Origin of the sequence: Sporosarcina sp. P32b, from assembly GCF_002743335.1 — a bacterium.
GTDB lineage: Bacteria > Bacillota > Bacilli > Bacillales_A > Planococcaceae > Sporosarcina.
The window spans coordinates 1-57,671 of sequence record NZ_PDZB01000007.1 but is presented as its reverse complement, the minus strand read 5'-3'; the positions used below and the strand labels follow the sequence as shown (position 1 = coordinate 57,671).

Here is a 57,671-nt window from a genome sequence, read left to right as displayed (position 1 = left end):
GGAAGTGCAGCTGCAAGCAGAGTAGGAGAATTACTTTCTGTTCATGTAATACCAAGACCGCATAATGAAATTTCTGGCATACTGCCAAGAGTAAGTTCTTGAAACAGATTTGAAGCGAAGGCAGGTGATCAGGAATGTTACTGGGTACTGTCATAGAAAATATTTGGGCAACCCGTAAAGAGGACGGATTAACAGGTTTAACCTTCCTTGTCATACAACCAGGCGTAGATCAGAAACATATATCTTCTGAGATGCCGATTATAGCGGTGGATCGTATAGGTGCCGGGATAGGAGATAGAGTGATAGTTACACAAGGTTCTCCTGCAGGTGCTGTTCAAATGGATTTAAAGATTCCAATTGATGCTATCGTGATCGGTATTGTAGACACACCTACGAATGGAACGTGATGAAAAATGAATGAAGCATTAGGCATGATAGAAGTCTATGGAGTTGCCCACTCTATCCTTATTGCAGATTCCATGCTGAAGACAGCAAATATTCGTGTAATCTCAACAGAAGAAGTAAGTCAAGCGTATTATACAATAGTCATTGCAGGGGATGTAGACTCCGTTCACTTGGCAATTGAACATGGGAGAGAAATTGCCGGAAAAGCAAGTGTACTTATTGCATCAAAAGTAATAGCGAGACAGATGAAAGAGACGATCACTAGTTTGTTGAAAAATAATGTATGAAAAATAGGAGGAATACAATATGAGTAGCGAAGCTTTAGGAATGATAGAAACAAAAGGGTTAGTAGCATCTATAGAAGCTGCAGATGCAATGGTGAAATCTGCAAATGTGCAAGTGGTAGGTAAAGTCCATGTGGGTGGAGGGATTGTAACTATTCTAGTAAGAGGTGATGTCGGAGCTGTGAAAGCGGCGACAGAATCAGGGGCTACTGCAGCTCAACGAGTAGGCGAGCTAATTTCAGTGCATGTAATACCGAGACCTCATAATGAAATAGAGAGCTTATTGCCAAAAATGGATTCATTAAATTGAGACTAAGGGGGGAACTTCATGGACGGGGAGGTAATTCAAGCAATTGTGGAAGACGTGATAAAAGAAATGACTACAGGTACATCAAATAGTCGTGCCATCCCAATATCTATTTCAGCAAGACATTGTCATTTGTGTCAAAAGGATATTGAAACATTATTTGGACCAGGGTACGAATTAACGAAAAGGTCAGAACTATCGCAACCTGGACAATTTGCAGCGAATGAAACTGTCACTTTGATAGGGCCGCGTGACAGTATACATTCTGTACGTATCCTAGGACCCGCTCGTAGTGTATCTCAAGTAGAAGTGAGCAAAACGGATGGGGTGAAATTAGGAATAAATCCTCCGTTGCGCGAATCTGGAGATATTAAAAATTCAGCTTCTATTACGTTAGTGGGCACTAAAGGAAGTGTGTATTTAAAAGAAGGACTGATTGTTGCAAAAGCGCATATTCACATGCGTCCAAAAGATGCCCAAACACTCAAAGTAGATAATGGCGATTATGTAAAAGTGACAGTACAAAATGAGAGACCTGTGACTTTTGAAAAAGTGCTTATCCGTGTGTCTCCCAACTACATAACGGATATGCATATTGACACGGATGAAGCGAATGCGGGTGCTATTGAAAATGGCTCGTTCGGAAAAATTCGTCACATAGAGAAGAATAATGAATAAGAAAAAAGTGATCGAGGACATAGTTCAAGAAGTGTTAAATCAGTTGGGGAAATCAAAGTTGTATGGAAATGATATATCACTTCCTCTATTATATGTCCACCAAGCTGATGATGAAGCTATTCAAATGCTGAAAAAGAAATGGGAAGTAACTGATGACTTAAAGGAAAGTGTAGACCATGTGCTGTTTTGTGCCGTTTCACAAAACACGCTTGTAAAAGGTGCGCTAGGTTTAGCGGATGATCCGTGTAGTAAGTTGCTTGCCACGTTTTTATTAAATGGAAAGAAAGTAACGATGATCCCATCAAAGGACTTGGAGTGGTTACTACACTCTGACAAAAAGGACACACCATATACACGTCACCTGTTAGCGTATAAAGAACAGCTTGAAAAATTTGGCGTGCAGTTCGTTAGATTGAATGAGTTTACTATGCTTTCTACACAGGAAAAATCACCTTCAGTCGACAAACTATTAACAGAAAAAATAGTGAAAAGCATTACAAGTAAAAATATTTTCGTTAGACGTGCCACCATTGTCACTCCATTGGCACGTGACACTGCCAAGGAGCTTGGAAAAGTAATAAAAGTAATTGAATGAGCATTCAAGCGAAGAGGTGAATATTTTGGGGAAAGCAATTGGTATGATTGAGACAAAAGGCTTTATTGGGTCTATTGAAGCAGCGGATACTATGCTTAAGTCTGCAGATGTTCATTTAATAAAACATGAACAAATCGATGCAGGGCTTGTCACGGTAGTAATTGAAGGTGATGTTGGTGCGGTAACAGCGGCTATTGAAGCAGGGAAAGTCGCTGCTGCTAGGGTTGGTGAACTTATTGCGAGCCATACAATACCAAACATTGATGAATCGATGTCGAAATTAATATTACCAAATGCAGAGACTACGGTGAAGAAAAAGCAGAAAAAGAATGTAGAAGTAGAAAGTATTCCAAAACATGTTGCTAAGCCTAGACTAATGGACGAAGAAACTAAAAGTGAGAAAACAAAAAAGTGAAGCTGAAATAAATAAAAGGGGGTTACATCTTGGCGTTTATCCGGAATAAAATTACAGTCATCGGCGCTGGAAATACTGGATCTACTGTTGCCCTTTTGCTGGCACAAAAAGAGTTAGGGGATATAGTGCTAGTTGATGTCCCTACTTTAGAGAATGCAGCTAAAGGAAAAGCTTTAGATATCCAGCAAAGCGGCCCTATACAGGGAACAAATTCAAAAATTGTTAGCACGTCTAATTACGAAGATATTCGGGATTCGGATTTCGTTATCATTACAGCAGGTATCGCGCGTAAACCTGGTATGAGCAGAGACGAACTAGTGACAACAAACACCAAAATTATGCAGGACGTTTCAGAGAAAATTGCCTATTATGCTCCAGAGTGCTATGTATTAGTTTTAAGTAATCCAGTGGATGCAATGACTTATGTTTGTTATAAAACTACGGGCTTTTCTAAAAATCGCGTAATTGGTCAATCCGGGGTATTAGATACAGCACGGTTTAATACATTTGTCGCAATGGAACTGAAAATATCGGTAGAAGATGTATCAGGATTTGTATTGGGTGGACATGGGGATGATATGGTACCCCTCATTCAATATTCTCATGTGGGGGGGATCCCATTAGATAAATTGATATCTTCTGAAAAGATACAAAAGATAGTGGAACGCACCCGAAAAGGTGGAGGAGAAATTGTTAGCTTACTAGGTCAAGGGAGTGCATATTACGCCCCTGCTGCAGCACTTGTTCAGATGGCAGAAGCTATTTTATTAGATAAAAAACGAATATTGCCAGCGATTGCTTACTTAGATGGAGAGTATGGGTTTAAAGATATTTATTTTGGAGTCCCTACAATACTTGGCGGTAATGGAATTGAAAGCATTATTGAATTACCTTTAGACGAAAAGGAAAAAAATGCATTGAACCGATCTGCGAATTCAGTTCAGAAGATTTTAGAATCGATTAATGTGCTCTATAAATAGTGTGCTAAGAAAGTGAATCTTCTTGCTCACGTGTCTCTTAAGTTAATGTCGTAATTATTGAAGTTAGTTTGATAATTGAACCCGAGTATAACGAATTAGTTTCTTGAGTAATCAGTCGAGAGACTTTTTTGTTGTTTTCAAAGTAAAGCAGTAACTAAAGAAACGGGTACCAGGTCCCCACATAATTACCGCACAATCCGGATAGTTTGAAAAGAGAATGATAGTGATTACTATATAGAAAACAGTGTCAACTCCAAGAAATCGAAGCTGACGATTTTTGAAAACTAAAACGTGATAAATAATTCACATTCAATGTTTCAATCTCTATCTTTATCAACAAACTCACCATAATCCGGAACCGCAATACGGTCAAAGTCATCAACTAACTTTTTTAGACTGTCAGCTAGTAACTCTTTCTCCATAGGCAGTCCATGGCCCGTTATGGCGACAGATGGTTGTAACGCTTGTAGTTTGATCACAGAGTCTAAAGCAGCCTCCCAATCCGTTGTTAAATAGCGCGGCGGACCACTTATTTCTTGTTCTTGCGTCAGCACTTTATACAGATATTCCTGTTTTACAGTTACAAATGCATCTCCGACAAGTAAAGCCTTGTCCTTCTGCCTGAAGAACGATACATGACCCGGTGAATGACCTGGTGTGTGAATCCATTTAAATTCTTGCAAGAAAGGAACACTGCCGTCTGGTGGTAAGCTTTTGATATGGTCTCCTAATTGAATAGGATCCGTTGGAAAAATAGAAGACATCTTAGAAACCATTCCACCTTCTACACTCGTATCAGGGTCTGGATAACTGGATACTCCGGTTAAAAACGGTAGCTCTAATTCATGAGCGTATACCGGCACATCCCAATGCTTCACCAAATCAATGACTGCCCCTACGTGATCAAAATGTCCATGCGTTAAAATTATAGCTTTCGGACGAGCATTCGCACCAAAACGCTCTTCTACGACCGCGATAATTTTCTTTGCGGAGTAAGGCATACCAGCATCAATCAAAACAAAATCCTTTGTATTTGGATGCCCTACTAAAACAATATTCACAATTTGTATGGTATGGCAATAGATATCCGGTAACACTTCAATGCCTGAACCACTTCCAATAGATGTAGCCCATATATATTTATAATCTTCTCCGTTAGACAGTTGTTGATCCAAGAAGACACCCCATTCCTCGTTTATACTACATATCTTCGTTATCTACTTTCAGTATTTACAAAATGGAAGCTATTATTCAATCCATTTGAAGACGGCATGAGGTCTCCAGGTGTTTCTCATGATAAATACTTAAAGATAGACTGAGCTGCCAACATTCGTAGTACATGGAAAAATATTCTGAAATCTCTCCTAAAAAGTCCTATCCGTCATTATTTTCGAATAAAATGCATGGACTGTATTTCAAAGGGGGGAGATTTGTGAATTCACTGTTTGTCTATATACTCTTGGGCGCATCTTTAGCTGCGCCAATAGGTCCTGTTAAAACCGTTCTGTTAAATACGGGAATAAAAAGAGGTTTTTTTCATGCTTGGGCTTTTAGTTTTGGTTCCGTGATAACGGATATTATGTATATGTTCCTCGTGTACTTTGGCGTTGGACAATTTATTGAATATCCTTTAATTAAGATCATTCTCTGGTCGTTCGGGTGTTTTGTTCTTATGTACACAGGTATAGAAAATTTGCTGACGTTGAATAAAATTGAAACGAGTTGGAAATTCGGTAAAAGAGTCAGACTAAGAACCACCATGCTGACCGGATTTTTGATGTCATTGTTGAATCCGTTGACTATTATTTTTTGGTTAGGTATATACGGTTCCATTCTTGCAAAAACATCTGGTGGCACAACGGAACATCAAATCATTATAAACAGTCTGGCCATTTTGTCAGGAATTATGATTGTGGATTTGATTATGGCCATTTTATCCAGTGGGGCACGCAAGCTCTTATCCGATCGACTTTTAATAATTGTTTCCATTATTTCTTCTATATCTATGATCGGTTTTGGAATTTACTTCGGGATCGAGGCTTATCAAGCGTTATTTTAACTAATCTTCGCTGGGATGTTTTCGTATGGTGTTTTACATATAATGTTAGCAACGATAATGAAATAAGTAGTCGAGTATAAAAAAATCACGTTAGGAAATCATACCTTTAATCTGTAGAACAAAATAAGTAGAGGTGTGGTAATGGAAAAAGGTGCTGACAAAGTTAGTGTATGGTGCATTGTAAGTCTAGCCTCAATTCCTCTTATTATGACGCTGGGGAATTCCATGCTCATACCCGTACTTCCCTTATTGGAAGACAAAGTGGGAATTACATCGTTTCAATCGAGTATGATCATTACCAGTTATTCGGTGGCGGCTATTTTCCTTATACCAGTAGCGGGATACTTGTCGGACCGCTTCGGACGGAAGATGGTGATATTGCCAAGTTTGGTTTTGGCCTTGATCGGAGGTCTCATTGCAGGATTTGCTTCGTGGAAAATGGATGACCCGTATACGATGATTATTATCGGCCGGGTATTACAAGGTATGGGAGCGGCTGGTGCTATGCCGATCGTTTTACCGCTTGTAGGGGATTTGTATAAAGATGATAGCGAGAAAAGCAGTAATTGTTTAGGGATTATTGAAACGTCGAACACGTTTGGTAAAGTATTAGCACCTATTTTAGGATCAGTATTTGCTGCTGTATTATGGTTCCTGCCGTTCTTCTCTATTTCCGCACTCAGTGTCATTTCGTTTGTACTGATCTTTTTCTTTGTTAAAGTGCCGAAAGAGAAAGATGAACCAGTAAAGTTTAAGGTGTTTATACAGAACACGAAGAAAATATTTGCGTCAGAAGGTAAATGGTTGTATACCGTCTTTCTCAATGGAGTTCTCGTTATGCTGGTATTATTCAGTATGTTGTTTTTTCTCTCAGAAAATCTTGAAAAAACACATGATATTATGGGGATCAAGAAAGGCTTTGTTTTAGCCATTCCGCTATTATTCCTATGCATTGCTTCCTATTTATCAGGGCGTAAAATTAAAGGCGATCTGAAAACGATAAAAAGGTTAATGATCATTTGCTTAATTGTCATGTCAGCCAGTGTCGTTTTCGTTGGCTTCACAAGCAAAAAGTTGATTTTCTTGTTAATCGTGACAACTATTGTGGGTGTAGCCATTGGCGCCTTATTGCCTGCATTGGATGCAATTATAACGGAAAACATTGAAAAAGAGCTTCGAGGCACTGTGTCCTCATTTTATAGTTCAGCAAGATTTATCGGGGTAGCAGCAGGCCCGCCTTTGATGTCAATTGCGATGAAAGATTTTCTCGTCGGCAGTTATATTATCGCCGCTGTACTGGGAGTCATTTTGACTGTTATGGTTTTTAAGTTTATTAACATTGAGGAAATTGAAGAATCGAATTCAGAAAATTAAAATGGACCCGACAGTCATGTTGAACTGTCAGGTCCATTTCTATTTTCGAATATGTACGGAATGAAGAATTTATTTGGATTTTAAACTAAACAGAATGAGGAAGATTCCTGCAAACAGACAAATCATCCGTACTAAAGATATTTTTTCCGTGAGACCGTGCAAGGCTATTCCGGTCGTAACAATTAAGATAAAAGGGCCTACTAATGCAAGTAACGAGTTAATATAAAACGCCTTTTCCAAGTCATTAAATTTAAACATCAATGCGGCAGCTGAGATTTCTATACTTCCTGAAATAACTCGTAAGATGATAATGAAAAGTAGCGCTCTTTCTATTATCGCAACCACGTCCTCTGATTGTATTTATGCTTACTATATGCAATACATCCATAAGTTATTTAACCCCCTCATACACAACAGTTACGTGTGTTATTTCATGTTCGATTGGAATATATGCAATGGTGTCCGTGCTTACGTATGAGGCCCTGCACATTTTCGTTCTATACATCGGTAGTAGATGAGTAGAATGGGGTAGTCGGAAGAACGGCAAGCGACTACCGCCATAGCTGATCACTTCGAAGGTGTTGAAGAGACTTCATGCTCCTTTTTAGGTATGTTTTTTTTCCTTCTTTTCATAGCTTTTAGCAAATAACCGCCTTTGAACTTTCTAGGTTCATAGGTGATAATAAATGCGTTTGGCTGATATTCACCAATCATGTCATATAAACCTTCTTCTTGATTTCTCTTCGTCAAGATTTCAAGTTTGTACCTGATACTGTCTCGTCCGGTACCTTCAAATACGGTTACACCATAACCTTCTTCTCGAAGTTTATTGATGAGAGGTTGGTTCAATGCAGGGATATTTACTTGTATGCATGTGTAGCCAATTGCAAGCTTTTCTTCTACCATGGTTCCGATATAGATACCGATACTGAACCCAAGTGCATAGACGAGCATGCTCCAGAAACTTTGTTCTCCGTCAAATACAAGCGATAAACCAAAGATATAGATCAATGATTCCACAGTACCTAGGAGTGTAGCTTGTGTTCTAAGCTGCTTCACGATGAAGATTGTACGTAAGGTAAAGCAAGGAACGTACAGCAACTGCAATAGCAAAATCATGAGGATGTTATTCATTACACATCTCCCTTAAGACATTTAGAGGAACTATTGTTATTGTATTCTACTCGTCTTGCATTTAAGAACTGGGTACCGAACCGGGTACCAGGTCCCCACACAATTCCCACACAATTCAAGGATGGCTTTAGAAGACGACTAGGAAGAAGGGGTGCTACAATGTCGATTAATCAACAGTTATCTCGGCTGTATACAGATTGGAAAGATGAAAATCCGGGTCACTTTGTAAGTGGTGGGGTTGTCGATGAGGCTCGCTATGCGCAATGTGAAACGAAGGTTCTGTATTTACTGAAGGAAGTGAATGATCCCGGTCAAGAAAGTGACTGGTCACTTGTGGATTTTATTCATTCGCAGATTAAGACATCAACGTTTTATCGATCGACTGGCATTCTGGGTATATGGAATTTCGGTCTGCAGCATGGACTTCCTTCACATCAGTCAATCATTGCGGAGCAAGAGAAGAATATGGCCGACGGGTTGTCGAGTATTGCTATCACCAATCTAAAGAAGAGTGGTGGCGGTGGAAGTAGTAATATGGACGATATTTTAAAGCAAGCTGAGTCTTCAAAAGAATTATGGATGAAAGAAATTGAATTGATTAACCCTGATGTTGTTGTGTGCTGTGGCACGTTCTCGGTCGTTACATCAGTAGTAGGTTTTCAGACAGAAATCTGTGATTCCGGTGCGCTTTATGGAGATGCTCTTGGCACGCGCTTTGTTGAATTTATGCATCCGATGTATCGTGTCAGTCCGAAGATTATTTATGCTTATTTCAAGGAAACTATGCAGTCATGCCGTTCATAAAAAAAGGGTACTGATTCACTAAATAAATTAGAAAACTTAACAGATCAACAACAAAAAGCCTCCTTGGTTGAGAAATCAGCCAAGGAGATTTTTTGTTATTGTTTTATTGTTCATAAACAGAATTAGTTCAGATACTTCGGTTATATGTCTCGGGGGAAACTTTATTTCCATGCAGAAGAGTCTAGTGGATTCTATAGTTGGATGCAAGACGCCAAAAAGTTCATGCACAGTAAAGTGTCGAATTACTTTTCAGTGGAGCGCTTTGACCGGCTTTTGAAGTGTTAGTCCATGATTACGGCGTCCATAAAAATGTAATAGAAAACAAGGTGCCTACGATAGTGCGGAAAAGTCAGCAGCAGACTTTAGCGAATATCAATGTCTTGGTGAGCGAACAAAAACAAATGAAATTGCAGGAAAGTACAGCGCTAAAAGTGAAAAAGAAGAGGAAGCTAGGCATACTCATTTGGGTGTTGGCAAGTCGCCGTAATGCCATTCACTCGGTTATGGCATCCCTTTCACCCAAAAAGGATCCCCATATACAGTAATCTTGTTTTAGTATAAAATAAAAAGTTAAAACCTCTATTGACAGAATACTTTACATTTTGTATATTTTAAACAACAAAGAAAACTGATTTCATATGCGGAAAATCGGTTGGCGAGTTAGATAAAAGCTATTCCTGTTCACGTTACCGATGCAGAGTTAGTTGCTATCTCCCATACAGGTCATATGATTCGGCTAAAGCAACCGGCAGTATCAGCAGAAAAACTACGTAATTGGATTGAATCAGCCGTTCCACAATAATGAAATGGAGGTATCGTGAATATGTTAAAGCCATTAGGTGATCGAATTGTAATTGAATTAACGAAAGTGAAAGATACAACAGTAAGCGGGATTGTTTTACCAGATTCTGCACAAGATAAGCCGCAACAAGGAAAAGTAGTTGCTGTTGGGACTGGCCGTGTACTTGCTGATGGCCAACGAACAGAATTGGAAGTAAAGGAAGGGGATCAAATCCTTTTCTCTACATATGCAGGTACGGAAGTGAAATTTGAAGGAAATGAATATTTAATTCTAAGTGAAAATGATATATTGGCGATTATTGGATAATGAAGTACAGACAAAAGAAGGGGGATGTTAGCTATGGCGAAAGAGATTAAATTTAACGAAGATGCGCGTAATGCTATGTTGCGTGGAGTGGATACATTAGCAGATGCAGTAAAGGTTACACTCGGACCTAAGGGACGCAATGTAGTGTTAGAGAGAAAGTTCGGTTCACCTTTAATTACGAATGATGGTGTCACCATAGCTAAGGAAATAGAATTAGAAGACGCATTCGAAAATATGGGTGCTAAATTAGTAGCAGAAGTTGCTTCTAAGACGAATGAAATTGCTGGTGACGGTACAACGACAGCAACGGTTCTTGCACAGGCCATGATCCGTGAAGGACTGAAGAATGTAACAGCTGGAGCCAATCCAGTGGGGATTCGTAGAGGAATCGAGAAAGCGGTTTCCGTAGCGGTAGAAGAACTACAAGCCATCTCTGATGTGATTGATAGCAAACAAGAAATTGCACAAGTTGCGTCCATTTCTTCTGGCGACAATGAAGTCGGTAATTTAATCGCTGAAGCAATGGAGCGTGTTGGAAAAGATGGCGTAATCACAATTGAAGAATCAAAAGGCTTCCATACAGAACTTGAAGTAGTTGAAGGGATGCAGTTTGACCGGGGGTATGCCTCGTCGTATATGTCTACCGATATGGATAAGATGGAAGCGGTACTTGAGAAGCCCTATATTTTAATTACGGATAAGAAAATTACGAGCATACAAGAAATTTTGCCCGTATTGGAACAGGTCGTTCAGCAAGGAAAACCACTTCTTATTATTGCGGAAGATATTGAAGGCGAAGCACTCGCTACACTAGTAGTTAACAAACTTCGTGGTACTTTCACGGCTGTGGCAGTAAAAGCACCTGGCTTTGGCGACCGCCGTAAAGCGATGCTTGAAGATATCGCTATTTTAACGGGCGGACACGTCATCTCAGAAGATATTGGGTTGGATGTAAAAACGACTGAAATTACTCAATTAGGATGTGCTGCTAAAGTCGTTGTGACGAAAGATGGTACAACCATTGTTGAAGGTTTCGGTGAGTCAGATGCAATTGCAAGTCGGGTAGGTACACTACGGGCGCAATTAGAAGATACAACTTCAGAATTTGATAGTGAAAAACTACAAGAACGTCTAGCAAAACTAGCTGGCGGAGTGGCCGTTATTAAAGTAGGCGCAGCGACTGAAACAGAACTTAATGAGCTGACATTACGCATTGAAGATGCATTGAATGCAACGCGTGCCGCTGTTGAAGAAGGTATCGTAGCGGGTGGGGGAACTGCGCTTGTTAATGTGTATAGCAAGGTAGAAGCGAGTCTTGAAGAGACAGAAGGCGATGTGGCAACGGGTGTACGAATCGTTTTACGTGCATTAGAAGAGCCTGTTAGACAAATTGCGAATAACGCTGGCCTTGAGGGCTCAATCATTGTAGATCGTCTAAAACGTGAAGAGCTTGGTATGGGCTTCAATGCTGCCGATAATAGTTGGGTTAATATGGTCCAAGCTGGTATCATTGATCCAACGAAAGTGACGCGTTCGGCATTACAGAACGCAGCATCTGTCGCCGCGATGTTATTAACAACGGAAGCGGTAATCGCAGACGTGGGGGGCAGAGACCCTATGGAAGGCATGGGAGATATGGGTCACGGTCACATGCACTAAAAAGTAAAATAACATCCCTTTCGTACATGTGAAAAACCAAGTACGAAAGGGATTTTTAATTTGTTATGTAAGTCTGTACTGGCTATAACCAACATCATCACTACACTTTAATCATTCACTTTGATAATGATTTTGCCAATATTTTTATTCTCTTCCATATAAGTATGGGCTTCATTTATTTTATCCATATCCCAAACCGAGTCAATAACTGGTTCAAGCTTACCACTTTCAAATAAAGGAATGGCATACTCACTGAACTCTCTCGTCAACTTAATTTTATTCTCAATAGGCTGAACACGTAGCATCGTACCGATCAACTGAATACGTGGAATCTTTAAATCCATTAAGTTTACCTCTTGAACTATACGTCCACCCAAGACACCGACCAATAGTAACTTACCATCCACATCCAACGACTGGATATTTTGCTCAAAATACGGAGCCCCGATGAAGTCGAGAACGATATTGACGCCTTTTCCATCAGTAGCTTTCAAGACCTCTTCAACAAATGGCCCTGCTCTGTAATCAATTGCTTTGCTTGCGCCTAGTTCCATACAAAAAGCACGTTTGCTGTCCGTTCCTGCCGTAATAATCGAACGAGCACCTGCTTCTCTAACTAACTGAATGGCAGCCGTTCCGACCCCACTAGCACCTGCGTGGATTAGTACGTCATCACCAGCTTGTAAATTTCCTAACGTGTATAAATTCAAGTAAGCAGTTAAAAACACTTCAGGAATCGCAGCGGCTTGTTCGAATGAAAAGTTTACAGGAATAGGAATCGCCATCGCTGCAGGAATCGCTACTTTTTCCGCGTAACCACTCGATGGTAAAATAGCACAGACATGATCGCCTACCTTCCAATCTGTCACTTTCGAACCAACTTCTGTCACGACACCCGCCATTTCGATACCCATGATGGGCGAAGTCCCTTCAGGTAATGGGTAATTCCCTTGTTTTTGAACAAGGTCTGCTCGATTCAATGCGGTTGTCTTGATCTCTACTAATAACTCATCTTCATGTGGAATGGGTTCAGGGAATTGTTGCATAACTAGCTTCCCATTTTCAGCTATTACAGCTTTCATGCTACCTCTCCTCAACTACAGTCGTTTTTATAGTGAAATTCAATTCCCTATACGGAATATTAATGATAGATTACAATTTCTGGTTAATTAAATCAAGTAAAATAATTCGGACTAGTCGGAATTGAAGTCGTTGTACCAGTCAATCCAAGTTGGCAAATGTAAAAGAGAACCCAGGTGAAATTACGTGTGGTTAGCAATGATTTTGGACAAACAATTAAAGTAGCATCGGATCAAAACAAGAAGTCGATAGAAGAGTTAAATTTAATTAAGTAAGAACTATCAAAAAAGCAACAAAAGAAATGATGTGAATTTCCTTTGTTGCTTTTTACTTTGGTCTTAAAATTATGTAGCTGAAGTAGTGACCTTATAGTAGAAGGAACTCTACTATAAGGTCACTATCACTCAATTAAAAGCTTTCAATCGCCGCTCATGTCTTCCATGGAGAATATAGTAAAGAAGGATGGACAACAGAATCATAAAAAAGGCTGCTAGGTAAATTCCACGATAGCCAATATGAGGAATAAAAAAACCGTATGTAAAGGGACCTAGCCCTAAACCTAACTCGAAAAGGATAAAGTATGTTGAGGTTGCTAGTCCAATGCGATGTATAGGCGTCACTTTAACTGCAATAGCTTGAGCAATTGAATTAATGCTACCATAGCCGAAACCTATCAGTATCGCTGCTAGTAAAACCATGAAACTGTAGTGTGCTTGGCTATATATGAGCATGCCAAATGCAAATAGGACGAGACAAGGATAGATGATAATATTTGCTCCATGTTGATCCATTAGACGACCGGTGAAAGGACGGGACAATAAGACGACACTTGCATACACGAGAAAGAAGAAGCTCCCCGCCTCAACTAGATCAATTTCCTTTGTAAAGAATGGAATAAACGCCATGATGGAAGAATAAATAAATCCTAGGAACATGCCTACAATGGCAATCGGTACGGCTTTTAACTCAATATATTGAGAAATGGATAATTTTTCTTTTCCCGCTGTTTTTTCCACGACAGGCGCCTGCACGAGAAAATAAAGCACAAAGATTACGCTAGCTAATACGAAATTAATGATAAACACATAGAAGAAATTTTGTGTTTGTGAAATAATCCATATACCTAAAAGTGGTCCGAGAGCGGTAGATAAAATTGTACTTAAGCTATAATATCCGATACCTTCTCCACGTCTAGAAGGGGGTATAATTTGGGCTATGATAGTTCCTGTTGCGGTACTTGCAAAACCAAACGAGACACCGTGAAGGAAGCGATTCATAAAGAAAAGTGAAAAATCTGTTGGCAACATATAAAATCCGGTCGTAAGCAAAAATCCTATTAAGCCGGTCAATAAAACTTTTTGACTTCCTGCGCTTTGAATTATACGACCAGCCCCTAACCGGCCAATTAGCGCACCGATTACAAATATACCGGATAATAAACCAGCCGTACTGGTGGATGTATGGAATGTTTCGACTGAAAATACGGCAATCGTAGAAACGAGTAAGAAGAATACCAGTGCTAGAATAAAATTGATGATAAAAATGACTATGAAGTTTTTAGTCCATAAGGTGTTTCGTTGACCCATTGCTTCTCACTCCTTTCTCAAGTGTAGGGAGATTCAGTATTTTCTAGTTATATGGGAAAAAATAGTTACAATGTGAGACTTTTGGATGTTAGAAAATCCGCTAGCCGTGTGTGTATGTCGAGGAAATCTTCTTTGGAAATAAATATGTTAGTTTGCTTCACTAACTATAATTTACAATAAGATGTACCTATTAGTCAATCAGAGTTTTGGGAAGAGTCAGACACTATATGTGTACGAGTAATTTTATTTGACTGTTTTATTGGGAATAGGACCTCATGATATCCTAACCCCATCAGTTGTGATTGAAACGACTAAACATTACGGGAGGAAATCTACCTTAACGAATACTATAAAATAGAATGGGTCCGTACATTTTGATTCAGCGAAGTATGTAAAACTACAGCCACCCCTAAAGTGGCGGCTGTATTTATTCATCAGCGTTTAAAATAGTAAAACAGCCGTGATAAACCTTTCAGAATGATCGCTAGGGCGAACAACACGATGAGGATGATTAGAATCCCCACAATGATGATCAACAGCAAGTGACCATATAAGTGTGCGAATATAACAGGCACAATTAAAAACAATCCCAACAATGCATATGCAGCGAATATCCCAAGGAAGAAGAGACATTCATTGCTTAACTTTTCACATTTCGACATAAACTTCACCTCCTTGCTGTACTATATGAAACCTTCAGTAAGGCGATGTAATGCAAGATACACGGTTGTAAATAATAAAAGTGTATTTATATACTGTAGACTCTCAATTCATTCGACGAATAGTAGGATAGGGGTTCCTGGAATAAGCAATTTCCTTCTATTATCGAATAAGAATTTGCAACACATACTATTCTCTTAACTAAATAATCCACAAAAAACGAGGCTTCCAATCGATAAACTGATTGGAAGCCTCATTCTGATGATTTGGATATGCAATTATACTGTCACAACACTACTTATAATCAATCAAACGTCAACACAATACGTCCATTAATCTGCCCTTTTTCCATCTTTTCAAGAACGGCATTCACATCGGAAAGGGGAGCCGTTTCAATCTGCGCCTTCACTTTACCGCGCGCAGCAAAATCCAACGCTTCTTTCATATCGATTCGTGTTCCAACGATAGAACCTTTTACTGTGATGCCGTTAAGAACCGTATTGAAAATAGGAATCGGTAAATCTTCGTGTGGAAGTCCAACAGCGACTAGTGTGCCGCCACGTTTAACGGAGCGATACGCTTGCTCAAATGGTACTTGGGATACTGCAACACTAATAGCCGCCTGTACGCCACCGACTTGTTTTTGAATCGCTTCCGCAGGATCTTCATTTTTGCCGTTCACTGTAATGTCGGCTCCGAGTTTCTTCGCAAGCTCTAATTTTTCATCTGCAATATCTACTGCCACAACATTGAACCCCATAGCCTTCGCATACTGTAGTGCTACGTGGCCCAATCCACCGATGCCGTAAATTGCGACCCAATCACCTGGTTTTGCACCTGAAACTTTCAATGCTTTATATGTTGTCACGCCTGCACACAGAATCGGTGCGGCTTCAACAGAGCTTAGATTTTCAGGAATCTTCGCGACGTAATCCGCAGCTGCAAGGCAATACTCCGCGTATCCGCCGTCTACTGAATAGCCACCGTTTTCTTGACTATGGCATAGTGTTTCTTTGCCTTCTAGACAATAATCACACTCACCACATGCAGAGTAGAGCCAAGGTATACCGACGCGGTCACCAATTTTTACAGACGTGACGTTCGGTCCAACAGCTTCTACAATTCCTACGCCTTCATGTCCTGGAATGAGAGGAAGTTTCGGTTTGACAGGCCAGTCACCGTTGATTGCGTGTAAGTCTGTATGACAAACGCCGCATGCTTCTAGTTTAACTAATGCCTGACCGGCTCCTGGTGTCGGTTTTAGTGTGTCTTCGATCTGCAACTTTGTCTGGAATTCTTTAACGATCGCTGCTTTCATTGTGGTCTGTTTTGTAGTACCTCTTGCGTTGCTTTTTTGTATTGCTGACTTCATGAATGATTCCTCCCTTTTCTCTTACAGGCTATCTATATGTTGGGGGTGGGGGGATTAGTACAGATGTAGTGGACACGGTGCCAGGTCCCTACACAATTCTGGAACTATTCAGACAGTTTTGCGTTCAATACCAATAGACTTCTATTCCAATGGGTTAGAGGTCTTTTTGGAGTCTGATGAAATTGGAGTGTGAAATGAGTAAGCGTATGTAATTTTGAAATATATACTTACTTAATGGAATTTCAATAAATGTTTAATTTCACCTGTAATACAGAGCTTTAGATCTACCAAATATAACTGGTAAAAAGGACTAAACTTCTTGTGGTTTTGACCGATAGCAAAACAGTAAAGTGAATCAAACTGCTATGTTTACAATGTAGACAGGATGAAGAGAAAAGAGGAGATGTAATGAAGAAAATGAAGAACAAGAACAGATGGAGGATAATATTCTTTCCGTTAATTGCAATTATGCTCGTATTTTCAACTGTTTCACCCACACTTGCTATAGCGGCAGATGAGACGGTCACAACGGTCACGTTGGATAAAAAATACACTACTGTATCAGATATTAACAAGACAGGATTTATACTTACTTTGAAATTGGCGTATGGCAAAGAATGGGCTACTGACATATTAACAAATGTAGAAAAAAAGAAAATCTTACTTGAAGCCATTATTGCCGATCAAGAAAAGGAAGAGTGGGATCAATTCAAAAGAAATATTACCGTCGAACTAAATCCACTAGATAGAACCGAGTTGATCTTAACATTACCAAGTGGAAAAGATTATAAAGCTACTGAAAACCAAGACGTGACAATCAATATTAATCCTGTGTTAATTGAAAAATGGCCAGGTGAGGTCACGCCTGTAAACTTCAAGATTTTTGCTGAGCCGAATATTTCATTAGGTGGGTCTATTACGAAGGATACAGCACTGAATAACATACAAAAGGGTGGCAAAGTAATAGAATTGCAGTTATTAAATGCCAAGTGGAATGAACAATATATAACGAACATTACTAATTTCAATGTATTGTTAGATAGCTTTAAAGACTCGAGTGTGGGTGTTTGGGATGCAGCAAAAACTCTGAAAAATACCGACCCTAACAAAACGATTTCATACTCTGATGACAAGAGAACATTAAAAATAAAATTGCCTGCCTTAAATAGTAACTACATAGGTACTGTTCAAGTTGAGGTGCCTCAAGTATTTTATACAGTTGAGAATGTAAATAGCGAAGGAATTATTAGTGAAACGGGGACGATCATTACTGGTGATCAAATATCAACAACTCCTGTTACGTTTACAATTAAATCAGATGTCACTCCTACTATGAGCATTAATGGAACGTTACAAGAAAAAGATTTAAGGGATGCATCGCCTTCGCCGAAATTGATGCTTAAATTAGAGAATGCCAAATGGGCTTTGTCTTCTGCCGAAAAGAAAAATCTTCTTCTCGAAAGTATTCAAGCAAAGGATCAGAAAGATCAGTGGGAATTAATTAAAAACAAATTATCCTCTAACAATGTAGATGTTGATGTTAATGGTTCAGTTGTCACTATTACTTTTCCTACAGTGGACAATCTTCATTTAATAAAAGACCTGAATTTGTCTATAAATATTCCTTATCAATTGCTAGAGAACGATGTGAAAATTCCTGTTCAACAATTCAGCATAAAAGCGCAACCTAAAGTTCTGTTATCTGGTACAGCAATGCCAGTTATTACGCAGACAGACTTCGCTAAAGGTGGAAAAATCGTTGTACTGACATTGGTAAATAATCAATGGGAAAACGATATAGCGATTAATACGATAAAGCGCGAAAAGCTTTTAAAAGCGTTCACATGGGGGACATCTGAAGCAGAAGTATTGGCCCGAGCAGATGTGAAACGTACAAATAATTATACTGTGACAATCAAGTTACCAGCAGTTTCCGCAAAATTTAGTGGAGACATTAAATTTAACAGCGGAGAGCTAACAGGAAAGTCTCTACTAGAATCGGATCAAAACTTCTTAAGTAAAGAGTATAATCTACAAGTTGACGCTATCAAAAATCAAGTAGCAACCATTACAGGAACTGCCACAAGTAAAATGAATGATTTGGACGTGGTAAAAGGTGGTCAAACTGTAATCATTTCTTTGAAAAATGATAGTTGGAAATCAAATCTAGAAAGTCTTCAAGCTACCAAACCGATTGTTTTAGTGACAACTAATAATAAACCAATTAGTTATAAAATAACCAGAACAAATGATACAACTGCAACTCTGAAGCTTGAGAATAACACTACGTTCGAATTGACAGAAGATCAAAATATAAATATTGCCATACCTAAAGAGCTACTTAGTGTTCGTGCATCTGAACCACTACTAGTGGAATCTGCATTTAAAGTGGCTGCTGTCACAGCGTCGTTGTCTGGAACGGGAATGAATTTGGAGACGGAAGACGTTCAAAAAGGAAGTAAAACGCTTGTTGTAACACTGAATAATGCAGAGTTTAAAGACAAATTAAGTGTTATAGAGGTAAAAGCAATGTTTAGTGGTGGATCATTGCCTTGGAATTTCGCGCCTTCTGACTACTCAGTGGCTAAAAACAAATTGACGATTAAACTGCCTGCTGTTCCAACGTATTCAACGAAAACCGCACAGTCTTTCACGTTGAAAATCAAAACTAGTTTATTAAAAGACTATGATAGTATGGGATTAAAAGAAAAGAATATAGAAAATGGAACAGTTTCAATAGGTGGGGTTGCGTCTGCGAATTTAGGACAGACATCTTTTGCAGAGTCTGAAGTTCGAGCGGGCAATCGTTCTATATCCATTACATTGGTGAATGCAGAATGGGATCCTACAATTGAAACCAATGCTAGTAAAAAAGCTGCATTACTTAAAGGATTTGTGACAACTGACCAAACAAAAGAGTGGGCGATCGCATCTTCCGCTATAGCGAAAGATGGTAAGTTTATTGTAAATAACAAAACGCTTAGTATACAATTACCAAAAAATACTAGTTACTCTATTGTACGAGATCAAAGGATAGTAGTGACTGTTCCAAAAAGTGTGCTTAGCAACTATAAGAATGATATACAAGTGAATCAAAATTTATTGATTAGAGTCCCCGTTATTCAATCTGAAGAATCATTTGCTGATATTCTCGACTCGGGATTAGCTGATTATATCGATCAATTTGGAATTAACAATATACGCATTGAAGTTCCAAAGAAGGTAATTCAGAAGGTTTACACGTATGCAACTAAACTCGGTAACAACTCACTAACTACAGTCGAAGTCGAAGCAGATGCATTTGCAAAGAAGGCAGTAGCAACAATTCATTCAGCAGATGGAGAAGTATCAAAAGAGTCGGAAGTTAGAGTGAATGGTAAATTCACTTTTGTATTTGATGATGTTCAGCCAGACAGTACTTTAGAAATTGTAGTGTACGATGATGCGGATACTCTTGTAGACTCTTCATTCAATAAAATGGTCGCAGGGAATAAAGTTTTTACAGATCTTCCTGCTAGCCCACTTGAAGGAAGTTATACATTATATTCATTACTGACAGATCAATCTTTATTGACGAACATACTTAAATATTATTCTCTTGATGACTTGAAAGTAGGAACTACCTATTAAGGAAGGTGAGGAGTATTGAATATGTGGAAACGATTCTTTTTATCGACAGTACTAATGTGCTTGGTCACTTTAGTCATTGCACCTGCAGCTTCGGCAAAGTCATTCCCATCTAAATCAGTCCATGACGCTATGAAAACATGGAACATTAAATTTAGCTTACAGGTTGAACCGAGCACCGTAACTGAAGCGAATATTTATATAATGGATGGTAGTAAAAAACATGCAGCTTCTGTAGAGTTATTACGTGATGGTAGGACCATTAAAGTTACACCACGAACATCTTACGTGCCAGGAAAGGTATACCGGCTAGAAGTGTCAGATAAAATGCGCTCGATCAAAGGGGTAGTTTTGAGCGCTAAAACAACAATGCCCTTTGAAGTTACCGATCCTTCAGCAGCTATAGAGACATTGCACTATACTTCAGGCAAAGGGTTGCATCATTTCAAAATTACCGTAAAACCTGAAGTCCATTCGGTAAAGATTAATGGAATTTCACTTCGTATGACAGGGTGGAACGAGTTTACTCATACGATTACGAACTTAAAAGCGGGTAGTTCTGTTACTATCAAGGCTTATAATGAGAAGAATAGGACGATAGAGACGAAGACTTACAAGCTGGATTGATGGTACCAGGTCCCCACACAATTCGGAACTATTCTGACAATTGAGTGCGCAATATAAAAGGCTTCTAATCCACTGGATTAGAAGCCTTTTTGAGTTTCGTTTTATTAGAATTACGTAAGCACATTTAGAATGTCAGTACTTTTGCGGATATTTAATATATCTTCCAAGTCCATCAAACAATAGTTCACGTAGGCTTCTGTGGTTTTCTTGAATGGTTGAGGTAGGCAGTGCGGTAGTTCTGATGTATCAATATACGGATAAGGTGCAGGATCAGAAGAATAATAGTAGGGGAATGTACTGAATGGATAATCAGCCAACTGTTTGACCATTGGTGTTTTGGTTGCGATTGGATTGCGGTGAATATAGCGGCTGACGGCGAGCATGGCATAAGGAGATTTAACTTCTTTCGAATAATATCGGCCCTGATATAGTTGTCCGATATACCCGTAACGTTTAGAGTAATAATCGCTGTATTTCCGATTGATATGCCGCATAATTTTAGATAGATTGTCTTCAGATTGAAGTAGAATATGATAGTGATTTGTCATAATACAGAATGCGAAAATAGTAAATTGATAATCGATAGAGGCATGACCTATGCAGCGCATCAGGTGCAACATGTCTTCCTCGGTAGCATAGATGCTCTGTCTATTATTACCGCGCATGACGACATGGTAGTTTGCATTTGGCCTCCAATTCCGTTTACGTCTTGCCATTGACTTCATCTCCTATTATTTCATGAATATGTTGAGTATAGAGGAGAAGTTATATTTTGGTCAAAAGGATGAAATTGAATTTTAGATAACGAAAAGTGCGTGCGAATCACGTTGTGAGTTTGAAGAATTGAATTTTTGTGGCTGTTACAGTAGAAGAATTCGATTCCTGGATGAATTGTGTGGGAATTGCCTGGGGACCTGGTACCGTGCCGAGTACTGTGTCGCAGCAGAATTGTGTGCAAATTGTGTGTGGACCTGGCACCGTATCGACACCGTATCGACACCGTATCGACCTCCCACCCAAAAACCCCTTGCAACCCCAAACCAAATCCCGTATAGTAAGTGTAATATTCAGAACATACCAACTGGTTAGTATAAACGAAAGGAAGTTAAAAACTATGAACTTTTCATATTCCGAGAAAGTAGTAAAGTTACAAGAGCAAGTGACGCAATTTATGGAGGACTATATTTATCCGAATGAAGCTGTGTTTCGCCAGCAGCAAGAGGAGCAAGGAGACCGGTGGAATAAGATTCCGCCGATTGTAGATGAATTGAAGGCAAAGGCGAAAGAGAAGGGACTTTGGAATTTGTTTCTTCCTGACGATAGCTATGGCGCAGGATTGACGAATGCCGAATACGCTCCGCTTTGTGAAATTATGGGACGTTCTTTCTTGGCGCCGGAAATTTTCAATTGTAATGCACCGGATACTGGCAATATGGAAGTGTTGGCGCGTTATGGTACGGATGAGCAGAAGAAGCAATGGCTTGAACCGTTACTTGAAGGAGAAATCCGCTCTGCATTTGCGATGACCGAGAAAGACGTGGCGTCGAGTGATGCGACGAATATTGAATCGAGTATTGTACGCGATGGCGATGAGTATGTGATCAACGGTAGGAAATGGTGGACTTCAGGGGCAGGGGATCCTCGTTGTAAAGTGATGATCTTTATGGGCAAGAGTGATCCGAATGCAGCGAAGCATGAGCAGCAATCGATGATTCTCGTGCCGATGGATGCGGAAGGTGTGACAGTAGAACGCATGTTGCCAGTGTTCGGCTATGATGATGCACCGCACGGACACGCGGAAATTCTATTTACAGACGTACGTGTACCGGCAGAAAATATACTATGGGGTGAAGGTAAAGGATTTGCGATTGCGCAAGGTAGATTAGGTCCTGGCCGGATTCACCATTGTATGCGTTTGATTGGTGCTGCTGAACGTTCGCTTGAATTGATGTGTAAGAGAACGAGTGAACGAGAGGCGTTTGGTCAGAAGATTTCCGATCACGGTGTCGTGCAGCAATGGATTGCGGAATCACGCATGGATATTGAACAAGCTCGTCTGTTGACATTAAAAGCTGCATACATGATGGATACTGTCGGCAATAAAGTCGCAAAGGCAGAAATCGCCATGATTAAAGTAGTAGCTCCGAATATGGCATTGCGTGTCATCGACCGGGCGATCCAAGCATTTGGCGGAGCGGGTGTTAGTGAAGACTTCCCGATCGCGTATATGTATGCAGCGGCTCGGACGTTACGCATTGCAGACGGTCCGGATGAAGTGCATTCAAGACAGATTGCTAGACTAGAATTGAAAAAATACCGATAAGTGATCGATAAGATTAGACTACCGTTTCATTCATTCCGCGTGAGGATTCGATCCGCTGAAATGTGATATAGTATGAGGTAAATAACATGAAGAGGGTCGAGGAATGAGTATGAAAGCTAAAATTACACAAGCGAGTGTGTTGTTGTTTGAAGAAAAAGGATTCAGCGATACATCGATTCAAGATATAGTGGAAGCAATCGGTGTAACAAAAGGAACATTTTATTATTATTTCAATAGTAAAGAGCAATTATTGATGGAAATTCATCTGGAATATATTTCGGATTTACTGAAACGCCAGCAGACGATTTTAGAGAAGGATCACTTATCAGGCCGTGAAAAGCTGGAAGCGATTATCGCGTTGTTGATCCATGATATTCAGAATAACGGGCCGAGCGGACGTGTATTTTTCCGTGAAATGCGTCATTTAGTTGAACAGAATGTCGATACGATTGAAACACAACGCGATCTGTTTCGTTTGAATATCGAGCAGTTGATTACGGATAGCATCGAAGCGGGTGAGTTCCGTCAAGATTTACGTGCCGACATTGTGGCATTCGGCGTATTGGGCATTACGAATTACAGCTATAACTGGTTCAATCCAAAAGGCAAGATGTCCGCGGATGAATTGATTGAGCTATTTTCTAGCCTATTGCTTGAAGGAATCATTCCACGCTAAGCTGAGAAATCAGCTTAGCTATAACATACCAACCGGTTAGTATAAAGGAGGATTTACTATGGAGAATGCTACAACAATTGACGTTCGATCTGGGGAAGAACTGAATAAAGAAAAACTGCAACAATTCATTCGTGACCATATTCCAGAAGCACCAGAAGGGGAATTGCACATTCGTCAGTTCAGTGCGGGACATTCCAATTTGACGTATCTGTTACAAATTAATGAGTGGGAAGCGGTGTTGCGCAGACCACCGCTAGGACCAGTAGCACCGAAAGCACATGATATGGAGCGGGAGTATCAGATTTTATCGAGCTTGCATCCATATTTCAAGCCAGCTCCTAAACCCTATGTCTTTTCTAAAGATGAAGAGATTGTTGGTAGTCCGTTTTTCATTATGGAACGTCGCAATGGTATCGTGCTAGACACGGAATTCCCTGCCGGCGCGGTGTATACACCTGAACTTGGACGAAAGATTTCTGAGTTACTTGTAGAGCAACTGGTTAGTTTGCATCAAGTGGATTATAAGAAAACAAAGTTAGTGGATATGGTGAAACCTGAAGGCTTTATGGAGCGGCAAGTGGCGGGGTGGATCGGGCGCTATGAACGCGCGAAAACAGATGACGTGAAAGATTTGGACGAATTGACCGAGTACTTGAAGAGTCATGTGCCGGAGTCCGCTGAGCCTACCATTATTCATTATGATTATAAATTAAACAATGCGATGTTTTCGGAAGATTATTCTGAAATGACGGGGCTGTTTGACTGGGAAATGACGACAGTAGGCGATCCGCTCGCTGATGTGGGCGCTGCGATGAGTTATTGGATTCAAGCAGATGATCCTGAAATGTTGAAAAAAGGACTTGGCAAACCACCGGTCACCGTGATGGAAGGGTTTTTCACAAGAGATGAATTTATCGAGCGTTATGCAGAGAAGAGTGGACGTGATGTCAGCTCGATTGATTATTATTTGACGTTTGCCTACTTTAAACTGGCCGTCATTTGCCAGCAGATTTATTACCGCTATAAAAAGGGACAAACGCAAGATCAACGTTTTGCTCACTTTAATGTGTTTGTTGAAAATCTAATTCAGTACGCGTTAATTAGCGCTAGGAAGTAAGAGGTGACAGGATGAGAATCCATTTGCTTTTTAAGAAAGAAGAATTGGATGAGGCGAAGCTCGATGCAACCAAAACGGTTGTAGTCTTTGATGTGTTATTAGCGACTTCTACGATTTCTGCCTGTCTGTCATTTGGCGCACGGTCAGTGATTCCGACAGCTGATGAAAAAGAAGCACGTGACATTGCGAAAAACTTGCCGACTGATGAGTATTGTATGGCGGGTGAGTGGAACGGTTTGCCTATAGAAGGGTTTTCCTATCCATTGCCGCTAGCTCTTAAAGAGAAAGTGGCGGATAAAACGTTGATATTGAGAACGACTAACGGCACAGTGGCTATTCGAAAAGCCGCGGCTGCGCGTAAAGTGTGGATTGCTTCATTATTGAATAGTCCGGCGGTAGCCAAAAAAGTATTTGACGAATATGAAGACGAAACGATTTTGCTCACTTGTGCAGGTTCTGCCAATCAATTTTGCTTAGAAGATTTCTACGGTGCAGGATACTTTTTATCCGAGCTGATTCAGCTGGCTGGAGAGAATGCTGTTCAATTAACGGATAGTGCGCTCGCTGCCAAGTTGTTTTACGGTAGTCAGAAAGATCAAAATGAATCGTTACTCGCACAAACGCAAGTAGGCAGAGCAATGCTTGAGATGGATGTAGATGATGATTTGCATTTCGTCAGTCAAAAAGGTGTGCTTGATGTGGCACCGTATTTGTCAGGACAGGAAATTGTCTGTGATTCATGTGTAAGCGCATATAAAAGTTGAGGAGTGAATTGAATGAAACATACAGCCCATTTTGAATTTTGGCCACCCCGTATTGCGAAATCTCTTACATTACCTGAAACGACGATTTATGATAATTTAGCGATCACTGCAAAGAAATATCCGAATAAAACGGCTTATGAATTTTATGGCGGATCCGCAACGTACGGACAATTATTGGACGAGACAGAGAAGATGGCTGGGTATTTGGAACAGGAATGCCAGGTGAAAAAAGGGGATCGTGTCTTGCTACTCATGCAAAACTCGCCACAATTTCTCTTCAGTTTATTTGCGATATTACGCTTGCGGGCAGTCGTTGTCGCGATCAATCCGATGAGTACGACAAAAGATTTGCAGTTTTTCGTGGAAGATGGGGATATTCAACTGGCGTTTATTGGACAGGAATTGTATCCGAAACTAGAACCGCTAATTGGTACGACGACACTTCAAACGGTTATTTCTGCTGCTTATTCTGATTATATTAATGAAGGGAAAGCATTGGCTGAAATTCCTGAAGAAGTGAAGGCGCCTGCAAAGGAACTAGCGAAGACTGTTTCGTGGAAATCTGCGCTGGATGCGGCTCAGACGCCTTCAGTTTACACAGGTGAGAGTGATGATATGGCAATGATTCCGTATACGTCAGGAACGACTGGAGCGCCTAAAGGATGTATTCATACGAATCGGACGGTGCAGGCCAATACGATCGGTTCGTATCATTGGATGGCAATGAGTCCTGACACGGTCGTATTAACAAGTTTGCCTTTATTCCATGTGACGGGACTCACGCATAGTGCGCTGAATCCGATTTTGGCAGGGAGTAATACGGTCATTATGACAAGATGGGATCGCGACTATGCGATGAAAGCAATTGAGTATTTCAAAGTCAGTCATTGGATCAATATTAGTACGATGCTGATCGATTTCCTCGCGAACCCTCAGCTCGCGGATTATGATATATCTTCTCTTGAGATTGTCGGTGGCGGAGGGGCTACGCTTCCTATCGCAGTAGGTGAAAAACTGCGTCAACGAACGGGATTAGATTATGTAGAAGGTTATGGTTTATCCGAAACGATGTCGCATACCCATTTCAATCCACCGAACCGTCCTAAGTTGCAATGTCTTGGCATTCCAGCATTCGGTGTAGATGCCCGCATTATTGACCCGACAACAGGTGAAGAACTCGGTGTAGAAGAGGAAGGCGAGCTAGTAGTTAATGCGCCTCAAATGTTTAAAGGCTACTATAATCAAGAGGAAGAAACAAAAGCGAGTCATATGATACTAGACGGTATACAATTTTTCCGCACTGGCGATATCGTGAGAATGGATGAAGAAGGCTATTTCTTTATCGTAGACCGTGTTAAGAGGATGATCAATGCGGCAGGCTTTAAAGTGTGGCCAACGGAAGTGGAGTCGATTCTTTATAAACATCCGGCGGTTCAGCAAGCATGCGTCGTTCGGTCTCCTGATGAAGTGCGTGGTGAAACGGTAAAAGCACTTATTATTCTGGATTCAGAATATAAAGGAAGCGTGACTGGGGAAGAGATTATCGAATGGTCGAAGGGGCAGATGGCGAGTTATAAATATCCGCGAATTGTCGAGTTCCGTGATAGTTTCCCGACTACGAGTAGTGGAAAGATCTTATGGCGTCAGTTGCAGGATGCGTAAGCGGAGACTATGACTCTTATACTATATAAGTTAAATTGAAGATTTTAGTACACACTAAGTTGATTTTCGTTACAGGCGGCAAGTGCAAAGATGTGCTCCTAACGCTTCGCTTTTACTCGCAAAAGCCGTTCTTCGTGACGGCTCTTCCAGCGGGAACAGCGCGAGCCGAAAGCCCCGCAGGTAGCGTAGCGGACGAGGAGATTGAGGCCGTGCCCGCGGAACGCGTCCGCCTGGAACGGAAATCAACGGTTCCAATGGAATGGCTAGTTCTTATGTTCAACTTATTATATAGAAGTGAATGAAAAAGCTGCTCCAAGATAACCGTATGTTGCGGTCGTCTTGGAGCAGCTTAAAGTAGTTTCTATAAATCGATCATAGACCGACTGCGGATTGATTGCGAAGAGCTAGAAGGTCTCTCAACGAATCTACTTGTTCTTCAGGCAACGCAATCATTGGTAAACGAACTCCACCAACTGGTACGCCCGTCAAGTTCAATGCAGCCTTGGTCGGAGAAGGGTTCGGTGCAGCGAACATTGCTTTCATGATTGGCAATAGGCCACGATAGATAGTAGCGGCTTGCTTTGTATTGCCCGTTTTGAAGTGACGCACCATTTCTTGCATTTCATTGCCTATAATATGTGCAGAAACCGACACGATGCCTGTGCCGCCAATAGATAGCATAGGAAGTGTAGACGCGTCATCACCTGAATAGACAAAGAAGTCATCCCCCGTATGCTCAATAATCGCTGCAGCGGCTTCTAGATCACCGCTCGCTTCTTTAACAGACGTAATATTCGATACGTTGTTCGCCAATCGGATAATCGTTTCAGGCAACATATTGACTGCGCTGCGTCCTGGGATGTTGTAGAGCATGACTGGTAATGTAGTCGTTTGTGCAATGGTTTTGAAGTGCTGGTACAAGCCTTCTTGACACGGCTTATTATAGTACGGTACGACGAGCATAATTCCGTCGACGCCTGCTTCTTCAGCTTGGATCGTCAAGTCAATGGATTCTCTCGTGCTATTCGTTCCTGTGCCTGCAATAACTGGTGCACGGCCTGCGACGGTTTGCACGGTGAATTTGAATAGCTCCACTTTCTCTTGCGCTGTAAGCGTAGGGGACTCTCCTGTCGTACCTGCGATGACTAGGGCGTCTGTTCCGTTGGCTAGTAAGTGATTGATTAAGTTTTGTGTTGCTGGGTAATCGATGTCTCCTTTTTCATCAAACGGAGTAACCATCGCTGTCATAATTGATCCGAAATTCATTATTCTCCACATCCTATCATTTTATTAAAAAACATAGAGGTGGGGGCGATACGTAAGTGAACGCAAAAAGCAACAACGAGGGCTCGCTGTTGCGTTGAAATAATGAATTATTTCTTTGCACGAGATAGCCCACCATACAGTTTCCCATATGACAATCCTGCACTTGTTCAGTCCAGAATCAGCTTGGAGATCATGAGTGTCTCGCCGCTTCGGCAAATTCCCCTTTCCACAATCTTCATAGAACCTCATGATCCTCTGATTGTGTACTAATGGTTTTTGCGCCTCTATCCTTATTTCCGAATTATCGAAATAAGTGAAAGTTTAATTACCCTTACTGTACTTGGTATCTGACGAAATAGCAACCTTAACTTTTCTGGATGAATGTTTTGTCTATCGATGACACATCGTGCAACAATACGTCAGCACGTGTACCAATGTCGTCTCATTCCTTCGACAATTCACGGCCTAGTATTGTGTTAGCCATCAAAAAGTGCTATCTTATCAGTATAATAGCCTAAGCTTAGACTGGGCTTTTCTTGCTTGATTTATGCATTACATATGTTTTCTGAAAAGGGGAATTCGATGAGTACTATACATGAGTCCGCGAATAACAGGCCGGAAGAGTTACAGCGTATATTGGATAAAGAATTATTGCAGTTGGAGAAAATTACGATTGAAGATTTCGAAGTGGATCCGATTGAGAAGCCTGTCACGCAAGAAGATTTGAAGCAGTTTCAGCAGTTTACATCGACGAGTTTCCGCTCACTAGAAGAGTTGCTCGAAAGCAATCAAGCAATCTTGCCGGTTGATGAGGCGATTACGCGTCTACAAGATGAGGCCTTGCAAGACCGCGTACAAATGGCGAAACGCGCAGTGCAAATCTTTACTTTATTTGAAGATGTACGTCAGAATGTTGATCCTGAAGCGATCGAGTTACTTGCACAATTGGATGCAGCGATGGATCAAGCGCAACTCTTGCTTGAAGAAATCGGTATACAAGAGTTGCCGGTGTACGATGAGTATTTCGATGAAAGCTATATGGAAGCGGTAGGAACTATACCGGCTGAAGAAGCGCAAGGGATTGAGCGTTTTAAAGTGGCGGCTGTATTCCGCAGAGCTTTTTCAATGGAAGATCAAGTCATTCAAGATGCACTAGTGAAAACGGTTTCGTAAAAGGGGGAACGTTTATGACGAGCATAACAAATGATCAATGGGTGAGTCACTACGTACGCCCGTTTAGTAGGTGGAGGTGATTCGATGAGTTCATTTACTAACGTTCCTATGCTGATACAGCAAATGCAACAAGAGATACGACAGAAGCGTTACACGTTAGCGCTTGATACGATACGCGAACTGGAAAAGTTGAATGTTAGCCGCAAGCAAATTTTGTGGCATAAAGCATTGCTCGAAAGTAAGGTCGGAAATTTGCACGTGGCATTAGCCTACTTGAAGGAACTAGACAGCGACGATCTTCATGCTATTAAGTTACAGCAAACGATCGTTGACAATTGGGACACGTATACGCAGATCATTGCCGAATATAACGATGCCATATCGGAAATTCAGCTAGGCTTTGGCGAAAACGCACTACAGATCATAGATCATGCGATGGAGTTGGCAGGAAAACTGCCCATCCCGATTGAATTATATCGCATGAAAACGGTGTTGTTGGCACGTTATGAAAGCGGCACATTATCTCGCTATACGGCAGGATTACCTATGTATGTGCTCGATGATCCGACCATTAAACGTGTCGTGGCGGCAGAACCTCCGCGCCCGGATATCGCACGACCGGTTCCGAAGCCTAAAGTTAAGCGTAAGCTGAAAAAAGAGGCGGCAGTACTGCTTGCTAGTATTGCGACCGTCCTATTAGTCTTCTTTATCTGGTTAATTGCCAACCTCATGTCACAGCCTGAGGTCGCTACGGAGTCGAAAGCTATAGCACCGGTGAAAAAGCCTGCCATAACGGAGACAGAGCCGAAGAAGGACGAGCCCGTTCAAGAGGTAGTCGTAAAACCTGAAGAACCAACCGAGCTTGAATTCGTTTCAAATGAAGCAGCGAATATGTATTATAATGAAGGATATAGACAATTCGTAAAGGAAGACTTCCCAGCAGCTGTTGTGTATTTTGAATATGCTATGCGCACGGAAGATACGGATTACTTCACGGATGATGCCTCGTACTTCCTTGCATCAAGTTATTTGCGCGAGAAGAAGTATGAAGACGTTGTGGAAATCGCGAAAGCTTTCCGTAAAGAAAAAGATGAGAATTATAAAGAATCCCCTTACCGAGACGGAATTCGTCTTCAAGAAAGCCGTGCTTTGTGGAAGCTTGGTGAGGATACTCAAGCTGTTTCGATTCTGGATGAATTGATTAATAAGCCAGATGAAGATTGGGTGACGTATGAAGCGAGGGCTATGAAGAAGTTGGTAGTAGATGGCGAGAGTGGTAGTGAGGTAGATGAAGAGGCTAGTTGAATTAGCTTGACATCGCGTTATTATGCCCGCGCCAAACTAAAAAAACAGGAGCAATTCGTGAAGTCATGATGACTTCTCGGATTGCTCCTTCTTTTATTCCAATGACTTGATCAATTCAACATTATGCTTCTCCCACTTGGTCATCTTTCCATCGAAGGATGGATTCGGTTCGTACCATGACTGTGAGCCGAAGTAGTTTTGCAGTTCTTTTGATTGGAATACATAGCCGTGCCGTGCATAGATTTCATTGCGCGCTAAACGTAAATCATCTTTTGACAGTCCTTTTAGGTCGGATTCGTCGAGGAACACGTCACCGCTGTACGAAATGATGAAATGCTCGTTAGAATCGCCAGCTGGCACTTCTTTAATCACTTCTTTGACAATAACAGTTTCGACAGGTTCTTCTTTCGGGACGTCATTTTGTACGACTGGCAAATCATTGTCGGTTTCCACGTTAGTTGCGACGGCCAATTCTTTGATGGAATCAAAAGTGAGGTGAACCGATTGCTTTGCCCCAAATACATTCGCCTGAATTTCTTCCCGCACACTTTCGTCATTCAATGTGGTCGTCATTTTAATGGGATAAATTCCTGCCATATACGGGCCGAATTCTGCTTGTTCTTTACTCTTTTTTATATAACCCATCTCGGTATCGTGAATTGATAGTACGGTTTCCTCCCCAATTGATTTCACTTTGAGGATATAGCCTGCTGGATTGATCGTATAACGAGAGAAGAGGCCGAATCGCTTTCCTGCTACACGTATGGAGAACATACCATCGTCGGTCTTTTCTTGTAAATTGTTTTCAATTACTTGCACGATGGAAGGGTTTTTCTCGACCAATGTAAGCAAGGCTTGAATGCTTTCTCCGTCGATCGAAATACGACTATCTTTCGGTACGATCAATTCATGTAACGCGTCTCGATCTTGCTCGATCAATGCTGAAATGAATTGATCAGCTATAGCATGCCGACCGTATTTGTTTTCCATAAGGTAATAACTTGTAATCGCAACTAGTACAACCACTATTAATACAATGGGAGACAGCAATGTTTTCAGTAACGACCGTTTTTTATTGGAATAGCGTGATGCAAGGAATGCTTTACAGTTTGTGCAGTACTCTTGCTGTTTTGTATTCATTTCATTACATATCGGACACTTTTTCATATAAATTCTCCTACTTCATGCTATGGTTCTATCTTCTGAACGCAAGTATAGATACCAATGTAGTCCCGATTATACTATGACTGGCGGGATTATTCTAGAAGTAAGGAAGATTGTTGCATACAGGGAGTAGGTCGCAGGATATTCATAATAGTGAATCCTTCAAAAATTATCATGTAAAGTAGTCCTATACTATGAGTAAGATGTATGAAGATGGTAAATGGTGAGTTATAATGGTTTAAAAGAATCCCATATTACTAAAGTGTGGTAGGGAAGAAAAGAGGGACGAATGAGAAGACAGCATCATATAGTTTTGAGTATGTGCATTGGCTTGCTGGCGTTACTTGGGTTTCAAGGGGTGGTCAGTGCGGAAGATTTTACAAATGAATTTTTGGTAGAGTATGAAGAGAAACGCCAGACATTCTCACTGGATGGAAGCTTACCCGGAGTAGAAAGCCGTGAAATAATTACGGATGAAGTAGAGTTATGGAGCTTTACAGATTCAGATGACATGCTGTTAATGAAGGAACAATTACTAGACGATCCAAACGTCTTACATGTTGAGCCGAATTACGAGCGCTATTCGCACGTTGTATTCAATGATCCTATTCTTGTGAAGCAGTGGTGGATTCCACAAGTGAAGCCGCAGTTGATTTGGTCTAGGGTGCAGGAGCAGAAGAAAATGACCGTCGTGGCAATCATTGATTCTGGCATTGATCTGAAACATGAGGATTTACAGGGGCGTATTCAGCCGGGCGGTTATAACTTTTACGCAAATAATTCGAATGTTCAAGACGTCAATGGTCACGGAACAGCTGTCGCAGGTGTAGTCGCGGCTAAGGCTGGGAATAATCTAGGCGTAGTGGGTATTGCGGGAATATATGAAACCAAAATATTGCCGTTGAAAATCACGCATCTGAACGGCCTCAGTAAAGTGTCGGATAGTATCAAGGCGATTGATTACGCTATTAAGAAACAAGTCGATGTGATCAATATGAGTTATGGAAGCAGCGACCGATCTCAACTGGAGGAAAAGGTCATTCAGCGTGCAGTTGACTCGGGTATCACGGTCGTAGCATCTGCCGGGAATGATGCAACAAAGGGGAATTCGATCATGTTTCCTGCGTCCTATCCTTCAGTCATTTCAGTTGGAGCAACGGAAAGAGATAATCAGCGTGCTTCCTTTTCAAACTATAACTCTCACGTGAGCTTAGTTGCTCCGGGCGCAGCAATCACTACAACTGCAATCCATAACAGCTATACGTCGTTCAGTGGAACATCTTTCTCGGGACCCATTGTGGCGGGGGGAGTAGCTTTAGTGAAATCTTTGAAGCCTGAAGCGACGCCTTCTGAGATTAGACAGTTACTTGAAATGACCGCGACAGACTTAGGGGCACCGGGTAAAGACATTCATTATGGTGCAGGATTAGTCAATTTAGAACGACTTAGCAACGCGTTGCCAGCTTTTACAACACCCCCGCCACCATCTGAATTTACGGGCGATTTTCCTGAACTAAATGTACAAACGAATAAAGTATTCACCATCAAATTTACTAGTGAATTACTACACGGTAAAGATTATGCAAGACATATTTATATTACCCGCTCGCCAAATAGTGCAGAGCGTATCGAAAGTTTTACAGCAAGAGTAGATCCTATAAACAGTAGGCAATTACTCATTACACCAACTACCGAATGGCAACAAGGCGTTCATTATTTACGTGTGGATCGAGGGTTGCAGAATAAAAGTGGCGTTGCGATGAAGAAGTCGTTTGCTGTGAAGTTTACCGTACTGCCTCGCTAATTTTATATAATCGAAAAAGGCTATTGCGATCCGTCAAGGAGACTCTCGCAATAGCCTTTTTTATGTGTTACTTTGTAATTTTAGAAAACATTTCACCTGTACTGATATCTAAAATCATATCGTCGATTTCAGGTTTCGTCTTGATCATTTCCATTTCATGTAGCCAGTCTCGTACTTCTTCCCAAGACGTTTCGTCCAGTGTCCCAAATGCTTCACCTTCTGTATCCATCTTGGGCAATAAGACATTCAAACTTTCTGTTTCAATTGCTTTGTCTAACGGGAAGTTTGCTTGATCTTGGTTGTTCAGCAACAGGTCGAGAGCTTCTTCAGGCTGTTCTACCATGAATTCATAGCCTTTTTGTGCTGCGCGCCAGAACGCTTGGATGGCGTCTCGTTCTTTATCCCACGTCTCGTCACTCGTTACCAACACAATTTCACTATAATTCGGCACACCGTAGTCTACTGGATTAAAATAGCGCGTTTTGAAGCCTTTTGAATTCATGACAGGCACTTCGTGGTTAATGAATGTTCCTGTCACGGCATCGGCACGTTTTGAAACGAGTGAAGATTCGAGTTCAAATCCAACGTCGATCATATTCACTTTGTCATAATCGCCGCCGTCATTTGTGACCATCGTTTTAATTAGAGATTCGTTTAATGGAATTCCAGGGTAGCCAATCGTTTTGCCTTCGAGATCTTTAGGAGATTGAATCGGACTTTCCTCCAGCATGACGGTGTAATTTAGCGGTTCACGCACGATAGAAGCGATTGCTTTGATCGGAATGTCTTCATTGGCTTGCGCTAAAATGACATCCGGTTGGTAATACAGTCCAAGTGTCACTTTTCCTGCTGCGGTCAAGTTCATAGGGTCTGTCGGATTGGCAGGGAATTGAATGTCCAATTCCACGTTTTCTTCATTGAAATAGCCTTTTTCCTGGGCTACATAAATATAGCTATGTACTGCATTTGGATACCAGTCGAGCATGATGCTGACTTGTTTCTTTTCATTGTTCGGTGTCTCATCTTGATCTGTAGCGGGTGTATTATTCGTACATCCAGCTAGCAATAAAAGTAGAAACGTGAGGCTAAGGAACAGACGTTTTTTCATTGGTGATTCCTCCATTGTAAAAAGTGTTTTTCCAATACGACGACGAGTAGAAAGAACATAATACCTACTGCAGAAAGCAAGACGATCGGTGCAAATACAGCGGCACTGTCAAATTGCGTCATCATTCTTCTGCTGAAATATCCAAGTCCTGCCTGAGCGCCTAGCCATTCCCCAATAGCCGCACCAATTACACTCAGTGTGACCGCCACTTTGAGTCCAGAGAAGAAAGACGGCAAGGCGGAAGGTAGGTCTAGTTTATAGAAGATATCTTTTGCGGACGCGCCCATTGTTAGCATTAATTCCCGTAAGTTTTTATCTGATGAGCGTAAGCCGTCGAAAACGCTGACAGTAATCGGGAAAAACGTGATCAGTACGGTGACCGCCACTTTACTCCAAATACTGTAGCCAAACCACAAGACGAAAATCGGTGCCAGCGCGATCACGGGAATCGTTTGCGACGCGATCAGGATAGGGTAAAACGCCTGCTCGATCGGTTTCTTACTATACATGGCAATTGCCAGTGTCGATCCGATTATGATCGAAATCGATAAGCCAATCAAAATCGTTAACGCCGTCGGAGGTAAGTGGTGGATAAACAGCTCCGCTTTCAGCTCCCATAATCGGATCAGAATCGCTGAAGGAGACGGGAAGAGAAAGCTTTTGTCGTATAGACGTGCGCTGATTTCCCATAAACCAAGTAAAATCACAACGAAAAGTAGTGACCAACTATACGAAGTGATGTTCTTCATAGCCGCGCCTCCGAACGAAGCTCGCTGATGAGTTGCTCTTTCAGTTCTATCAGTTCAGGTCGTGCCAAGTCCCGCATAGTACGAGGTCGGCTGAGTGGTACGATGACTTCGCGAATCGTCTGTACTGGTTTTTCCGCGAGTACAAAGATGCGGTCCGAGAGAAATAGTGCTTCGTCGATATCATGCGTGATGAAGACGATCGTTTTGTCGAGCTTTTGCCATTGATCGATCAGCCATTCTTGCATTGTCAGCCGTGTAATCGCATCGAGTGCGCTAAACGGCTCGTCCAGTAAGAAAATAGTAGAGCCGGTCAAAATCGTCCGCAAAAAGGAAACACGTTGTCGCATGCCGCCTGATAAATTTCCAGGGTAGGCATTTTCTTCACCAGGCAATCCGAAATCAGCGAGTAGTTGGATGATTTCATCAGAAGAAGGTGTACTGCCTTGAAGTTCCAGTGGCAATCGAACATTTTCAAGAATGGTTCGCCATGGCATGAGCAAATCTTGTTGCGGCATATAGCCGACTTTGCCTAACCGCTTCTCTGTCACTTCTCCGTTCAATGAAATTTCTCCACTGTCAGGATTCTCAAGCCCTGTGACGAGTCGGAACAATGTGCTTTTCCCGTAACCACTTGGCCCAATGATGCTGACGAATTCGCCTTCATTCACATGCCAATCGACTTGCTTGAAAATAGCAGTTGGTTTCGAAGCATTCGTTGCTTGATAATGAAAGGATACGTTCGTAAATTCTAAAACTTTAGTAGTCATCATTCTTACCACTTCTCATTTCTTCAAAAAATACACACAAAAAAACCACTTCTCTGTGCGAAGCGGTTGCATAGTACGGCCGAAATCCGTCATATGTCCACTTCCCTCCGCTAGCATTATCTAGTGCAGGTTCAAGGGTTAAGGCGAACGCCTCTCTCAGCTACAGCACCCCTAGTGTTTATCCATCTCTTATCGTTACATAGACTGAAAAGATAGTCAAGATAGCACAGGAATTAATTGGTCAATTATAGGAATTTGGTAAATACCGTAAACGATAAAAATCTTGCTATTGCAATTGTTATGTCGACTCCTTATGATTAAGAGTAGTTTATAGCGTATTTTGGTGTTTTGCTAGCTTGCAAGACTTAAAAAGGAATCAGGTGAAAATCCTGAACGGTCCGGCCACTGTAATTGGAAAGTGACTTCAGACAACCACTGGTATTTGTACTGGGAAGGGTGAAGTTGCGTTTGTATCCATAAGTCAGGAGACTTACCATAATACCATGCTTACAACCTTCCGGAAAAAGGTATGTATGTTGTGTTGTATTATGTATGTCTAAACACGCATCCATCCTTGTCTCTTTCCGGAGGCGGGATTTTTTTATTGAAAAAAATAGGGGGTAGGAGACGTTGAGGAATGGTAGTCGAATAAGTAAGATATTATCTGTGTGGCTAAGTTTGATGTTGGTATTGTCGTTTGTAACTCCAACAGTACAAGCGGTGGATACAGGTGTAGAGAATACAAAAGGAACAGTTGTCGAGCAGACAAATGTGGAAGAATTACTAGCTAAAACCGTTCAGTTTTATAAAAACAAAGGAATGAAGTTGGATTCATGGCAAACATTAGTTGGCCTTTATGCAGCAGGTGAAGACCTGAATGATGGCGAGTGGGTATTACCAGAATGGCAAAAGGTAGAGCCAAGTCATCTGGAACCTATACATCATGGAACAGAGCATATCCGCTTTATCTTCGGATTACTTGCAATGAACGAAGATCCAGCTGATGCATGGGAAACGAATCGTAACCTTTATGTAGAATTGGCGTCACAACAAAACGAAGAGACAGGCTCATTTGGTGGTATTAATAAACATATGTGGGCTTTGCTTGCGATGGATACAGGCGAACGTCTAGGTGCCGATTTAGGCGAGTGGAATGCGGATAAGAAACAAAAAGCACTTCAGTTTTTAATCGATAAACAAAATCCAGATGGCGGATATTCATTCTTCGGTCCGGTTTCAGACCCAGATATGACAGGTATGGGCATGATTGCTTTGTCTAACTATCAAGGGGAAGAAGCGGCAGATGCAGCTATTGAAAGAACGAAGAACTTATTACGAGCTAGACAATTAGACATAAAGTCGGGTGGATTTAATTCGCCAGGTAATTTTGGAATGGGCGATAATGCCAACTCCACAGCGACAGCGATTTGGGGTCTAGCTGCAGTAAACGAAGACGTACTAGCAGAAAAATGGCATGTTGGAGATCGTACAGTAGTTGATGCAATAAAAGGTTTCCAGTTGGAAGATGGCTCTTATAAGTGGAAAGTAACGGATAAGAGAACCAACTTAATGGCAACAGAACAAGTATTGCTAGCGCTTGCAGACATGAAAGCGGGAAATTCTGTTTGGAATCGAATTGCTTTAAAAGCAGAGCAACCAACAGCCTACGTGAAAATCGATGGGTTAGATGCACCGATACTCTTAGATACTGAAGTAACTTTCGAAACAGGCAGTACGATTGTACAAGTGGTTGAACAGTTGTTAAAAGAACAAAATATTCCTTACGAATTGGATCAAGCGAAAACGAATTTTGTAACGATTAACAACGTTCAAAATGGAAATTTACATGGCAGTGATCAGTGGGTTGTTGAGCTTAATGAAGATTCAGCTACTTCATTGATCGATAAAGCATTAAACGAAAATGATAAGATTCACATTTTCTATAAACGCAATGCCGTTCTTGAATCCATTACGAAGTTGAAAGTCGGGGACAAGGATCCGACTATTGAACTCACATTAAGTGGAGACACGTTTACGGAAGCGGCTTCAGACGTTAGTAACTGGACTATAGGTAATGGAGTCCTAACAGTTGGCTCCGTTACGGTTGAAAGTAACCAAAAAGTACTTCTACATGTGCAAGGCGAAGTACCAAATGCAACGTTATCCATGACTGGACTTGCTAAAGTAGTGCAGTCGAATGTACACACTACTGCGAATAATACTCCGGCCATACCAGAAGTTATTCGTACGGTAGACGATATGCTTGCGGATACGTTACGTTTCTATGAAGTGGAGAGATATAATAATGCTAATTTCAGATGGAGCATGCCTGGAATTAGTTGGACGGAATTGGTTGCACTGGGTGCATCTAGTTCTCAATTAAGCGACGGCACAGCACAATTACCAGATTGGCTCACTAAAGATCCAGGATTACAAAAAGATGAATCAGATACGCATCATATTCGCTATATCTTCGGTTTGCTAGCAGCTGGAAAAGATCCATCTACTGCATGGGAAACTAAACGAAATCTTTATGCAGAGCTAGCAGCACAACAAAAGGCAGACGGATCAATTGGATCTATAAATAAACATGCATGGGCGATGCTCGCTTTAGATACAGGTGAGAAACGCGGGCAAGATGTAGGAACGTGGGATAACACAACAAAAGAGAAAGCCTTGCAACATGTATTAAAGCAAGAAAAGGAAAAGGGCGGATTTTCGCTTTCATTAGAAGCTAAAGACGCAGCTGATCCCGATATGACTGGCATGGTCTTATTGGCACTAGCAAATTATCAAGATGATAGTGCGGTGAATGCCGCAATTGAACGAGCGAAACACGTCCTACGCGAACAACAACTGGATACAGCTGGCTGGGGCGCTTTGGGAGAAAACTCTAATAGTATTGCGACTGTAATCTCAGGCCTTGTTGCGTTAGGAGAAGACGTTACATCGGCTGATTGGCAAAAGGGTGGGAAATCACCTGTAGATGCATTAAGCAAATTCCAAACGAAAAATGGGGCATTTGCCTTTACTTTACCTGCTGATCAATGGGTCAATGCGAAAGCTTTAGAGCAATCATTCATTGCCCTACAAGAAATCAAAACAGGCAAATCCGTTTGGCAACAATTTTCTGATGTGGAAAATGTAGAGCCGCCAGTAGAAGCTGTTGATAAAGCACAATTAACAGCGGCTATTCAAACAGCAGAGGAAAAATTGGCATCCACTCAAGAAGGCACAACTGCAGGAACATTCACAAAAGCTTCACGTGATCAACTGCAATCAACAATCGTAGATGCGAAAGCAATAGAAGTGAATGAAGAAGTAGATCAGCAACAGGTGATCGTAGCAATCAGTGATTTGAAACAAGCAATTACTCAATATGAGAATTCAATAATTAAGCCAGTAGTAACTCCACCAGCAGATCCAACGTATATTACGTTTTCTGTAGAAACACGGACAATGGGTACTGGGGATATTATTAGCCCGAAACAGTTTAAAATTGAGTCGGGAGATACGGCATTCACGATACTAAAACGTGAAGTAGATAATCGCTCCATACCAATCAAGTTTTCTGGAATAGGTCCAACTATATACGTCAAGAGTATAAATAATTTAGGAGAATTTGATGGCGGTCCACTAAGTGGCTGGATGTATTCAGTCAATGGTGAGTTTCCGCAGTATAGTGCCGGAATTTATGAATTAGAGAAAGATGATATTTTACGTTGGCAGTACACGAAGAACTTGGGGGAAGATATAGGGGATAACTGGACTCCAACACCGAAACCAGATCCAAAACCAGATCCAAAACCAGATCCTACACCTGAACACTCAGTCGATACACCTGAAAACGTAAAAGCGACCATTACAGATGGAAAGCTACAAATTCAAGTGAAAGATGAAAAGACAGGAGAATTCCAACCTGCCAAAGTAGAGAAAACAGAAGTGTTGGATGGAATTATGATCGTTCAAATTGGGGAGACGGGCGAAGTACTGGATGCATTAACAGGTCTTGAACTGCCTGCAGGCATAGTGCAAGCGGTAGTGCTCGATAATGATCAACCGTATAATTATTTTGATTCTGAAAGTGAAATTAAAACGACAAAAGAGTGGAACATCAAGTTTTCTGGTACATTACAAAATGATCCTGCGAACTTAGATAACGTAGTTGTTCGAAATGCAAAAGGCGAAATCATTAAGGTTTCTACAACGCTTGGAGAAGATGGAAAGTCGTTAAAAATTAAGCCAACTACTAAATATACACAAGGCGAGCTATACTATTTGACGATTACCGAAGTGAAGTCAGCAAATGGGAAAGTGATTAAAGAACCTATTCGAAAAGTATTCGTAATCGAATGAAAACTGCAGACTATCATGCAAGTCATAAAATATGGCTTGTATGATAGTTTTTTTGTGCAATATCTTGCATTCATTCATTAATCTATGTAATATAATGACTAACAGACCGAAACGGTATTACGGTCATTTCTAAAGGAAGTGTCATAATGGATCGTAGAGAAGAAATCATGTTGGCGGCTGAAAAATCATTTTCGATGTTCGGATATAAAGCAACGACGATGGATCAAGTAGCGAAGATCGCGAACGTGGGGAAGGGCACAATCTATACGTTCTTCTCGAATAAAGAAGAGTTATTTCATTCGATTGTCTGGAAAATGGTCGGAGAAATGAAAGATGTTTCTGAACAGACAGCTATTGAAGGTGCGTCGTTTCAAGAGAATGCCCATGCACGTATTATGCAGTTGCTGAAATTTCGCGAGACGCATCAGTTATTCATTAAATTAATTGAAGAAGAGAAAGAGTTGCGTACACCGGCTGTAGGAGACGCTTTAACTTCTATAGAGAAGGAAATATTAAAATTCATTGCAGGAAAGATTGAGCGTGGAGTCGCAAAAGGTGAATTGAAGCCATGCAACAGCGAACTGATTGCATTTCTTTTATTCAGATCTTATGTAGCGCTAGTTAATGATTGGTCCAAAACGCATGATGAACAGCTGACAGAGAAGCAAATAACGGACGTTTTAAACGGGACGATCTTCTCCAGTTTGTTAGTCTAACGTGCACATGACGGAATATAGAGTGAGGGTTTATACGAAATGAATAAAATATGGTTTATAGTCAGACGGGATCTCCGAAATATCTTCAAGAATAAAGCAGCACTCATTGTCATAGCGGCGATTGCGTTTCTACCTTCGCTTTATGCCTGGATGAATATCCTCGCGTCGTGGGATCCGTATTCTAATACGAAAGGCGTGGAAGTCGCGGTCGTCAGTGAAGACGTAGGGGCGAAAATCGAGGACAAGGAATTCAATGTCGGAGATGAAGTAATCGTCTCACTGACGACCAACGATGATCTCGGTTGGCAGTTCGTAACGAAAGAGGAAGCGTTAAAAGGCGTGAAACACGGTGATTACTATGCTGCGATCATCATTCCAGAAGATTTCTCAGAGAATTTAAGCAGTATCGTTACAGACGATATGAAAAAGCCAACATTAGATTATTATATTAACGAAAAAATCAATGCAATTTCCCCGAAAGTTGCGGGGAAAGGTGCGTCTGCTATCGTAGAAAATATCGATAAAACATTCGTTGAACAAACGAATGAGGCAGTCATTAAGGTATTCAATAATTTGGGAATTGAACTGGAAGGCAATCGTGGAAATATTGAAAAGCTACGTGACTTAATTTATCAATTGGAATATGATATTCCAGATATTTATTCGAAATTACAGATGGTAGATAAAGGTTTGGATTTTGCAGATACTTCTATCGATCGCGTAGATCTTGTGCTTGATGACGTCAATGCGGTGCATGCCAATGCGAAAAAGTTGAATGCACGCTTGATCAGTAAGTTGCAAGAGAATGAAAAGACCGTGGATAACACGTTGCGCGTCATTACATCCAACTTGGAGAGTGCGCAAACAGCATTCCGTAAAGTACCTGATCTGACGAGTGAACTGTCAGGCAAAGGGGAAGATGTCGATCGTATTGTCGATTCGCTACGTGATAAGCAAGGCAAATTGGAAGATACGAATGCACGTTTAGATGATATTTATGAGTATTTGAAAAAACAGGATCAGAATCTAAAAGACTCAACAAATATTAAAGGCTTGCAGAGCTCCTTGAATGAGAGCGCCACAGACTTAAACCGTCTGAAAAAGAATTTGGAAACAATTATTTCCGATTTGCAGAGCGGTAAAAATCCAGCGACCGATTTAATTACGCAAACACAATCGTTGTCGGATAAACTCGCTGAAGATATGGATAAAATTAAAGGGAATTACGAAAATGTATTATCCCCGCAAACTCAAAAGCTGATGAAACAGCTAAATGAGCTGTCTGCGAATATTACGGGCTTATTGGATCGTGCGACTGAAGTGAATAGCAATGCGCAGAAAGTCGTTCAAGGCTTGATCGATAAGCGTGAATCTATTGATTTTAGCCAATATCAGGAACAACTCGACAGTATGTCCACTGCAATAGAAAGTCAGATTGGTAAAGTGGATTCTGTGATTTCTGTTTTAGAAGCTGCGGGTAAAGTGACAGGCAGTGACGTACTTGGCGGTCTACAACAGCGATTCGTCGCGTTTCGTGATCAGTTATCATCGACTAAACAAGCTATCGATAAAGTGCAAGCTGCCATCAATAAAGGTGAGAAACCGAGCCTCGAGTTGTTGAATCAACTTCAAGGACAGCTACAGGCGAGTCAGCAAAAGATTGTCGATGCACGAAATCAATTTGATGCGAATAGCCAAAAAGCGATAAAAGATGCGATTGAACAGTTACAAACTTTCGATGAGGGACTGCGTGATCGCTTCAATGAACTACAAGCATCGAAGACAGAAATTGATGAGAAGCTCGCAGGCTTGCTAGAGACAGCGGAAAATCCTGAGGTTACGATCGGTGCTCTTCAAACGATGGTCGGTCGAATCGATAATGGACTTTCAGCAATTGGTTCCATTAACAATGGATTAAAGGATCTTGAGAAATTCATTAATTCGGATAAGCTGTCTGGCGAAATCGAACGAATTAAAACGGTTCAAGAAAGCTTGTCATCTGCCAATTCATCCGTTGACGGTTTAGTTGGTCGGATCAATGAATCGAAAGCGAACGGCAAAAGGCATTTAGCTGAAGTCGATCGTGTATCAGGCGAATTGGATCGTTCAGTTGGTGAAGCTATCGATTTCGTCAATAGTGATTTAACGAGAAAGTATAAATCCGCGATGCGTGATGCAACCAATGCATTGTATGACGTGTCCGACGTACTAGATGAAGTAAATGGCCGGATTCCACGTTTACGTACTGCGCTTGAAAAAGCGGATGCAGGAGTGGTTCTTGGGAAAAAAGATTTGGAGAAAGCTCAGCAACTCTTCCCAGAAGCTCGTGATACGATTGAAACAATGGCAGAAAAAATCCGTAAGTTAGAAGATGAAGGGGACTTGGATAAATTATTAGATGTTCTCTCGACGGATCCGATAGGCGTCAGTAAGTTTCTCGCTGAACCGGTCGTCTTAAATGAACATGCCTTATATCCGATTCCAAACTACGGTTCCGCAATGAGCCCATTCTATACGACCCTTTCATTGTGGGTGGGCGCATTGCTCATGGTATCCACGCTGAAAGTGGATATCCGAGAAAAGACACGTTTCAAGAGCTATCAAACGTATCTTGGACGGTTAATTATCTTCGCGGGTATTGGTGCGGTTCAGTCGTTGATCGTCACACTCGGCGAGTTATTCATTATGAATGTCTACGTCGTCGACAAGATACCCTTTGTATTATTCGGTGTACTGATCAGTGTCGTATTCGTTTCCATCGTCTACACGCTCGTGTCCGTATTCGGTAACACGGGTAAAGTGATCGCGATCGTGTTGATGGTCATGCAGCTCGGTGCATCAGGAGGTACATTCCCCATCCAAATGGCACCAGAGTTCTTCCAAAAGATCTCTGCATTTATGCCATTCACGCATGCAATTACGTTATTGCGTGAATCGATCGGCGGAATTATCTGGGCAGTAGCGTTAAAACAAATCCTCTTTTTAATGATCTACTTCGCGCTATCACTTGTAGTAGGACTTGGATTGAAGAAGTTCTTTAATAAATCGAGTGATAAGTTTATTGAGAAGGCGAAGGAAAGTAATATTGTGATGTGATGGAAATGATTCGATAGATAGAAAGACTGCGCTGGAAGTCATGTTTGTTGTGATGACTTCTAGCGGCAGTCTTTTTTTGTTTAGAGAGCTGGGGGAGGAACCGCGCCATAATGTTTAAAAGAGCTGTCCGCGAGTTGGGCAGCTCTTTCAAACTTCATTGTATTTACATCAAATCCCAAACCGTCTTGATAATATCATCGCACTTCACAAAAAGTGAACTCTCTAAAACAAATGTATGCAGCGACCCATCTTTTAACTCGACGGTAATTCCGTTTGGGACAATACCCAATACGTAAGAAGAGTCAATATTATTGATGTCGGTAATATTGAACTCCAAAATATCTCTTTTAAAATGCATAGTGTATGGCTGGAAGATGAAACGTTGATTTGTAATAAATAAATTCCCACTGACGTAATCTATACTTTTGCGTAAGTCCACAGGTATTTCATATTGGACTGTTTCATTTTCTCGATAATTCGTCATGCGGATCTCTCCTCTATGGATATTATCTATGACTCTAATTTCATTTTACCTCTATAGATATGTATAGACAAGATAACTTGATTGGCTTTGGAGATTGTGTGGAAGGGAAGTGATCGTTGTTGTTCGGTGAGTGCTCTATTGTTTGGGGTAAGTGCTCTATGAAGATATGTATCCGCTCAATTTAAGTCCGCGTCCGCTCAATGTGTGGGTTCAAGTGCTCTATAGCCCGCGTTAACCGCTCAATACAAGTCCGCGTCCGCTCAATGTGTAGGCTCAAGTGCTCTATAGCCTGCGTTAACCGCTCAATGCAAGTCCGCGTCCGCTCAATGTGTAGGCTTAAGTGCTCTATAGCCCGCGCCATTCGCTCAATCTATGTCCACTGCCGCTCAATGTGTAGGCTTAAGTGCTCTATAGCCCTCGCCGTCCGCTTAATCTATGTCCACTGCCGCTCAATGTGTGGGCTCAAGTGATCTATAGCCCGCGCTATCCGCTCAATGCAAGTCCGCGGCCGCTCAATGTGTGGGCTCAAGTGATCTATAGCCCGCGCCGTCCGCTCAATGCAAGTCCGCGTCCGCTCAATGTGTAGGCTTAAGTGCTCTATAGCCCGCGTTAACCGCTCAATACAAGTCCGCGTCCGCTCAATGTGTAGGCTTAAGTGCTCTATAGCCCGCGCCATCCGCTCAATGCAAGTCCACTGCCGCTCAATGTGTGGGCTTAAGTGCTCTATCAACCGCGCCACCCGCTCTATGCAACTGTACAACCGCTCAATCCCCCAAATCCCCCAACAACAATACTCCCACATCTAACCTAATATTCACTCAATAAACCCCACCCGACGCAAAACTAGTTCACTATTGACACTAAAAAACCTAGTCTGTTATCATTATGTGTAACCGGTACCACATAGAACAGAATGTAGGTGAAATAGTTGGCAAATATACGGGATGTGGCTAAGGCTGCTGGTGTTTCAGTAGCGACTGTTTCACGCTATTTAAATAATAAAGGATACATAAGTGAAGAGGCGAAACGGGTGATTGCTAAGGCGGTGGATGAGTTGAACTACCAGCCTAGTATGATTGCCCGTTCTCTTAGTACGAAACAATCTACTTTTATTGGTTTGATTGTTCCGGATATCGTCAATCCGTTTTTCCCGGAACTGGCGCGTGCGATCGAGGATGTTGCGCTAGCGTACGGGTACACAGTGATTTTGTGTAACTCGGATGAGGATTTGGAGAAGGAAATTAATTATATTAAGACGCTACAACAGAAATATGTGGCGGGTTTCATCGTTGCGACGAGTCATGCGGAAGCGGATCATTATATGGGTTTGGATATTCCGATTGTCGCGATTGACCGAAGAATTCATTCGTCGATCCCGTATATTGCGACGGATAACCGCGAAGGTGCACGTATTGGAACGCAGCATTTATTGGATAGTGGTTGCACACAGATTCTTTGTATGCGGGGGCCATCGGGATTAGGTCCTGCCGATGATCGATTTGCTGGGTTCACTGATGCAGTGAAGGGTAAAAATGTAGAAACACATGTAATTGAATGTCCGTTCCATTTTGATATAGCGGAGACAATGGTGAAGAAGGTGTTGCAAGAAGTGCCGATTGACGGAATTTTTGCGAGCAGTGACGTGACGGCAGCTGGCGCTATGAAAGCTGCGTATTCAGCGGGGATTCATGTACCGAGTCAGCTTCAAATCGTTGGGTATGACGGTACGATGTTGGCGAGCCAATTAACACCAGGTTTAACGACGGTAGCGCAGGACTTGTATAGAATCGGTGCGATGGCAGCGAGGATGCTTATTAAATTAATTGAAGGGCAAGAGTTGACGGAGCGTGAAGTATTGATTCCGGCAGAGTTGCTTATTCGCCAAACAACAAGGAGTGAAGCATGATGATAACGGTGATTGGCAGTGCCAATATGGATTTGGTCGTTGGCACGAAGAATTTCCCTGATCAGGGCGAGACGGTTCTTGGCAATGTGTTCGATACAGTGCCGGGTGGAAAAGGTGCGAATCAGGCAATTGCTGCGGCGCGACTTGGCAGTGAAACACATATGGTTGGGTGTGTGGGAAATGATTTATTTGGTACGAGTATTGTAAATAATCTTCAACAAAATACAGTCGGTGTCACCGGTGTAGCGACTGTAGACGGAGCTTCTGGCATCGCAAATATTTTGTTGTCAGAAGGGGATAATCGGATTATCGTCGTACCAGGTGCCAACTCTTTGTTGATGCCGTCTCATATTGACGAAATAGAAGACCAGCTCAGGCGCAGTGACTTGGTGATGCTTCAATTGGAAATTCCGATTCCTACTGTTATTTATACATTAGCGAAGTGCCAAGCGATTGGTGTTCCGGTGATGTTGAATCCTGCTCCAGCGGGCGGATTCGAGCTCGATATGATGCCTTCAATTACGTATTTAACGCCGAATGAAACGGAATGTGAACAAATCTTCGGCATGGATATGGTGAGCGCCTTAGAGAAGTATCCGAACCGTTTAATTATTACTTTAGGTGACGATGGTGCGCGATTCTTTGATGGAGAAAAGCATGTCATCGTAGAAAGCTTTAAGACAAATGTCGTGGATACAACAGGCGCAGGTGATACGTTTAACGGAGCGCTTGCACATGGAATAGTAGCGGGAATGGAACTGGAACGAGCGGTTCGTTTCGCGAATGCGGCCGCTTCCCTTTCTGTAGAAAAGTTCGGCGCACAAGGTGGCATGCCTTCAGTTGAAGAAGTGGAAGCGCGTTTGGAGGAGAGTCGATGAAAAAGCATGGCATGATCAATCGCGATATTGCGGCTGTGCTGGCTAAAATGGGTCACACCGATCAATTGACGATTGCAGATTGCGGTCTGCCGATTCCTGAAGGTGTTCCGTGCATCGATCTTTCGTATACGCTTGGGAAACCAGGATTCACGGAGATTTTATTGGAATTACTGAAAGACTTTCAAGCAGAAAAAGTATATATTGCAGGCGAAATAAAAGCAGAGAACCCAACAATCTATAATGAAATTACACAACTAGAATGTCCGATAGATGAGCTGACACATGATCAATTAAAACAACAATCAAGACAATCGAAAGTTATTATTCGTACAGGAGAGTCGACACCTTATGCCAATATTATCGTACAGTCAGGCGTCATATTCTGAAAGTGGGTGTGCAGAGATGATTGCGATGAACGGGATATCGAAAAGTTTTAATGGAAATAAAGTACTCGACAATGTGGAGTTTACTGTAGTCAAAGGTGAAATTCATGCGCTTATGGGAGAGAACGGTGCAGGGAAGTCTACGATGATGAAGATTTTGACAGGGATCTATACGCGTGATTCAGGAGAAATCTACGTCAAAGGGAAGAAAGTAGAATTCAAGAATGCTAAAGAAGCCGAGGCTGCGGGCATTGCGGTTATTCACCAAGAGCTCAATATTTTACCTGACTTGACAGTTGCGGAGAACTTTTATTTAGGGAAAGAAAAGACTTTCGGGAAAACAGGAATTTTGAAGACGAAGGAAATGAATCGTCAAGCAGAAGAAATTCTATCGAAGTTAGGCTTGCATGTTGATGCACGTACCATCACGCGTGAATTATCTGTCGGTAAACAGCAGATTATTGAGATTGCGAAGGCGGTTTCTTCTAATGCTGAACTGATTGTGATGGATGAGCCGACTGCAGCACTGACGGATCGTGAAATTGAAACGTTATTTAAAACGGTTCGCGCTTTGCAAGCTGAAGGCGTTTCATTCGTTTATATTTCGCACCGAATGGAAGAAATTTTCGCGATGTGCGACCGCATTACTATTCTGCGAGACGGTCAATACGTCGGTGTGCGGAATATAAAAGATACGACGTTTGATGAAATTGTGCAGATGATGGTCGGACGTGAATTGGGCGAACGATTCCCAGCGCGTGCGTGTGAAATAGGCGATGTGAAATTGAAAGTAGAAAGTCTCTCGCGCAATGACTATTTTGAAGACGTGTCGTTTGAAGTGCGAAAAGGTGAAATCGTCGGGATCGCCGGCTTAATGGGTGCTGGTCGTACGGAAGTGATTCAATCGATTTTCGGCTTTAAGAAACCGACTGCGGGCAAGGTTTTCATTGACGGAGAGCAAGTCGTTATTACGAATCCTTTACAGGCGAAGAAGCTTGGGATTGGATACGTTACGGAAGACCGGAAATCTGAAGGGTTGATTCTCGAATTTTCGGTTCGGGAAAATATGTGCCTGACGAACTTCAATCGAATTTCAAATTCAGGGGTTATTCAACGAACGAAAGAGAATCACCTGTATGACACGATGTCTAAACGTCTCGGTGTTCGCACGTCTGGACCTGAACAAATCGTCAAGTCGTTGAGTGGCGGTAACCAGCAAAAGGTAGTCATCGCGAAATGGCTTGGTATTGAGCCGGATATTCTGTTTTTGGATGAACCGACAAGAGGCGTCGATGTTGGAGCGAAGAAAGAGATTTACAGCATTATCAATGAATTGGCTGAGCGTGGAGTCGCGATTGTAATGATTTCATCCGAACTGCCGGAAGTAATCGGCATGGCAGACCGTGTGCTTGTCATGCATGAAGGCCAATTGATGGCAGATTTACCGAAAGAAGAAATGACACAAGAACGAATTATGCATTTTGCAACAGGAGGTGACAAAGTTGTCCAAGACTAATATGAAATCGTCATTACAGAAATTAGGACCGTTCATTGGTTTATTATTGATCGTCGTCATTATTTCCGTAATGAGTCCAAGTTTTTTAACGCTGAACAACTTGTTCAACGTATTGCGTCAAGTGTCTATTAACGCATTGATTGCGTTCGGGATGACGTTTGTTATTTTAACCGGTGGAATTGATTTATCAGTTGGGTCGATTCTCGCATTAACCGGTGCCGTGACAGCGGGTATGATGTCAGGCGGTATGGATCCAATTTTAGCCATGTTACTTGGCGTATTACTAGGTGTGCTGCTCGGTGCAATCAACGGGTTGATCATTGCGAAGGGGAAGGTCGCGCCATTTATCGCGACACTTGCGACGATGACGATATTCCGTGGATTGACTTTAGTCTATACTGAAGGACGTCCGATTTCAGGGCTTGGCGATTCATTCACATTCCAAATGCTCGGTAAAGGATATATTTTCGGTATTCCGGTTCCTGTCATCACGATGGCGATCTCCTTTGCAGTGCTGTACTTTATATTGAAGAAAACGACATTCGGACGCCGTGTGTACGCGATCGGTGGTAATGAAGAAGCGTCACGTCTATCCGGAATTAATGTCGATCGAGTGAAGATTTATGTTTATTCATTGGCAGGCGGTCTAACGGCAATCGCGTCATTAATTTTGACATCACGCCTGAACTCCGCACAGCCAACAGCAGGTAATATGTTTGAACTCGATGCCATTGCTGCCGTTGTACTTGGCGGGACAAGTTTAACTGGCGGTCGCGGTTGGATTGTCGGTACATTAATTGGTGCATTGATTATTGGTGTTTTGAATAATGGTTTGAATTTGATAGGCGTATCCTCTTTCTTCCAACAGGTAGTAAAGGGTGCAGTAATATTAATCGCAGTGCTCTTAGATCGCAAAAAAACCGCATAAGGAGATGTGAATTGTATGAAAAATATCAAATGGTTACTACTTATGGCCGTCGTGCTCGTTTTGGCTGCATGTTCATTAGAACAACCCGGTTCGAAATCTTCATCAGATGAAAAAGGCGAGGCTGGAAATGAAGGCGAAAAAGCGTATAAAGTTGGGCTTTCGGTATCGACGCTAAACAATCCATTCTTCGTAACATTGAGTGAAGGCGTGAAGGAACAGGCGAAAGAGTCTGGATCAGAAGTCATCGTTGTCGATGCACAAGATGATGCGTCGAAACAAGCAAGTGACGTAGAAGATTTAATTCAACAAGGTGTAGATTTGTTGATCATTAACCCAACCGATTCTGAAGCAGTTGTATCTGCAGTGGAATCAGCAAACAGTTCGAACATTCCGGTCATCACAGTAGACCGCAGAGCAGAAGGTGGAGAAGTTGTATCCCACATTGCTTCAGATAATAAAGCAGGCGGCGTGTTAGCTGGAGAATACATGATCGAGTTGCTTGGCGAAGATAACCCACAAGTAGCAGAGCTTGAAGGGATCGCGGGTTCATCCGCAGCACGTGACCGTGGAGCCGGCTTTAACGAAGCGGTTGACGGCAAAGTGAATATTGTAGCGAAACAAACAGCGAACTTTAACCGTGCAGAAGGTTTGACGGTAATGGAAAATATTTTACAAGCTAACCCAGACATTCAAGGCGTATTCGCGCATAACGATGAGATGGCGTTAGGTGCATTGGAAGCGATTCAGTCAGCTGGTAAGGATATTACAGTCATTGGATTCGACGCAACAGACGACGCGATTAAATCGGTCAAAGACGGTAAGTTGTCTGCCACGATTGCACAAAAGCCCGAGGAGATTGGGGTTAAGGCAATGGAAGCAGCGGTTGCTATGTTGAACGGCGAAGACGTAGACGCAGATATTCCGGTTGATTTGGAGTTAATTAAAGAGTGAGTTTTAGATTTAGTTTAGGGGAAGCTCTCTGGCCAGATTTTTTGGCTGGGGGGCTTTTTTTGTTTTGGAGGGGTTTGTGGGTGGGAGAGTGGTGGGGCGGGGATTGAGCGGATATGGCGTGTGATAGAGCGGTTGCGGACTGCTATAGAGCGAGTAGTCGTTGTGATAGAGCGTTTGCGGGCTATTATAGAGCGAATAGCTGATGTGATAGAGCGGTTATGGGCCTCAATAGAGCGGGATGTCCCATGTGACATGGCGGTTGACACTATAGAGCGGATAGCCGACATCATAGAGCGTATACGGTCTACCATTGAGCGGAAATCCTGTGTGATAGAGCAGTTGTGGCTCCTGATAGAGCGTATACGGCCCACGATAGAGCGGAAATCCCGCGTAATAGAGCGTTTACGGCCCGAGATAGATCAGATACCCCATGTAATAGAGTAGTTGACTCACATGGTCCGGTATCCAACTGCTTCGTAGGACAATCATTATTGTATAAAGTACAAGTTATTATCATATGCATAGAATGTAAACGCTTGGACTTTATTTACAAGAGGAAGCGAGGTTACTACGCTGGTCTGTTCTCACGTGGTATTCAAAATTGTATAAGACTATCCGTTTGTGTAACTATGCAATACCTTTATATGAAGTGTAATGAAAATTGTGACAACTGTATGCATACCAAGTAACGGAAAGATTTAATTCAAAGGGGAGTGTCTAAATGAAAGCGTTAACATATTCAATTCATGCAGGTAGATTGAATGATAATCTACAAGTTTTAGGAAGAATAGGGAAAATTGGTTCCACTGGAGTCTCCAGACTTGCACACTCACCTGAAGATAAAGAAGCGGTGTTACATGTGAAAAAGTATATGGATCAAATCGGTTTAAAGACGGAGATTGATCAATTTGGAAACTTAATCGGGAGAATGGATGGGGTAGCGAATGATTCGCCAGCTTTAGTAATTGGTTCACATATCGATTCGCAACCTTATGGTGGAAGGTATGATGGGGCGCTTGGAGTAATCGGGGCGATTGAAGTGTTGGAAACGCTACACGATAAGGGAATAAAGCCTGAAATACCTATTGTTATATATGCCTTTGCTGATGAGGAAGGATCACGATTCAATAAGGGCTTGTTTGGTGTCAGAGGCATGTTAGGGAAATTAGAGGAGGGAGAGCTCGAACGGAGTGATAAGAATGGAGTGACAAGGCGTGAGGCGCTCATCAAATTTGGTTGTGACCCATCAAAGTTTCAAGAGTCCCTTATTGACCCTTCTACAATAGCAGCATTTTTAGAGCTTCATATTGAACAAGGACCTGTATTAGAAGCCAAAGATGAACCTGTTGGAATTGTTACGGGAATTTCTGGCCCTTTATGGTTGACTGTTCAAATGGAAGGCTTAGCTGGTCACGCTGGATCTGTGCCGATGCCTATGCGTCAAGATGCTTTAGTTGGTGCCGCTAAAGTCATTGTAAAGCTAAATGAGTTAGCCCAAGAGGTTTCCGGAGCACCAACAGTCAGTACAGTCGGAAGTTTGGAAGTATTTCCTGACTCTCGTAATATCATTCCTGAAAAAGTTACTTTTACAGTTGATTTGCGGGATATTGATGAAAGTCGACGGAATCAGATTGAACAAGTTTTCCTTCAAGAGCTAGAAAAAATTGCAGTTGAACATAGCTTGTCTTATAAAGTCAGTGAAGATACGCGAAATGAACCTAGATTTTGTAATGAAAATATTATGCAGATAATGAGAGAAGAAAGTGCGGAAATGAATTTAACACCACCAGAATTAATGAGTGGCCCTTTTCATGACTCGCTTGAAATGTCCTATGTGTGTGACTACGGTATGATTTTTGTTCGTTCAAAGGATGGTATTAGTCATAACCCGAAAGAATATAGTTCGCCAGAGGATATTGCGCTTGGAGTGGAGCTGCTCTATAAGACTGTTTATAGAATGGCTTGTAAAACGTAATAAATCAAAATGAATATAGGTAATGGAGGGATTGGATGAGCAAAAAGAAGTTCAATACTATTTATATTATGATCGTTACTGTTCCTTTTTTATTGTTAATATTTCCTTTATTTGAGCTAGCAAACCGAGCTACTCCTATCATTATGGGTCTACCTTTTTCATTTTTCTATATCATTCTATTAATTTTACTAACTTTTTTAGGGGTTTTAATTTTGTATAGATTTGATCCAGACCATAAGTTAGAAGAAGGTGATGAATGATGGAACATTGGCTAATTGCATTAATTATCATGATTGGTTATTTAGTAATCGCCTTGGTTGTTGGAGTATGGGCGGGTAAAGGACAGGACTCCAGTTCCCTAGATGAATTTGCTGTTGCAGGAGGTAAATTGGGATTAATCGTCATGTGGTTCTTGATGGGGGGAGCTGTATTTAGTGCTTTCTCATTTTTAGGCGCACCTGGTTGGGCTTACGAAAAAGGGGCACCTGCTTTTTATATTATTATCTATACAGCCTTTGCGATACTACCTTGGTATATTATCGGGCCTAAAATTTCGAAGATCGGGAAGAAGTTCAATCTTTACACGTTATCTTCATTTTTTAGAATTCGTTATAGAAGTAAGACTCTCGGAATAATAGTTGGTTTACTTGCATTACTAGCTTCTATTCAATATTTAGCTACCCAGTTAACAGGAATGGCACACATTTTTAATATTATGACAGAGGGGAGAATTCCTTTTTGGCTCGGAGCTCTACTTGCGTACGGAATTGTTGTTGTTTATGTGGCAACAGGAGGACTACGAGCTGCCGCTTGGTCTGACGTGTTCCAAGGGTTACTCATGATCATTATTTCATGGGTTGTAGGGATAGCAATCGTGAATCAGTTACACGACTCTGTGGGCGTTATGTTCACAAATATTGCTACAGAAAATCCTGGGTTCTTACAGATAGGAAAAGAAGGTTCTACGATGGGGACGATACCATTTACAACAACTATTTTAGTATCTGTAATTGGATTCTTAATGTGGCCACATCTATTTACAAAGTCATATGCATCCAGCCCTAAAGTCATTAAGAAAACAGTTTTGGTTTATCCGATATTCGCGCTATTCTTAATACCTTTATTGCTAGTTGGATTTGCAGCCAAGGGCATTGTAGATGCGAATTTGATTGATAGTGCGGATCAGATACTCCCATTCTTGATCACGACTGTCATGAATCTACCAGGATGGGTGTATGGGCTAGTTGGCGCAGGTGCACTGGCGGCTGCCATGTCATCTGCTGATGCGATTACACACAATGCAACCTTGGAAACAACGGACGGTGTGATTCGTACAATTTTCAAAGATCTATCCGATAAGACCGTTTTAAAGATTATGCGTATAGGTGTATTCGTTATCGGAGGATTAGCTTATATTATCACCATTTTCGGGGGGCAAGGATTAATTGTCTTACTCTTAGGAGCTTATGGGGCGATTGTACAATTTGCTCCAGGAGTTTACAGTGCCTTGTATTGGCGGGGAGCAACGGCAAAAGGAGTAATCAGTGGATTGGTAGTGGGAGCGATATTGAATTTCTATTTCCAACTAGTTGCAGACTCCACACCATTTGGTATTCACGCAGGAATTATTGGACTGATTGTGAATGTTATAATAATGATCATAGTAAGTTTGCTGACAAAGTCAGAGAGAAGCGAGGAAGAAGACACTTATATTCGTAGCTGATCAATCCAATTATAATTTAGTACAGAGAGGTGATCTATCGTGCATGCAGATATCGTATTTACTAATGGAGAAGTGATCACGGTCGATAAGGATTCTTCCATTATGGAAGCAGTAGCAATAAAAGATCATACGATCATCGAAGTGGGACAGAATGAGAATGTTGGTAGGTTTATTGGAGAAAATACAAAAGTAATCGACCTGGAAGGAAAATCCCTTCTTCCAGGTTTCATAGATCCGCACTTACATTTAACTATTTATGGAACGAACTTGCTCGGTATAAACTGTGCGAATCTCGAAATTGATTCGTTGGAAATCTTATATGAGGAAATGAAAAAGAAAGCGGAGCATACTCCAAAGGGAGAGTGGATCCGGGTTACGGGCTTTAATGAACAGGCGATTAAAGAGAAATGTTTCCCTACTATACAAGAGCTCGACGCAATATCTGTTGAACATCCGATTGTGATAATTCGAGTTTGTAATCATACATCCATCGCGAATAGCAAAGCGTTGGAACTAGCAGGTTTCACAAAGGAGTCTGAAAATCCTGCTGGCGGTGAGATCGAGCGTGATTCAAATGGAGAATTAACAGGAAAAATGATTGAGAATGCACATATGCAACTATTCTCTATAGCAGACTATAGTGCAGACGAAATTGCAAGTGGATTGAAATTAGCATCCCAGATATTTGTGGAGTCTGGCATAACGAGTTTGCATGATGCCGGTAGTTACGGATGGGGACCAGATATTTTAAAGCTGATGAAAAAAAGTATAGACTCGGGTGATGTGAAAAACCGTGTCTACGCTCTCATTGGATCATTGACGGATTCTGAGTCATTCGTTCGGCATATGATCGATGCAGGCGTGGTTACTGGAGATGGCGATGAATGGTTTAAAATTGGACCGGCTAAACTCTTTACAGATGGCAGCAGTACAGGCCCCACTTTAGCCACAAGAGAACCATATAACAGTGACCCGACAGATACAGGCATATTATATTACGACCAGGAAAGAATGAATGAAGTTCTAGGAGAAGCTCACAGCAAAGGATACCAAATCACTGCGCATGCACAAGGTGATCGTGCGATTGAAATGGTGTTGAATTGTATTGAAGAGGCGCTAGAGAAACATCCGCGAATAGATCACCGGCATCGTATTGAGCATGGTGGAATAGCTAGTATAGATCTTCAGGAACGGATGAAGGAATTAGGAGTTGTAGTCATTCCTAACCCCGCTTTCATGTATGTGAATGGTGATGCCTATCTCGAATATTACGGTGATCGCGTAAATGTGATGTATCCAGCAAATGATTATTTAGAAAAGGGAATCCCTTTTGCATTTGCCTCTGATACGCCTGTAGTAGACCATAATCCTCTTCTTGGTATTCATGCGGCAGTGAATAGAAAAACTGTTTCAGGCCATGATGTAGGAATTTGTCAGAGAGTGAGTGTGCTTGATGCCATTAAAGCCTATACATACATGGGTGCTTATGCGAGTTTTGATGAACAACAAAAAGGCAGTATTGAAGTGGGTAAATTAGCTGATTTGGTTGTGCTGGATCAAAGTGTTCTATCAGTAGATATAGAGAGTATTAAAGATGTAACTGTAGAATTGACGATGATCGATGGAAGAATAGAGTATGAAAAACAAGCTATTTATCAGAAGTAAGCAATGTTCTATATCGATTTTATGAAGGATTTAATAGTAGTATCCAGCAAAGATAGCCATTCGAATATCTTCGGATGGCTTTTATTATGGAAGAATTCAACTGGCTACAAATATTGATGTTTTTATAAGCGTGAGTAGCACATATTGCACAAGGATATAACACGTTCTCTAGGTTTGTTAGTAAATCTCTAGCATAAATCATTTCGTCGAAAATGATATGCAAGACATAGTGACTAAAGGTTTTTGGCACTAAATAACAATGTGTCCAATGTATGACTGTCCAATTATTACTATACTATGTCAAAGGTTTAGAATAGCTAGATTCTATTAAGATGGGAGCATTCCTGTTAGAAGCTTTTTCGGGGACTTGAACACAAAGAGCCCTCTTGGTATGATGCGGGGTGTCAAATCTGCACGAATTGACCCCTAATTTACATACCAAGGAGGACTCACAATGAATTT

Annotated in this window: 51 protein-coding genes and 3 riboswitches (1 of these 54 running past the window's edge); of the genes, 37 read left to right on the top strand and 14 right to left on the bottom strand. The window is 41.5% G+C overall.

The window, feature by feature from the left end; genetic code table 11:
- The 8 genes in view from CSV64_RS07205 to mdh are tightly spaced (at most 32 nt apart) and all read left to right on the top strand, a layout consistent with a single transcriptional unit that may run on beyond the window.
- A protein-coding gene (locus CSV64_RS07205; RefSeq protein ID WP_099634072.1) for a BMC domain-containing protein crosses the window boundary here: on the top strand, window positions 1-102 show its 3' end. It extends 186 nt beyond the left edge of the window; only the last 102 of its 288 coding nucleotides appear in the window; the start codon falls outside the window, past its left edge; the stop codon is at window positions 100-102.
- Between the two features lie 32 nt (window positions 103-134).
- Window positions 135-407, top strand: coding sequence for a EutN/CcmL family microcompartment protein (locus CSV64_RS07200; RefSeq protein ID WP_099634071.1), 273 nt, complete (start codon window positions 135-137; stop codon window positions 405-407).
- A gap of 6 nt (window positions 408-413) precedes the next feature.
- Window positions 414-692: a BMC domain-containing protein gene (locus CSV64_RS07195; RefSeq protein WP_099634070.1), complete on the top strand. Its 279-nt coding sequence runs from the start codon at window positions 414-416 to the stop codon at window positions 690-692.
- A 19-nt stretch (window positions 693-711) separates the two neighbouring features.
- Window positions 712-999: a BMC domain-containing protein gene (locus CSV64_RS07190; RefSeq protein ID WP_099634069.1), complete on the top strand. Its 288-nt coding sequence runs from the start codon at window positions 712-714 to the stop codon at window positions 997-999.
- A gap of 18 nt (window positions 1,000-1,017) precedes the next feature.
- Window positions 1,018-1,674, top strand: coding sequence for a phosphate propanoyltransferase (gene pduL, locus CSV64_RS07185; RefSeq protein ID WP_099634068.1), 657 nt, complete (start codon window positions 1,018-1,020; stop codon window positions 1,672-1,674).
- Complete coding sequence (locus CSV64_RS07180; protein WP_099634067.1) at window positions 1,667-2,269, top strand: hypothetical protein; 603 nt, start codon at window positions 1,667-1,669, stop codon at window positions 2,267-2,269. Before pduL ends, CSV64_RS07180 begins: the two co-directional genes overlap by 8 nt.
- Window positions 2,270-2,294: 25 nt before the next feature.
- Window positions 2,295-2,684, top strand: a complete 390-nt coding sequence (locus CSV64_RS17040; protein ID WP_099634066.1) for a BMC domain-containing protein — start codon at window positions 2,295-2,297, stop codon at window positions 2,682-2,684.
- 29 nt (window positions 2,685-2,713) lie between these two features.
- Window positions 2,714-3,664 carry a malate dehydrogenase gene (gene mdh / locus CSV64_RS07170; protein ID WP_099634065.1) on the top strand — a complete coding sequence of 317 codons (951 nt, stop codon included), beginning with the start codon at window positions 2,714-2,716 and terminating at the stop codon, window positions 3,662-3,664.
- 317 nt (window positions 3,665-3,981) lie between these two features.
- Here mdh and CSV64_RS07165 read toward each other — a convergent pair whose 3' ends face one another.
- Complete coding sequence (locus CSV64_RS07165) at window positions 3,982-4,827, bottom strand: MBL fold metallo-hydrolase (RefSeq protein ID WP_369823512.1); 846 nt, start codon at window positions 4,825-4,827, stop codon at window positions 3,982-3,984.
- 269 nt (window positions 4,828-5,096) lie between these two features.
- On the opposite strand from CSV64_RS07165, the gene CSV64_RS07160 reads away from it, so the two are divergent.
- Complete coding sequence (locus tag CSV64_RS07160) at window positions 5,097-5,723, top strand: LysE family transporter (protein ID WP_099634063.1); 627 nt, start codon at window positions 5,097-5,099, stop codon at window positions 5,721-5,723.
- A 141-nt stretch (window positions 5,724-5,864) separates the two neighbouring features.
- Window positions 5,865-7,097: an MFS transporter gene (locus CSV64_RS07155; protein ID WP_099634062.1), complete on the top strand. Its 1,233-nt coding sequence runs from the start codon at window positions 5,865-5,867 to the stop codon at window positions 7,095-7,097.
- A 69-nt stretch (window positions 7,098-7,166) separates the two neighbouring features.
- Here the strand turns inward: CSV64_RS07155 and CSV64_RS07150 are convergent, their stop codons facing one another.
- Window positions 7,167-7,442: a YqhV family protein gene (locus tag CSV64_RS07150; RefSeq protein ID WP_099634061.1), complete on the bottom strand. Its 276-nt coding sequence runs from the start codon at window positions 7,440-7,442 to the stop codon at window positions 7,167-7,169.
- A gap of 222 nt (window positions 7,443-7,664) precedes the next feature.
- Window positions 7,665-8,231, bottom strand: coding sequence for a DUF2179 domain-containing protein (locus CSV64_RS07145; RefSeq protein ID WP_099634060.1), 567 nt, complete (start codon window positions 8,229-8,231; stop codon window positions 7,665-7,667).
- A 159-nt stretch (window positions 8,232-8,390) separates the two neighbouring features.
- On the opposite strand from CSV64_RS07145, the gene CSV64_RS07140 reads away from it, so the two are divergent.
- From CSV64_RS07140 to groL, 4 genes are all read left to right on the top strand, one after another.
- Complete coding sequence (locus CSV64_RS07140; RefSeq protein ID WP_099634059.1) at window positions 8,391-9,035, top strand: hypothetical protein; 645 nt, start codon at window positions 8,391-8,393, stop codon at window positions 9,033-9,035.
- 338 nt (window positions 9,036-9,373) lie between these two features.
- Complete coding sequence (locus CSV64_RS07135; protein ID WP_099634058.1) at window positions 9,374-9,580, top strand: hypothetical protein; 207 nt, start codon at window positions 9,374-9,376, stop codon at window positions 9,578-9,580.
- Between the two features lie 278 nt (window positions 9,581-9,858).
- A complete protein-coding gene (gene groES, locus CSV64_RS07130; protein WP_099634057.1) occupies window positions 9,859-10,143 on the top strand; it encodes a co-chaperone GroES in 285 nt (94 codons plus the stop codon).
- Window positions 10,144-10,176: 33 nt separating this feature from the next.
- Complete coding sequence (gene groL, locus CSV64_RS07125; RefSeq protein ID WP_099634056.1) at window positions 10,177-11,802, top strand: chaperonin GroEL; 1,626 nt, start codon at window positions 10,177-10,179, stop codon at window positions 11,800-11,802.
- A gap of 107 nt (window positions 11,803-11,909) precedes the next feature.
- Here the strand turns inward: groL and CSV64_RS07120 are convergent, their stop codons facing one another.
- The 4 genes from CSV64_RS07120 to adhP form a co-directional block, all read right to left on the bottom strand.
- Window positions 11,910-12,884: an NAD(P)H-quinone oxidoreductase gene (locus CSV64_RS07120; RefSeq protein ID WP_099634055.1), complete on the bottom strand. Its 975-nt coding sequence runs from the start codon at window positions 12,882-12,884 to the stop codon at window positions 11,910-11,912.
- A 402-nt stretch (window positions 12,885-13,286) separates the two neighbouring features.
- Entirely contained in the window at window positions 13,287-14,468 is a 1,182-nt protein-coding gene (locus tag CSV64_RS07115) for an MFS transporter (protein WP_099634054.1), read from the bottom strand.
- Between the two features lie 434 nt (window positions 14,469-14,902).
- Window positions 14,903-15,130, bottom strand: coding sequence for a hypothetical protein (locus CSV64_RS07110; protein WP_099634053.1), 228 nt, complete (start codon window positions 15,128-15,130; stop codon window positions 14,903-14,905).
- A 302-nt stretch (window positions 15,131-15,432) separates the two neighbouring features.
- Entirely contained in the window at window positions 15,433-16,446 is a 1,014-nt protein-coding gene (gene adhP / locus CSV64_RS07105; protein WP_099634124.1) for an alcohol dehydrogenase AdhP, read from the bottom strand.
- 462 nt (window positions 16,447-16,908) lie between these two features.
- On the opposite strand from adhP, the gene CSV64_RS07100 reads away from it, so the two are divergent.
- Both CSV64_RS07100 and CSV64_RS07095 read left to right on the top strand, forming a co-directional pair.
- A complete protein-coding gene (locus tag CSV64_RS07100; protein ID WP_099634052.1) occupies window positions 16,909-20,130 on the top strand; it encodes a hypothetical protein in 3,222 nt (1,073 codons plus the stop codon).
- 21 nt (window positions 20,131-20,151) lie between these two features.
- Window positions 20,152-20,754 (top strand): Ig-like domain-containing domain, encoded by a 603-nt coding sequence (locus CSV64_RS07095; RefSeq protein ID WP_099634051.1) that lies wholly within the window; start codon window positions 20,152-20,154, stop codon window positions 20,752-20,754.
- Between the two features lie 110 nt (window positions 20,755-20,864).
- On the opposite strand, the gene CSV64_RS07090 is transcribed toward CSV64_RS07095, so the two are convergent.
- Window positions 20,865-21,470 (bottom strand): transposase, encoded by a 606-nt coding sequence (locus CSV64_RS07090; protein WP_099634050.1) that lies wholly within the window; start codon window positions 21,468-21,470, stop codon window positions 20,865-20,867.
- A 398-nt stretch (window positions 21,471-21,868) separates the two neighbouring features.
- Here CSV64_RS07090 and CSV64_RS07085 point away from each other — a divergent pair, with 398 nt between their 5' ends.
- The 5 genes from CSV64_RS07085 to CSV64_RS07065 all read left to right on the top strand — a co-directional run bounded on the left by CSV64_RS07085 (window position 21,869) and on the right by CSV64_RS07065 (window position 27,296).
- Window positions 21,869-23,077 (top strand): acyl-CoA dehydrogenase, encoded by a 1,209-nt coding sequence (locus CSV64_RS07085; protein ID WP_099634049.1) that lies wholly within the window; start codon window positions 21,869-21,871, stop codon window positions 23,075-23,077.
- Window positions 23,078-23,180: 103 nt separating this feature from the next.
- Window positions 23,181-23,753: a TetR/AcrR family transcriptional regulator gene (locus CSV64_RS07080; protein ID WP_369802902.1), complete on the top strand. Its 573-nt coding sequence runs from the start codon at window positions 23,181-23,183 to the stop codon at window positions 23,751-23,753.
- A 58-nt stretch (window positions 23,754-23,811) separates the two neighbouring features.
- A complete protein-coding gene (locus CSV64_RS07075; RefSeq protein WP_099634048.1) occupies window positions 23,812-24,870 on the top strand; it encodes a phosphotransferase family protein in 1,059 nt (352 codons plus the stop codon).
- 11 nt (window positions 24,871-24,881) lie between these two features.
- Window positions 24,882-25,634, top strand: a complete 753-nt coding sequence (locus CSV64_RS07070) for a 2-phosphosulfolactate phosphatase (protein ID WP_099634047.1) — start codon at window positions 24,882-24,884, stop codon at window positions 25,632-25,634.
- A 12-nt stretch (window positions 25,635-25,646) separates the two neighbouring features.
- Complete coding sequence (locus CSV64_RS07065) at window positions 25,647-27,296, top strand: long-chain-fatty-acid--CoA ligase (protein WP_099634046.1); 1,650 nt, start codon at window positions 25,647-25,649, stop codon at window positions 27,294-27,296.
- Between the two features lie 372 nt (window positions 27,297-27,668).
- Here CSV64_RS07065 and dapA read toward each other — a convergent pair whose 3' ends face one another.
- Window positions 27,669-28,562: a 4-hydroxy-tetrahydrodipicolinate synthase gene (gene dapA, locus CSV64_RS07055; RefSeq protein WP_099634044.1), complete on the bottom strand. Its 894-nt coding sequence runs from the start codon at window positions 28,560-28,562 to the stop codon at window positions 27,669-27,671.
- A gap of 117 nt (window positions 28,563-28,679) precedes the next feature.
- Window positions 28,680-28,857: riboswitch (Lysine riboswitch) on the bottom strand.
- Between the two features lie 287 nt (window positions 28,858-29,144).
- On the opposite strand from dapA, the gene grpE reads away from it, so the two are divergent.
- Entirely contained in the window at window positions 29,145-29,735 is a 591-nt protein-coding gene (grpE, locus tag CSV64_RS07050) for a nucleotide exchange factor GrpE (protein WP_158233014.1), read from the top strand.
- An 84-nt stretch (window positions 29,736-29,819) separates the two neighbouring features.
- On the top strand, window positions 29,820-31,040 hold the full coding sequence (locus CSV64_RS07045) for a tetratricopeptide repeat protein (protein ID WP_099634042.1): 1,221 nt from the start codon (window positions 29,820-29,822) through the stop codon (window positions 31,038-31,040).
- Window positions 31,041-31,133: 93 nt separating this feature from the next.
- On the opposite strand, the gene CSV64_RS07040 is transcribed toward CSV64_RS07045, so the two are convergent.
- Window positions 31,134-32,207, bottom strand: a complete 1,074-nt coding sequence (locus CSV64_RS07040) for a YARHG domain-containing protein (protein WP_099634041.1) — start codon at window positions 32,205-32,207, stop codon at window positions 31,134-31,136.
- A 286-nt stretch (window positions 32,208-32,493) separates the two neighbouring features.
- Between CSV64_RS07040 and CSV64_RS07035 the strand changes: the two genes are divergently transcribed.
- A complete protein-coding gene (locus tag CSV64_RS07035) occupies window positions 32,494-34,008 on the top strand; it encodes a S8 family peptidase (RefSeq protein ID WP_099634040.1) in 1,515 nt (504 codons plus the stop codon).
- Between the two features lie 67 nt (window positions 34,009-34,075).
- Here the strand turns inward: CSV64_RS07035 and CSV64_RS07030 are convergent, their stop codons facing one another.
- Genes CSV64_RS07030 through CSV64_RS07020 form a run of 3 tightly spaced genes read right to left on the bottom strand, consistent with a single transcriptional unit; the run spans window position 34,076 to window position 36,632 of the window.
- The gene (locus CSV64_RS07030; RefSeq protein WP_099634039.1) at window positions 34,076-35,116 is read right to left on the bottom strand and encodes an ABC transporter substrate-binding protein; all 1,041 of its coding nucleotides are present in this window, start codon (window positions 35,114-35,116) and stop codon (window positions 34,076-34,078) included.
- Window positions 35,113-35,865 (bottom strand): ABC transporter permease, encoded by a 753-nt coding sequence (locus tag CSV64_RS07025; protein WP_099634038.1) that lies wholly within the window; start codon window positions 35,863-35,865, stop codon window positions 35,113-35,115. The genes CSV64_RS07030 and CSV64_RS07025 overlap by 4 nt, the downstream gene beginning before the upstream one ends.
- On the bottom strand, window positions 35,862-36,632 hold the full coding sequence (locus tag CSV64_RS07020) for an ABC transporter ATP-binding protein (protein ID WP_099634037.1): 771 nt from the start codon (window positions 36,630-36,632) through the stop codon (window positions 35,862-35,864). The genes CSV64_RS07025 and CSV64_RS07020 overlap by 4 nt, the downstream gene beginning before the upstream one ends.
- 85 nt (window positions 36,633-36,717) lie before the next feature.
- Window positions 36,718-36,815, bottom strand: a riboswitch (TPP riboswitch).
- 141 nt (window positions 36,816-36,956) lie between these two features.
- Window positions 36,957-37,144, top strand: a riboswitch (cobalamin riboswitch).
- Window positions 37,145-37,262: 118 nt separating this feature from the next.
- Between CSV64_RS07020 and CSV64_RS07015 the strand changes: the two genes are divergently transcribed.
- The 3 genes from CSV64_RS07015 to CSV64_RS07005 all read left to right on the top strand — a co-directional run bounded on the left by CSV64_RS07015 (window position 37,263) and on the right by CSV64_RS07005 (window position 44,800).
- Window positions 37,263-40,988 (top strand): DUF4430 domain-containing protein, encoded by a 3,726-nt coding sequence (locus CSV64_RS07015; protein WP_099634036.1) that lies wholly within the window; start codon window positions 37,263-37,265, stop codon window positions 40,986-40,988.
- 146 nt (window positions 40,989-41,134) lie between these two features.
- Entirely contained in the window at window positions 41,135-41,704 is a 570-nt protein-coding gene (locus tag CSV64_RS07010) for a TetR/AcrR family transcriptional regulator (protein WP_099634035.1), read from the top strand.
- A 39-nt stretch (window positions 41,705-41,743) separates the two neighbouring features.
- The gene (locus CSV64_RS07005) at window positions 41,744-44,800 is read left to right on the top strand and encodes a YhgE/Pip domain-containing protein (protein ID WP_099634034.1); all 3,057 of its coding nucleotides are present in this window, start codon (window positions 41,744-41,746) and stop codon (window positions 44,798-44,800) included.
- Between the two features lie 163 nt (window positions 44,801-44,963).
- On the opposite strand, the gene CSV64_RS07000 is transcribed toward CSV64_RS07005, so the two are convergent.
- Window positions 44,964-45,284, bottom strand: coding sequence for a GRAM domain-containing protein (locus CSV64_RS07000; protein ID WP_099634033.1), 321 nt, complete (start codon window positions 45,282-45,284; stop codon window positions 44,964-44,966).
- 928 nt (window positions 45,285-46,212) lie between these two features.
- Here CSV64_RS07000 and CSV64_RS06995 point away from each other — a divergent pair.
- The 10 genes from CSV64_RS06995 to CSV64_RS06945 all read left to right on the top strand — a co-directional run bounded on the left by CSV64_RS06995 (window position 46,213) and on the right by CSV64_RS06945 (window position 57,209).
- Window positions 46,213-47,190, top strand: coding sequence for a LacI family DNA-binding transcriptional regulator (locus CSV64_RS06995; protein ID WP_099634032.1), 978 nt, complete (start codon window positions 46,213-46,215; stop codon window positions 47,188-47,190).
- The gene (gene rbsK, locus CSV64_RS06990) at window positions 47,190-48,068 is read left to right on the top strand and encodes a ribokinase (RefSeq protein WP_099634031.1); all 879 of its coding nucleotides are present in this window, start codon (window positions 47,190-47,192) and stop codon (window positions 48,066-48,068) included. Before CSV64_RS06995 ends, rbsK begins: the two co-directional genes overlap by 1 nt.
- Window positions 48,065-48,454, top strand: coding sequence for a D-ribose pyranase (gene rbsD / locus CSV64_RS06985; protein WP_099634030.1), 390 nt, complete (start codon window positions 48,065-48,067; stop codon window positions 48,452-48,454). Before rbsK ends, rbsD begins: the two co-directional genes overlap by 4 nt.
- A 16-nt stretch (window positions 48,455-48,470) precedes the next feature.
- Window positions 48,471-49,967, top strand: coding sequence for a sugar ABC transporter ATP-binding protein (locus tag CSV64_RS06980; protein WP_099634029.1), 1,497 nt, complete (start codon window positions 48,471-48,473; stop codon window positions 49,965-49,967).
- Complete coding sequence (rbsC, locus tag CSV64_RS06975) at window positions 49,954-50,895, top strand: ribose ABC transporter permease (protein WP_099634028.1); 942 nt, start codon at window positions 49,954-49,956, stop codon at window positions 50,893-50,895. Before CSV64_RS06980 ends, rbsC begins: the two co-directional genes overlap by 14 nt.
- A 15-nt stretch (window positions 50,896-50,910) precedes the next feature.
- Complete coding sequence (gene rbsB, locus CSV64_RS06970; RefSeq protein WP_099634027.1) at window positions 50,911-51,846, top strand: ribose ABC transporter substrate-binding protein RbsB; 936 nt, start codon at window positions 50,911-50,913, stop codon at window positions 51,844-51,846.
- 721 nt (window positions 51,847-52,567) lie between these two features.
- Entirely contained in the window at window positions 52,568-53,821 is a 1,254-nt protein-coding gene (locus tag CSV64_RS06960; protein ID WP_099634026.1) for a M20 family metallo-hydrolase, read from the top strand.
- Between the two features lie 35 nt (window positions 53,822-53,856).
- Window positions 53,857-54,081, top strand: coding sequence for a hypothetical protein (locus CSV64_RS06955; protein WP_099634025.1), 225 nt, complete (start codon window positions 53,857-53,859; stop codon window positions 54,079-54,081).
- Window positions 54,081-55,544, top strand: a complete 1,464-nt coding sequence (locus CSV64_RS06950) for a sodium:solute symporter family protein (protein WP_099634122.1) — start codon at window positions 54,081-54,083, stop codon at window positions 55,542-55,544. Before CSV64_RS06955 ends, CSV64_RS06950 begins: the two co-directional genes overlap by 1 nt.
- A gap of 39 nt (window positions 55,545-55,583) precedes the next feature.
- Window positions 55,584-57,209: an amidohydrolase gene (locus CSV64_RS06945; RefSeq protein WP_099634024.1), complete on the top strand. Its 1,626-nt coding sequence runs from the start codon at window positions 55,584-55,586 to the stop codon at window positions 57,207-57,209.
- The last annotated feature ends 462 nt before the right edge of the window (window positions 57,210-57,671 follow it).

What these genes read in the sequence shown, in the direction of transcription:
- CSV64_RS07200 (WP_099634071.1), top strand. Translation starts at nt 135, where the DNA reads ATGTTACTGGGTACTGTCATAGAAAATATTTGGGCAACCCGTAAAGAG.
- CSV64_RS07195 (WP_099634070.1), top strand. Translation starts at nt 414, where the DNA reads ATGAATGAAGCATTAGGCATGATAGAAGTCTATGGAGTTGCCCACTCT.
- CSV64_RS07190 (WP_099634069.1), top strand. Translation starts at nt 712, where the DNA reads ATGAGTAGCGAAGCTTTAGGAATGATAGAAACAAAAGGGTTAGTAGCA.
- pduL (WP_099634068.1), top strand. Translation starts at nt 1,018, where the DNA reads ATGGACGGGGAGGTAATTCAAGCAATTGTGGAAGACGTGATAAAAGAA.
- CSV64_RS07180 (WP_099634067.1), top strand. Translation starts at nt 1,667, where the DNA reads ATGAATAAGAAAAAAGTGATCGAGGACATAGTTCAAGAAGTGTTAAAT.
- CSV64_RS07155 (WP_099634062.1), top strand. Translation starts at nt 5,865, where the DNA reads ATGGAAAAAGGTGCTGACAAAGTTAGTGTATGGTGCATTGTAAGTCTA.
- CSV64_RS07145 (WP_099634060.1), bottom strand. Translation starts at nt 8,231, where the DNA reads ATGAATAACATCCTCATGATTTTGCTATTGCAGTTGCTGTACGTTCCT.
- CSV64_RS07140 (WP_099634059.1), top strand. Translation starts at nt 8,391, where the DNA reads ATGTCGATTAATCAACAGTTATCTCGGCTGTATACAGATTGGAAAGAT.
- groES (WP_099634057.1), top strand. Translation starts at nt 9,859, where the DNA reads ATGTTAAAGCCATTAGGTGATCGAATTGTAATTGAATTAACGAAAGTG.
- groL (WP_099634056.1), top strand. Translation starts at nt 10,177, where the DNA reads ATGGCGAAAGAGATTAAATTTAACGAAGATGCGCGTAATGCTATGTTG.
- CSV64_RS07120 (WP_099634055.1), bottom strand. Translation starts at nt 12,884, where the DNA reads ATGAAAGCTGTAATAGCTGAAAATGGGAAGCTAGTTATGCAACAATTC.
- CSV64_RS07115 (WP_099634054.1), bottom strand. Translation starts at nt 14,468, where the DNA reads ATGGGTCAACGAAACACCTTATGGACTAAAAACTTCATAGTCATTTTT.
- CSV64_RS07110 (WP_099634053.1), bottom strand. Translation starts at nt 15,130, where the DNA reads ATGTCGAAATGTGAAAAGTTAAGCAATGAATGTCTCTTCTTCCTTGGG.
- adhP (WP_099634124.1), bottom strand. Translation starts at nt 16,446, where the DNA reads ATGAAAGCAGCGATCGTTAAAGAATTCCAGACAAAGTTGCAGATCGAA.
- CSV64_RS07100 (WP_099634052.1), top strand. Translation starts at nt 16,909, where the DNA reads ATGAAGAAAATGAAGAACAAGAACAGATGGAGGATAATATTCTTTCCG.
- CSV64_RS07095 (WP_099634051.1), top strand. Translation starts at nt 20,152, where the DNA reads ATGTGGAAACGATTCTTTTTATCGACAGTACTAATGTGCTTGGTCACT.
- CSV64_RS07090 (WP_099634050.1), bottom strand. Translation starts at nt 21,470, where the DNA reads ATGGCAAGACGTAAACGGAATTGGAGGCCAAATGCAAACTACCATGTC.
- CSV64_RS07085 (WP_099634049.1), top strand. Translation starts at nt 21,869, where the DNA reads ATGAACTTTTCATATTCCGAGAAAGTAGTAAAGTTACAAGAGCAAGTG.
- CSV64_RS07080 (WP_369802902.1), top strand. Translation starts at nt 23,181, where the DNA reads ATGAGTATGAAAGCTAAAATTACACAAGCGAGTGTGTTGTTGTTTGAA.
- CSV64_RS07075 (WP_099634048.1), top strand. Translation starts at nt 23,812, where the DNA reads ATGGAGAATGCTACAACAATTGACGTTCGATCTGGGGAAGAACTGAAT.
- CSV64_RS07070 (WP_099634047.1), top strand. Translation starts at nt 24,882, where the DNA reads ATGAGAATCCATTTGCTTTTTAAGAAAGAAGAATTGGATGAGGCGAAG.
- CSV64_RS07065 (WP_099634046.1), top strand. Translation starts at nt 25,647, where the DNA reads ATGAAACATACAGCCCATTTTGAATTTTGGCCACCCCGTATTGCGAAA.
- dapA (WP_099634044.1), bottom strand. Translation starts at nt 28,562, where the DNA reads ATGAATTTCGGATCAATTATGACAGCGATGGTTACTCCGTTTGATGAA.
- grpE (WP_158233014.1), top strand. Translation starts at nt 29,145, where the DNA reads ATGAGTACTATACATGAGTCCGCGAATAACAGGCCGGAAGAGTTACAG.
- CSV64_RS07045 (WP_099634042.1), top strand. Translation starts at nt 29,820, where the DNA reads ATGAGTTCATTTACTAACGTTCCTATGCTGATACAGCAAATGCAACAA.
- CSV64_RS07040 (WP_099634041.1), bottom strand. Translation starts at nt 32,207, where the DNA reads ATGAAAAAGTGTCCGATATGTAATGAAATGAATACAAAACAGCAAGAG.
- CSV64_RS07035 (WP_099634040.1), top strand. Translation starts at nt 32,494, where the DNA reads ATGAGAAGACAGCATCATATAGTTTTGAGTATGTGCATTGGCTTGCTG.
- CSV64_RS07030 (WP_099634039.1), bottom strand. Translation starts at nt 35,116, where the DNA reads ATGAAAAAACGTCTGTTCCTTAGCCTCACGTTTCTACTTTTATTGCTA.
- CSV64_RS07025 (WP_099634038.1), bottom strand. Translation starts at nt 35,865, where the DNA reads ATGAAGAACATCACTTCGTATAGTTGGTCACTACTTTTCGTTGTGATT.
- CSV64_RS07020 (WP_099634037.1), bottom strand. Translation starts at nt 36,632, where the DNA reads ATGACTACTAAAGTTTTAGAATTTACGAACGTATCCTTTCATTATCAA.
- CSV64_RS07010 (WP_099634035.1), top strand. Translation starts at nt 41,135, where the DNA reads ATGGATCGTAGAGAAGAAATCATGTTGGCGGCTGAAAAATCATTTTCG.
- CSV64_RS07005 (WP_099634034.1), top strand. Translation starts at nt 41,744, where the DNA reads ATGAATAAAATATGGTTTATAGTCAGACGGGATCTCCGAAATATCTTC.
- CSV64_RS07000 (WP_099634033.1), bottom strand. Translation starts at nt 45,284, where the DNA reads ATGACGAATTATCGAGAAAATGAAACAGTCCAATATGAAATACCTGTG.
- rbsK (WP_099634031.1), top strand. Translation starts at nt 47,190, where the DNA reads ATGATAACGGTGATTGGCAGTGCCAATATGGATTTGGTCGTTGGCACG.
- rbsD (WP_099634030.1), top strand. Translation starts at nt 48,065, where the DNA reads ATGAAAAAGCATGGCATGATCAATCGCGATATTGCGGCTGTGCTGGCT.
- CSV64_RS06980 (WP_099634029.1), top strand. Translation starts at nt 48,471, where the DNA reads ATGATTGCGATGAACGGGATATCGAAAAGTTTTAATGGAAATAAAGTA.
- rbsB (WP_099634027.1), top strand. Translation starts at nt 50,911, where the DNA reads ATGAAAAATATCAAATGGTTACTACTTATGGCCGTCGTGCTCGTTTTG.
- CSV64_RS06960 (WP_099634026.1), top strand. Translation starts at nt 52,568, where the DNA reads ATGAAAGCGTTAACATATTCAATTCATGCAGGTAGATTGAATGATAAT.
- CSV64_RS06955 (WP_099634025.1), top strand. Translation starts at nt 53,857, where the DNA reads ATGAGCAAAAAGAAGTTCAATACTATTTATATTATGATCGTTACTGTT.
- CSV64_RS06950 (WP_099634122.1), top strand. Translation starts at nt 54,081, where the DNA reads ATGGAACATTGGCTAATTGCATTAATTATCATGATTGGTTATTTAGTA.